We start from the raw sequence: 56,304 nt of genomic DNA, 5'->3' as shown, positions 1-56,304 counted from the left end.
CCGCCGAAGCTGCTGGCGGCGGGGCTGCGGTGCACCGGGCAATCGGGCTTTGCCCCGGTGGCCATCGGAGTGCCGACCGCGGTGCCGCCTTACGTTGCGCCGGCGGGATCGGCGCCGATCGCGCGCGATGCGCTGCTGCAGTGCCTGGATACGCCAGCAATTAGAGCGTTGCGGTAGGCCTTGGAATAGCGCTGCTTGTGCTCCCGCGAAGGCGGGAGCCCAGTACTGGGTCCCCGCCTTCGCGGGGACACACTGAGGTTCGGAAACCGGGCGTGATCGATGCTGAGCTCCTCGCCCTCAAATTATCCCGCCACCCAGGCTCAACCGCAACGCGAAGATCACGATCAGCACGAGGTTCAGGTTCCGCCCCGTGTTGCTCGACGACATCGCGCCGATGGCGGCGCCGACGATGCCGATCGGGATGACGAGCCAGTTCATCCAACCCAGCAGCGGAATGAACGCGACCAGCCCGAACACCAGGGTGACGAGGCCGAACAGTAGGGACACGAGGTTCAACATGCCCGCGACGATGGCGTGTCGCCGCCGGCCGCGCAAGCCCGGCTCACGCAAGGCGCCGCTTCGCGTTGGCGGCGAAACGCGCTAGGGGGCGCGGCATGCAACTTCTTCTCGTCATGATCGGCGGTGCGCTCGGATCCGGCGCCCGCTTCCTGACCAGCCGCGCGATGATCGCATGGCTGGGGCCCGACTTCCCCTATGGGACCCTCGCGGTGAACCTCGTCGGCGGGCTGCTGATGGGGCTGCTCGTCGGCGTCCTCGCCCGCACCGGCGACAGCGAGGATTGGCGGTTGTTCGTCGGGGTCGGCGTGCTCGGCGGGTTCACGACCTTCTCTGCCTTCTCGCTCGATCTCGTCACGATGCTCGATCGCGGCGCCGTCACCGTCGCGATCGGCTATGCGCTGGCGTCGGTCGTCGGCGCGGCGATAGCGCTGTTCGCGGGGCTGACGCTCGCCCGGAGCGTGGCATGACCGCGGGCAAGGGCGACAGCCAGAGCGCGACGGTGCGCGAATTCACGGTCGGGTTCGACGACGACGACATCCGGCTCGATCGCTGGTTCAAGCGGCACCTGCCCGATACCAGCTTCACCACGGTGGCGATGTGGGCGCGGACCGGGCAGCTTCGCGTCGATGGCGCACGCGCGGCGCCGGGGGATCGGATCAAGGCCGGACAGGTTCTGCGCGTGCCCCCTGCCGAAGCCGCGAAGATCGACGACAAGCCGAAGCGCGAACGCGAGCGCGTGATCCTCTCGGACGACGAGACCGCGTTCGCGCAGGAAATGGTGATCCACCAGGATTTCCAGGCCTTCGTCCTCAACAAACCGCCGGGGCTCGCGACCCAGGGCGGCACCAAAACCGACCGGCATGTCGACGGGCTGCTCGACGCGCTGCAATATGACAATGAAGGCCGGCCCAAGCTGGTCCACCGGCTCGACAAGGACACGTCCGGCGCGCTGCTGGTGGCACGCACCAGCCGTGCCGCGGCGTTCTTCTCGAAGGCGTTCTCGGGGCGGACCGCGCGCAAGGTCTATTGGGCGCTGGTGGTCGACGTACCCTCGATCGAAGACGGCATGATCGAGCTGCCGATCGCCAAGCAACCCGGCACCGGCGGCGAGAAGATGCATGTCGACGAGGCGGAGGGCGCGCCCGCGCGGACCCGCTATCGCGTCATCGAACATGCCGGCAACCGCGCCGCCTGGGTCGAGCTGCAACCCTTCACCGGCCGCACTCATCAGTTGCGCGTGCATATGGCGGCGATCGGCCACCCGATCGTCGGCGACGGCAAATATGGCGGAGCCGCGGCGTTCCTGACGGGCGGGATCAGCCGCAAGATGCATCTCCACGCACGACGCATCAAGGTCGACCACCCCGATGGCGGATCGATCGACGTCACCGCGCCGCTGCCGACCCATTTCGCCGAAAGCCTGACGCAGCTCGGGTTCGACGAGAAGCTCGGCGACGCGATGGTGCTCGAGGAAAAGAGCGCGCCGAGCAGGGAGCAGCTCAAGACCCGCGCGAAGGCGCATGCCAAGTCGGTCCGCAAGGAACGTCGCGGCGAACGTCGGGGGCGCGGCGGCGACGAAGCGACCGGGCGCGCCGCACCTACGGGCAAACCGCCCAAAGCTGGTCCGCGCGGGCCGAAGCCGGGTGGCACGAAGCCGACGGGCACCAAGCCGGGCGGCGGAAGCGGGCGCGGTGGCGGCCGGGGCTGACGCGGTGGCTGCGCATGCCCCTGCCCGGCTCGCGGTGTTCGACTGCGACGGGACGCTGGTCGATAGTCAGGCGAACATCTGCGTCGCGTGCGAGACCGCCTTTGCCGGCGCCGGGCTGGTGCCGCCGCCGCGCGCGGCGATCCGGCGCATCGTCGGGTTGAGCCTGGTCGAGGCGATGCAGGTGCTGCTGCCGGAGGCCGACGACGCCTCGCACCGCCGCCTCGCGCAGAGCTACAAGGACGCCTATGTCGCGATGCGCGCGAGCGGCGGCTTGCAGCACGAGCCGATGTTCGTCGGGATCGAGGCGGTGCTGGACGATCTCCTCGCTGGAGGCTGGGTGCTCGGCGTTGCGACCGGCAAGAGCGACCGCGGGCTCGCGCACGTGCTCGCCGCGCACGGGATCGGCGATCGCTTCATGACCCTGCAGACCGCGGACCGGCATCCGTCCAAGCCGCACCCCGCGATGATTGAAGCGGCGATGGCCGAGGCGGGCGCGGTGCCCGGCACCACGGTGATGATCGGCGATACCAGCTTCGACATGGCGATGGCGCGCGCCGCGGGCGCCCGCGCGGTCGGGGTCGCATGGGGCTATCACGCGATCGGGGAGTTGAGACGTGCGGGTGCCGACTGCGTCGCGACCGAAGTCGCCGACCTGCCCAGCCTGATGATGGAGACCGCATGACCGACGAGGATGCGCGCGCGAGGACGCGCTATTTCATGATGATCGGAGTTCGGATCGCGGGCGTGGCGGGAGCGATCCTCGGCCTGATGCTACTCGCGCGCGCGACCGACATGCCGACGAAGGTCCTGGGTTTCGCGATCGTGCTGTCGGCGCTGCTGATGATCGCGACCGTCCCGCGTGCGCTGGCGCGCCGCTGGCGGACGCCGCTGCCGTGAAGCGGTTCTGGACGGACGTCGCCGTCGAAGCGGACGGCGGCATCAAGCTCGACGCGCGGCCAGTGCGCACCCCTGGCCGTACCCCACTGATCCTGCCCACCGCGGCACTCGCCGAGGCGGTTGCGGCGGAATGGCGTGCGGTGGAGGGCGATATCGATCCGCGCGCGATGCCGCTCACCGGGCTGGCCAACGCCGCAATCGACCGGATCGGCCCCGATCCCGCGCGCTTCGCGGACGATCTCGCGCGTTACGCCGCCAGCGACCTGCTCTGCTACCGCGCCGAGGCGCCCACCGAGCTTGTCGCGCGTCAGGCACTCGCGTGGGACCCGCCGCTCGATTGGGCACGGACGCGGTACGACGTGCATTTCGCGATCACCCGGGGGATCATGCATGTCGACCAGCCCACCGCGACCGTGACGCGCCTGAGCGACGCGGTGCGGGCGCTCGGCGCGTTCGACCTCGCCGCGCTATCGCCCGTGGTGACGATCACCGGGTCGCTGGTGCTCGCGCTGGCGCTGATCGAACAGGCGATGCCGTCCGACGCGATCTGGGCGACCGCGCATGTAGACGAGGACTGGCAGACCGAGCGCTGGGGCGAGGACGCACTCGCCGCGCGGTCGCTGGCGGCGAAACGCGCGGAATATGACGGTGCGGTACGCTTCCTGGCGGCGCTGCGCGTCTAGCGCGTCAGCTTGCGGATAAAACCGATCAAGCCGGTCTGACGCGAGCGTTTCAGGCGTTCGGCGGCGAGGATCGTCTTAACCCCGGCAAAACAGGCTTCGACATCGTCGTTGACCAGAACATAGTCATAGCCATCCCAATGGCTTACCTCGTTCGCTGCACGTGCCATGCGAGCATCGATCACCTTCTCGGCATCGGTGCCACGGCTGGTCAGGCGGCGGTGGAGTTCGTCCATCGATGGGGGGAAGATGAAGACGCGGACGACGTCGCCGCCCGCAATCTGGAACAGCTGCTGTGCGCCCTGCCAGTCGATATCGAACAGCACGTCCTTGCCGGCGGCGAGCATCTGTTCGATCTGCGCGCGCGGCGTACCGTAACGATGATCGAAGACGTGCGCCCATTCCAGGAACTCGTCCGCCGCGACCATGCGTCGGAATTCCTCGAGGTCGACGAAGTGATAGTCTCGCCCGTCGACTTCACCGGGGCGCATCGGCCGAGTCGTCGCCGATACCGACATGCCGAGTTCGGGTTCGTCGGCGAGCAGCTTGCGTGCGATCGTCGACTTGCCTGCGCCGGAGGGCGACGAAAGGACGAACAACACGCCGCGGCGGCGGAAATGATGGGGATCGGCCGCATCGCGGGTCGGCTTCGGGTCGACAATCATGTGCGCTAGTGGCGCGACGGCGGCCGCAAGGTCAAGCGCCGCCGCGCCCAGCCGCCGGAAAAGCGAGCGAGGCGCGGCGGCGCTAGGTCAATCCAGCGCTGGCAGGATCAGATCACGGGGCCGTTGCGGGCCGCGCGGCGACGATCATACGCCTTCTTCGCGACATAGCCGCCGCCGAGGATCATGCCGAGCGGCCCCATCCGGCGCAGCGCCCCGACCGCGAGCGCGCCCATCGCCGCACCCTTCATGCCGCCCGACCCGTCGCGACGGTCCATCTCGCGCCCGACCAGCGCGCCAACGATACGTGAAAACATGCGGATTACTCCCGTTAGGTTCGCCGAAGCGGACGCGCGGATAACCTTGGAGGCCGGGGCATTGTTCCGCGGCCTCATGGACCCGCAGCTCAGCTCCTCAGCATCGTCTCCGGCCGCACCACCCGATCGAACGTCTCCGCATCCACGAGGCCCAGCGCCAGCCCGGCCTCCTTCAGCGTCAGTCCCTCGGCATGCGCGTGCTTCGCGATCTTCGCGGCCGCGTCGTAGCCGATCTCGGGGGCGAGCGCGGTCACCAGCATGAGCGAGCGGTCGAGCAATTCGGCGATGCGGGTGCGGTTCGGCTCGAGCCCGTCGACGCAGCGTTCGGCAAAGCCCTGCATCGCGACGCTCAGCAGATCGATCGAGCGCAGGACGTTGGCGCCGATCAACGGCTTGAACACGTTGAGCTCAAGGTGCCCCTGCATGCCGCCCACGGTGATCGCGAGGTGGTTGCCCATCACCTGCGCGGCGACCATCGTCAGCATCTCGGCCTGGGTCGGGTTGACCTTGCCGGGCATGATCGAGCTGCCGGGTTCGTTGGCGGGCAGGTCCAACTCGCCGAGCCCACAGCGCGGGCCGCTGCCGAGCAGGCGGATGTCGTTGCCGATCTTGGTCAGCGCGACCGCCAGTGTGTTCAGCGTACCCGACAGATGGACGAGCGGATCGTTCGACGCCAGCGCCTCGAAACTGTTCTCGGCCGGATGGAACGGGTGGCCGGTGATCTCGCGCGCCGCGGCGCAGAACGCGTCGGCGAAGCCCTTCGGCGCATTGAGCCCGGTGCCGACCGCGGTGCCGCCCTGCGCCAGGCGATCGGTGCCGTGGCTGACCGCCGGCTCGATCCGCCGCTTGCATCGGTAGAGCTGGTTCGCATAGCCCGAGAATTCCTGCCCGAGCGTCAGCGGCGTTGCGTCCTGCAGATGCGTGCGGCCGATCTTGACGATGTCGCGCCATGCCTCGGCCTTGGCATCCAGCGCGTCGTGCAGCCGGTCGAGCGCCGGAAACAGGCGCCCGCTGACCGCGAGCGAGGCGGCGATGTGCAGCGCGGTCGGAAAGCTGTCGTTCGACGACTGGGCCATGTTGACGTCGTCGTTGGGATGGACCGGCGCCTTGCCGCCTCGCGTGTTGCCGAGCATCTCGTTGGCGCGGCCGGCGATCACCTCGTTGACGTTCATGTTCGACTGGGTGCCGCTGCCGGTCTGCCAGATCACCAGCGGGAACTGATCGTCGAGCTTGCCCGAAACGATCTCGGCAGCGGCGGCTTCGATCGCGTCAGCCTTTTTGGGGGAGAGGCCATGGGCGCGGTTCACGCGTGCCGCGGCCTGCTTCACAATCGCGAGGGCGTGGACGATGCCGATCGGCATGCGCTCGCGATCGCCGAATGGGAAGTTCTGGATGCTGCGCTCGGTCTGCGCGCCCCAATAGGCGGCGGCGGGGACCTCGATCGGGCCGAGCGAGTCGGTTTCGGTGCGGGTGTCGGTCATGGAGCAGACAATCGCGGGGGCGCGGGTTCGATCCATCAGGCGAATAGATGGTTGGCGCGGAGGCGAGATCGCGCAGATCGTTGGTGGGCGGAAGAGTGCGCGCGCGGAGGCGCGGAGGACGCAGAGATTTCCGGGCAGGCCGTGACCTCCCCTCGCCCTCGCCCTCCCCCTCCGGTTCGTCATCCCGGCGAACGCCGGGACCCATGGACGCGTGGAGCAAGCGTTGGCGCGCGACAACGGGGTTTACCGCAACCATGGGTCCCGGCGTTCGCCGGGATGACGGAGGAAGGGGATGGCGGAAGGCCTATGGACACCACCTGGCCCGCAACACCCGCAGCGCTATTTCTTCCGCTTGAAATCCACAGCGACGACGTTCGATCCGTCCTCCACCGGCACCACCGCGGGCCCGTCATTCTCCGCAGCATCATGCGGCTCGGGGCCGTCGTCGGGCCCCTCCTGCGCCTGAAACCGCAGTTCGAAGTTCACCGCGGGATCGTGGAAACCGGTTATCGCCGAGTAAGGGATGACCAGCTTCGACGGCACTTGGTTGAAGCTCAGCCCGACCGAGAAACGCTCGTCGTCGACCAGCAGGTCCCAATAACGGTTCTGCATGACGATCGTCATCTCGTCGGGGAAACGTTCGATCAGCCGCTGCGGGATGTCGACGCCGAGCGCCTGCGTCTTGAAGGTGATGTAGAAATGATGCTCGCCGGGCAGCCCGCCCGATTCGGCGACCGAGCTGAGCACGCGGCCGACCACGGCACGCAGGGCCTCCTGGACGATCTCGTCGTACGGAATCAGGCTATCGGGCAGGCCGTCGGTCATAAGCCCTTGGGTAGCGGGGTTTGCCCGTTGGTCAAGATTGCACGCGAGCGATCGCACGCTATGAGCGCGGCATGCGCATCGCCACGATCAACCGCTCCACCGCCGAGACCAAGATCGACGTCACCGTCAATCTCGACGGCACCGGCCTCTATCGAATCGCGACCGGGATCGGCTTTCTCGACCATATGATCGAGCAATTGTCGCGGCATTCGTTGATCGACATCGACTGCACCGTTGCGGGCGATCTGCACATCGACCAGCACCACACCACCGAAGATTCGGGGATCGCGATCGGCGAGGCGATTGCCAAGGCGCTCGCCGACAAGCGCGGGATCCGCCGCTACGGCGACGCGCTGAGCCCGATGGACGAGACGCTGACCCGCGTCGCGCTCGACATCAGCGGCCGCCCCTGGCTGGTGTGGAAGACCGAATTCAGCCAGAAGCGGCTCGGCGAGATGGACACCGAATTGTTCGAACACTGGTTCCACAGCTTCGCGCAGGCGGCCGGCATCACGCTCCACATCGAAACGCTGCACGGCAAGAACAACCACCATCTCATTGAGAGCGTTTTCAAGGGGTTGGCCCGCGCACTGCGCACCGCGGTGGAGATCGACCCGCGCAAGGCGGATGCGATCCCGTCGACCAAGGGGATGTTGTGAGCCGTGGCTAGCCTGGCGCTGATCGATTACGGCGCGGGCAACCTGCATTCGGTGGCGAATGCGCTCGCTGCCGCCGGCGCCACCGAGGTCGCGATCACGGGCGACCCCGACGTCGTCTTGCGCGCCGACCGGATCGTGCTGCCCGGCGTCGGTGCGTTCGGCGCCTGCGCGGCGGCGCTGCGCGCGGTGCCGGGGATGATCGAGGCGATGGAGCGCCGCGCGCGCGGGGACGGCGTGCCCTTTCTCGGCATTTGCGTCGGCATGCAGTTGATGGCCGATGTCGGCGAGGAGATGGGGGTTCATGCCGGGCTCGGCTGGGTCGACGGGCGGGTGCGCCTGCTGGAGCCGGGCACGATGGACGCCAAGGTGCCGCACATGGGGTGGAACGACGTGGTTCCCGCGGTCGCGCATCCGCTGATCGCGCCGGGTGAAGCCTATTTCCTCCACAGCTACGCCTTCGAAGGCGCGGACGTGATCGCGACCACCGATCATGCGGGTCCGGTCACCGCGGCGATCGGTCGCGACAATCTGATCGGGGTGCAGTTCCACCCGGAAAAGAGCCAGCGATATGGACTGGCGCTGCTCGAACGATTTCTCAGCTGGAAGCCCTAAGTCAATGACGCTCATCGTCTTTCCTGCGATCGACTTGAAGGCGGGCCAGGTCGTGCGCCTGGCCGAGGGCGATATGGATCGCGCCACGATTTATGGCGACGATCCGGCGGCGCAGGCGATGCTGTTCGCGGACCAGGGCGCCGAATATCTCCACGTCGTCGACCTCGATGGCGCATTCGCAGGCCGATCGGTTAATGGCGAGGCGGTGCAGGCGATCGTCGCGCGCTTCCCGGGGCATGTGCAGCTGGGCGGTGGCATTCGTACGCGGGCCAATGTCGAGCGCTGGTTCGATCTCGGCGTCTCGCGGGTGGTGATCGGCACCGCGGCGCTGGAGGATCCCGATTTCGTACGCGACATGGCGGCGGCGTTCCCCGGCGGGATCGTGGTCGCGGTCGACGCGCGCGATGGCCTGGTCGCGACGCGCGGCTGGGCGGACGTGTCCGATGTCGAGGTGGTCGACATGGCGCATCGCTTCGAGGATGCGGGCGTCGCGGCGCTGCTGTTCACCGATGTCGGGCGCGACGGCATGCTGAAGGGGTGCAACGTCGAGGCGACGGTCGACCTCGCGCGCGCGGTCGACATCCCGGTGATCGCATCGGGGGGCGTGAAGGGCATCGCCGAGATCCATGTGCTGGCGCTGCATGTCCGCGACGGGATCGAGGGGGTGATCACCGGGCGGGCATTGTACGACGGTCGGCTTGATCTGGCGGCGGCGATCAGCGTGGCGGGGGCGGCTTGAGCAGCGGGTTCGCGCGGAGACGCGGAGGCGCGGAGATGGTGCGCGGGAGGATAGCTTATCCTTCTATCGCCGAAGGCGGGATCGGGTCTGCCGATCGCCACCCACCGTGCTCCTGCGAACGCAGGAGCCCAGGGTTACGGAAGGCACCGCTTGGGGCCCTGGGTTCCTGCGTTCGCAGGAACACGGCTGAAGGAGGCTTGGCCCTCTTCACCGCTTCTTCTCTCCGCGTCTCCGCGTCTCCGCGGGAACCAACCTTCTTTGCCCGGACAACGACCCCATGACTGTCCGGGCTCGAGTAATTCCCTGCCTCGACGTGGCCAACGGCCGCGTCGTGAAGGGCGTCAACTTCGTAGAACTCCGCGACGCCGGTGACCCGGTGGAACAGGCACGCGCGTATGACGCGGCGGGCGCGGACGAGCTCTGCTTCCTCGACATCACCGCGAGCCACGAGGACCGCGGCACGATCCTGGACGTGGTGCGGCGGACAGCGGCGGTGTGCTTCATGCCGCTGACCGTCGGCGGCGGCGTACGGACCGCGGACGACGCGCGCGCGCTGTTGCTGGCGGGCGCGGACAAGGTCGCGGTCAACTCCGCAGCCGTGACCCGGCCCGAGGTCGTCGCCGACATCGCCGAACGCTTCGGAAGCCAATGCTGCGTCGCTTCCATTGACGCGCGCGCGACCGATGGCGGCTGGGAGGTGTTCACCCATGGCGGCCGGCGCGCGACCGGGATCGACGCGGTGGCCCACGCGCTGCGGCTGGCGGAGCTAGGCGCGGGCGAGTTGCTCGTCACGTCGATGGACCGCGACGGCACCCGGGGCGGCTACGACCTCGCGCTGATCCGCGCGATCGCCGATCGCACCAGCGTCCCCGTGGTCGCGTCGGGCGGGGTCGGCGGGCTCGACGATCTGGTCGCCGGCATCCGCGATGGCCATGCGAGCGCGGTGCTCGCCGCATCGATCTTCCATTTCGGCGAGGCAACCGTCGCCGACGCGCATGCGGCGATGGCGGCGGCGGGAATCCCGGTACGCACGCCGCTCGCGCCGCGGTGACGCCGCCATTGACCCCGCACGGGCACTGCGCCAGCACGCCGCGATGACCGACGACATCCTCGACCGCCTCGAAGCGACCATCCAGTCACGCCGCGGGGCCGATGGCGACCGTTCCTACACCGCGAGCCTGTTCGCCAAGGGCCGCGCCAAGATCGCGCAGAAGCTGGGCGAGGAAGCGGTCGAGACGGTGATCGCGGCATGCTCGGGCGACGACCGCGCGATCGTGCCCGAAGCGGCCGACCTCATGTTCCACCTGATCGTGCTGCTCGCCGACGCGGGCCTGTCGCTCGACGACGTCCGCGCGGAGTTGCAGCGGCGCGAGGGTATGTCTGGGCACGAGGAGAAGGCGGCGCGGTGAGGCTCCTTACCTCCCCTCCCGCTTGCGGGAGGGGTCGGGGGAGGGCATGTCGCACCAACGACGCGCGGAGATCGCGGGCAGGCCCTCCCCCTGCCCCTCCCGCAAGCGGGAGGGGATTAGATGCCGATCGACGCGACCGAGCCGTATGACGACCAGAACATCTTCGCGAAGATCCTGCGCGACGAGATCCCGTCGCGGCGGGTGTACGAGGATGCCTATGCGATCGCCTTCCACGACATCGCGCCGGTCGCGCCGACGCACCTGCTGGTGATCCCGCGCGGGGCGTACGTGTCGTGGGACGATTTCTCCGCGCGCGCATCCGACGTCGAAATCGCGGGCTTCGTCCGCGCGGTCGGCAACGTCGCGCGCGCCGCGGGACTGGTGGTGCCGGGATACCGCTTGCTCGCCAATACCGGGCCACATGGCGGCCAGGAAGTACCGCACCTCCACGTCCACCTCTTCGCCGGTCAGCCGCTCGGCCCGATGCTCGCCGGAGCGCCCGCCCCTTGAGCGCCCGCTTAAGGGATTGCACGGCCCCGATTTCGGACTAGGCTCGACCGCATCAAGCAATGAGAGGGCCGCCGGGGGCGCGGCCGAGGGAGATTAGATGGCGACACGACCCGCAAGCGGGATCATCGCGCGCATGCTGCTTCGCAAGACGGTGGAGCAGGTGCAGCGCGAAACCGAGAATAGCGAACTCAAGCGGACGCTCGGCGCCTGGAACCTGGTGTTCCTCGGCATCGGTTGCATCATCGGCGCCGGCATCTTCGTGCGGACGGGCAGCGCGGCATCGCTGCATGCCGGGCCCGCGGTTCTGATTTCGTTCCTGATCGCGGGCGTGGTCTGCGCGCTCGCCGGGCTCTGCTATGCCGAGCTGTCGTCGACGCTGCCCGTGTCGGGATCGGCCTATACCTATAGCTACACCACGATCGGCGAGTTCGCCGCGTGGATCATGGGCGCGTTGCTGCTGCTCGAATACGGGCTCGCCGCCTCGGTCGTCGCGGTCGGCTGGGCGGGGTACGTCGTCAGCCTGTTGCGCGATTTCGGCGTCGTCATTCCGGTGGCGCTGACCGGGCCGACCGGGCACACGGTCATGCAGGCGGTCGGCAACGACATGGCGCCGGTGCTCGTCAACGGTGCGCCGATCACCTATCTGTTCAACCTGCCCGCTTTCCTGATCTGCATGGCGATGACCGCGCTGCTGGTCGTCGGTGTGTCCGAAAGTGCCAAGGTCAACAACTTCATCGTCGCGGTGAAGCTGACGGTGATCATCGCGTTCATCCTGATTTGCGGCGGTTACGTCATCGCTCACTTCGACACGTTGAAGTCGAACTGGGACCCGTTCATCCCGGCGCCCACGGGCGAAGAAGGCAAGTTCGGCTGGGACGGCATCCTGCGCGCGGCATCGATCGTGTTCTTCGCCTATATCGGGTTCGAGGCGGTCTCGACCGCGGGGCAGGAAGCCAAGAACCCCAAGAAGGACATGCCGATCGGCCTGCTCGGCTCGCTCGCGGCCTGCACGTTGATCTACATCCTCGTGTCGATCGTGATGACGCTGATCGTCAACTATAAGACGCTGAACGTTCCCGATCCGGTGGCGGTGGCGGTCGACGCGCTGGGACCGCAATGGGCCTGGTTCGCCAAGCTGGTGAAGGCGGGCGCGATCGTCGGCTTGACGTCGGTGGTGCTGGTCCTGATGTACGGCCAGACCCGCATCTTCTACACGATGGCGCGCGATGGCCTACTGCCGCGGGTGTTCGCGACGGTGCACCAGAAGTTCAAGACGCCGTGGGTCAACACCATCCTCGTCGGCCTGATCACCGCGTGTGCGGCGGCGTTCTTCGACATCAACACGCTCGGCGACATGACGTCGGTGGGCACGCTCGCGGCGTTCGCGATCGTGTGCCTGTCGGTGATCTGGCTGCGCAAGTCGCATCCGGACATCCCGCGCGGCTTCACCGTGCCGCTGTTCCCGATCTTGCCGGGGCTCGGGATCGTCGCGTGCATCGCGCTGATCTTCACCGTCGAGAACCGGGTGCTGGTGTTCTTCGGCTGGTACACGCTGGCCGCAGTCATCCTCTATTTCGTCTACGGCATGCACAATAGTCGGCTCCACAAGGGCCTCGACCAGGACGGCGGCCCGGCGATGGGCGAGTACGTAGCCCCGGTGGGCGAGCAGCCCTGACGCCGTAGCCATGCGGACGAAAAAGGGGCCCGGCGAGCGATCGCCGGGCCCCTTTTGTTTGTGCCTTTGCGGCGTGACGGACTTGTCGTCCCAGCTTGTGCTCCCGCGAAGGCGAGAGCCCAGGACTGGGTCCCGCCTTCGCGGGACATAAGTAGGTTGGAGGCGGCCCCTACCCCAGCCGGTCCGCCAGCGCCTTCAGGTTCACCACCGGCCGCGCGCCGACATGGCTGATGATCTCCGCCGCGCAGATCGCGCCGAGCTTCAGCGATGTCTCCAGGTCGCGCCCCTGCGCCTGCCCGTGAAGGAACCCCGACGCGAACAGGTCGCCCGCCCCCGTCGTATCGACCACGCGCGCGATCGGCTCGGCCGGGACGATCGCCCGGGTGCCGCCCTGGATCGCACAGGCGCCCTCGGCGCCACGGGTGACCACCAGCGTCGGAACCTGCGCCGCGATCTTGGCGAGCGCCGCGTCGAAATCGTCGGTCTGCGCCAGTGCGGCGAGTTCGCTCTCGTTGGCGAACAGGATGTCGATCAGCCCGTCGGCGATCAGCTGTCGGAAATCGTCGCCGTGACGCGAGATGCAGAACACGTCGCTGAGCGTGAAGGCGACCTTGCGGCCCGCCTCGCGCGCGGTGTCGATCGCGGCGCGCATCGCGGCACGCGGCTCCTCGGGATCCCAGAGATAGCCTTCGAGATAGAGGATCGCGGCGTCGGCGATCATCGCGCGATCGATCGCGGCGGCCGGCAGGAACTGCCCTGCGCCGAGGAACGTGTTCATCGTCCGCTGCCCGTCGGGCGTCACGAAGATCAGGCAGCGCCCGGTGGTCGGCTCGCCCGGCCGCGCCGGCGTGTCGAAGTGAACCCCGGCGGCGCGGATGTCGTGCGCGAACACGTCACCCAGTTGATCCGCCGCGACCTGCCCCAGGAACCCGGTCTTGCCGCCGAGCGCGGCGATGCCGGCGACGGTATTGGCCGCCGATCCGCCCGAGACTTCGCGCCCCGGCCCCATCTTGGCGTAGAGCGCGTCGGCTTCCTCGGACGAGAACATCAGCTGCATCGAGCCCTTGGCGACGCCGATCTCGGTGATGAAATCGTCGGTCGCGGTCGCGAGGATGTCGACGATGGCGTTGCCGATCGCGACGACGTCGTAGGTAGGCGTGGACAAGGCGGGCTCTCCGGGTCGGCCGCTCGGGCGAGCGACAAAGCGCGGGCGTTACCGGTGCGCCCCCCGCCGCGCAACCGACGCGTTGACGCGCCCGCCTGCGGAGCCGCATGGAAGACGCGATGATCGGCGCTTTCCTCCTATCGGTAAGGCAACTCGGCGACCCGGCGTTCGTCAGGGCGTTCGCCAAGTCCATGGCGCTGACGATCGCGCTCTTCGCCGGCATCGGCGTGGCGCTATGGTTCGGGATCGACGCGGCGATCGGCCGATGGGTCGGCGACGGCACGCGCGGCGGGGTCGCGGCGCTAGCGGCATTGTTCGTCACGGTGCTCGCGCTGTGGCTGTCCTTCCGCGCGGTGGCGATCGCGGTGGTCGGGATCTTCGCCGACGAGATCGTCGAAGCGGTCGAGGCGCGCCACTATCCGCACGCCCTTGCGAGCGCCCGGCGGATCGGCATCGGACGAAGCCTCGCGATAGGCATCCGCTCGGCTGCCCGCGTGGTGGCCGTCAACCTGCTGATGCTGCCGGTCTATATCGTGTTGCTGGTGACCGGAGTCGGCACCGCGATCGCGTTCTTCCTGGTCAATGGCTGGCTGCTCGGGCGCGATCTGGGCGACATGGTGGCGGTGCGGCATCTGGACGATGCGGCGATGCGGGGCTGGCGCAAGGCGACCGTCGCGCAACGCTTCGTGCTGGGGCTTGCGGGTACGGGGCTCTTCGTGGTTCCGGTGCTCAACCTGCTCGCGCCACTGATCGGTGCGGCAATGGCGACGCATCTGTTCCACGGGAGACGGTGATGAAGGCGATGGTGGCGACGGCCGGCCTAGTGGCACTGGCAGGGTGCGCGACGCCGAGTGCACCGCCACCCGCAAAGGCCGGTCCGGCGGTGTTACCCTATACGATCGTCGGGCTCGAACGTGTGATCGGGCAGAACGCCGCCGGCCTGTCCAAGCTATTCGGCCCCCCCGATGCGGACGTCCGCGAAGGCACCGCGCGGAAGCTGCAATTCGCGGGCCCGATCTGCGTGCTCGACGCGTACCTCTATCCGAAGGGCACGAGCGAGCCCGTCGTCAGCTACCTCGATGCGCGCGAGCCCGACGGCAGCACGATCGACCGCGCGAGCTGCGTCGCGGCGCTGACCCGGCGCGACGGCGGACGGTAGCCGGGTGTAGCCGTGTTCCTGCGGACGCAGGAACCCAGAGTAATAGACGACGGCCTGTGTGATCCTGGGCTCCTGCATCCGCAGGAGCACGGCGCCCACCGGGGCGCTCGTCAGTCCTGCAACACCGCGATCGCCCACTCCACAGCCTCCCTAACCACCGCGTCCTCATCCCCCCGCAACCGCTCCAGCACTGGCACCAACCCCACCACCCCGCTGTTCCCCGCAGCGATTGCGGCGTTCCTGACCATCCGGTTCCGCCCGATGCGCTTGATCGGGGAGCCCGCGAAGACCTGGCGGAAGCCCGCATCGTCGAGCGCCAGCAGGTCCGCCAGCGCGGGGGCGGTGAGTTCGGCCCGGGGTTGGAACGCCAGGTTCGCCGCCGCGGACGCCGCGAACTTGTTCCAGGGGCAGACCGCGAGGCAATCGTCGCAGCCATAGATGCGATTGCCGATCGCGCGGCGGAATTCGTGCGGGATCGGCCCGGCATGCTCGATCGTCAGATAGGAGATGCAGCGCCGCGCATCGAGCCGGTATGGCGCGGGGAACGCTGCGGTCGGACAGGCGCGCTGGCAGGCGTCGCACGACCCGCACAGGTCTCGACCGGGTCGGTCGGGCGCGAGATCGAGCGTGGTGTAGATCGCGCCGAGGAACAGCCAGCTACCCTCGTCCCGGCTGACCAGATTGGTGTGCTTGCCCTGCCAGCCCAGCCCCGCGGCTTCCGCCAGCGGCTTTTCCATGACCGGTGCGGTGTCGACGAATACTTTCAGGTCGCAACCGGCGTCGGTGGCCAGCCAGCGACCCAGCGCCTTCAACTGGCGCTTTACGACGTCGTGATAGTCCCCGCCCTGCGCGTAGACCGAGATCCGCCCGACCTCCCCCTCCCCTGCCAGCCGCAGCGGATCGGCGGCGGGCGCGTAGCACATGCCGAGCGCGATGACGCTGCGCACCTCGGGCCAGAGCGACGCGGGTGCCTCGCGCTGGTGGGCGCGTTCCTCCATCCAGATCATGTCGCCGTGGCGCCCCTCGGCGAGCCACTGGTGGAGGCGTTCCGCGGCGCGCGGCGCCGCATCGGCGCGCGCGACCCCGACCGCGGCGAACCCCAGTTCGGCGGCCTTGGTCCGGATCCGGTCTTCGAGCTTGTCTTCGCGCACGTCCGCCCGCTACCACGCCGCGCGCACCGTTGAGAGGATATTTCGTGGGGTCAGAGCTGGCGGTCTCCGCCACCGGGTTGATGAAGAAGTTCGGCGACCGGCGGGTCGTGGACGGCGTCGACCTCGCAGTCCCCAAGGGTACGATCTACGGCGTGCTCGGCCCCAACGGCGCGGGCAAGACGACGACGCTGCGCATGCTGCTGGGGATCATCGAGCCCGATAGCGGCGTGCGGTCGGTACTCGGCCACGCCAGCCCGCGCGATGCCAGCGATCGCGTCGGCTATCTGCCCGAGGAGCGCGGGCTCTACCCGGCGATGAAGGCGCGCGAGGCGATCGCGTTCATGGGCGCGCTGCGCGGACTGGACTGGAAGACCGGGCGCGAGCGCGCGGTGGCGCTGCTCGAGGCAGCGGGGCTTGGTCATGCGGTCGACGAGAAGATCCGCAAACTATCAAAGGGCATGGCGCAGCTCGTTCAGTTGCTGGGGTCGGTCGTCCACCGGCCCGATCTGCTGGTGCTGGACGAACCCTTTTCGGGGCTCGATCCGGTCAACCAGGAGAAGCTGGAGGCGCTGATCCTCGCCGAGCGCGATCGCGGCGCCACGGTGCTGTTCTCGACCCATATCATGAGCCACGCCGAGCGGGTGTGCGATCGGCTGGCGATCATCTCGGGCGGCAAGCGCCGGTTCGAAGGCACCGTCGACGACGCGCGCGCGATGCTGCCGCAACGGGTTCATTACCGACCGCGCGAGGCCGACCCGGCGATCGCGGGCGTGCTCCCCGCCGATGCCGTGGGCAACGACGGCGAGTGGCGGTTCGAATTGCCCAAACAGGGGATCGAAGGCCTGCTGGTAACGCTGATCGACCGTGGCTACGGGATCTCCGGCCTGTCGATCGAACGACCCGGCCTGCACGAAGCGTTCGTGCGGATCGTCGGCCAGGATGCAGCCGGGAACGGCATCGGAGGCGCGGCGTGAACGCCAATCTCAAGCGCACGGTCCGGCAGACGCTGACGATCGCGCGGCGCGATTTCATCGCGACGGTATTCACCCCGATCTTCCTGCTGTTCCTTTTCGCCCCGGTGATCATGGGATCGTTTGGCGCGATCGGCGGGATGGGGGCGGCAAGCGTTGCGGACGGTGCGAGCGACAAGATCCGCGTCGTGGCGATCGTCACGCCCGATCAGGCACGCGCGATCGTCGAGGCGGATACGCGGCTGCGCGGGATGTTCCGCGACGAGGAAGCGCCGCCGGTGCTGCTGACGCTGCCGCCCGCGGCGGACCCCGCCGGGCAGGCTCGGCGCACGTTCGACAGCAAGGATTACGACGCGGCGGCGGTGCTGTACGGCGCACTCGATCGGCCGCAGATCATCTACGGCCCGCGCGGCAGCCGCGCCGCCGACTACCTGACGCTGCTCGCGGGCGAGACGCTGACCGCGGAACGGCTCGGCACCGCGCTACCGAAGGTCATGCCGATCAAGATCGCTTTGATCCGCCAGCGCGCATCGGCGAGCGGGCAGCACCAGTCGGCGTTCTTCGTGGTGTTCGGGATCTTCTTCCTAACGCTGTTCCTGTCGGGCCAGGTGGTCGGCACGATGGCCGAGGAACGCAACAACAAGGTGATCGAGGTGCTCGCCGCCGCGGTGCCGCTCGAATCGGTGTTCCTTGGGAAGCTGCTGGGGATGTTCGGCGTCGCGCTGCTGTTCGTCGGCTTCTGGGGCACCGTGGTCGGCCAGGTGACCACGCTGCTGCCTGCCCCGGCCGCGGCGGCGCTCGGCGAGCTTGCGCCCGCGGTCGGCGGGCCGATGTTCGCGCTGCTGTTCGGCGCCTATTTCACGATGGCGTATCTGCTGCTCGGCTCGGTCTTCCTCGGCATCGGCGCGCAGGCGTCGACGATGCGCGAGATTCAGATGCTGTCGCTGCCGATCACGATCCTTCAGGTCGGGATGTTCGCGCTGTCGTCCGCCGCGGCGTCGCGCCCGGAGAGCTGGGTCGCGAAGCTCGCCGAAGTCTTCCCGCTGTCGTCGCCGTTCGCGATGGCGGGACACGCTGCGAACTCGCCGGAGCTGTGGCCGCATGTCGCGGCGCTCGCCTGGCAATTGCTGTGGGTCGCGATCTTCATCAGCGTCGGCGCTCGACTGTTCCGCCGCGGGGTGCTGCAATCGGGCAGCGCCAAGCCGTGGTGGCGCCGCGCCAAAGGTAATTGACATCAATGTCAGTTAGCGCTCTTCTACCCAAAATAGGAGAGTGAGGCATGGCGACTTTGGCGAAGGACATGGTCGAAACGGGCCCGGTGGATCCGTTCGACGTCAGCCGTGCGGAATTGTACCGCGACGACACCTGGCAGGCGCCGTTCCGGCAGCTTCGGGCGGAATCGCCGGTACACTGGACCGCGCACTCCGATTACGGCCCGTATTGGTCGGTCTCGACCTACAAGGGCATCGTCGAGGTCGAGTCGCTTCCCGATCTCTACTCGTCCGAAGCCGGCGGGATCACGATCGCGGATTTCGTCCCCGAACGCGACGTGCGGATGCCGATGTTCATCGCGCGCGATCGCCCGGTCCACACTCAGCAGCGCCGCACCGTCGCCCCCGCCTTCACGCCGAGCGAGATGACGCGCATGTCGAGCGACATTCGCGGGCGGACCGCGGCGTTGCTCGACACCTTGCCTTACGGGGAACGGTTCGACTGGGTCGATACCGTCGCGATCGAACTGACCACGCAGATGCTCGCGATCCTGTTCGACTTCCCCTGGGCCGACCGGCGCAAGCTGACCTTCTGGTCCGATTGGGCCGGCGATATCGAGCTGGTGAAGACCGAGGAACTGCGCAAGCAGCGGCTCGAGCACATGTACGAGTGCGGCGCCTATTTCCAGCAGCTGTGGAACGCGAAGGCCGACAAGCCGCAGACCCCCGACCTGATCTCGATGATGATCCATTCGGACGCGATGAGCCACATGGATCATTTCGAATTCATCGGTAACCTGATCCTGCTGATCGTGGGCGGCAACGACACCACCCGCAATTCCATGTCCGCGCTCGCCTACGGGCTCGACCTGTTTCCCGACAGCCGAGCGAAGCTGGAGGCCGATCCGGCGCTGATCCCGAACGCGGTCAGCGAGATCCTGCGCTGGCAGACGCCGCTCGCGCACATGCGCCGCACCGCGACGCAGGATACCGAGCTGATGGGGCAGACGATCAAGGAGGGCGACAAGCTCGCGCTCTGGTACGTGTCCGCCAATCGCGACGAGACGGTGTTCGAGGATCCCGATCGCATCATCGTCGACCGCCCCAATGCGCGGCGACATCTGGCGTTCGGCCACGGCATCCACCGCTGCGTCGGCGCCCGGCTGGCGGAATTGCAGATCGGCATCCTGCTCGAGGAGATGGCGAAGCGGCGGATGCGGGTGAACGTGGTCGGCGAACCCACCCGCGTCGCGGCGTGCTTCGTCCACGGCTATCGCCAGCTGCCGGTGGAGCTTAGCCGGTATTGAGGGACGAGAGCCTCCTGCTCTCCCGCGAAGGCGGGAGTCCAGGGTCCCGATAGACGCAAGTCGTTGTCTTGCTTGACCCTGGGTCCCCGCCTGCGCGGGGACACAGAAGTGTGGTGAACCTCGAAACCCACAACCTTCCGCATCCACCGCGCGTACCTATATCGATGCGATGGAGCTTGAACCGATGACCACCGACCGCCGCTCGCTGCTTACCCTCGCCGGCCTCGGCGCCGCGGGTGTGGCGCTATGGGGCTGCCGCGCCGCGCCCGCGGCTGCTGCCACCGAGAAGTTTCCGGTGCAGATGCCCGACGCCGCGTGGAAGGCAAAGCTAGGTCCTGCGGCCTATGACGTGCTGCGCCACGAGGGCACCGAGCGCCCGTTCTCCAGCCCGCTCAACGCCGAGCATCGCGCCGGCATCTTCGCCTGCCGCGGATGCGGGCAGCGGGTGTTTTCGTCCAAGACCAAGTTCGAGAGCGGCACCGGCTGGCCGAGCTTCTGGGCGGCGCTGCCGCGCGCGGTGGCGAGCCGGGTCGACGGATCGATGATGATGGAGCGCACCGAGATCCACTGCACGCGCTGCGGCGGACACCTCGGCCATGTATTCGACGACGGCCCGAAGCCGACCGGCAAGCGCTATTGCATGAACGGGGTGGCGATGACGTTCTCGCCTGGGGTGGCGTAGAGCCTGACGACGTCGACCTAATCCACTCCGTTCGTCCTGAGTAGCGGCTGAGCGAAGCCGAAGCCGCGTATCGAAGGACAGGTCTCACGTACCAACCTGTCCCTTGATACGGGTTTTCGATACGCTGCTGCGCAGCTACTCAAGCCCTACTCAGGACGAACGGGTGAGTGAGCCCCCTTCTCTGATCGCGATCAACGCGCGGCGTAGCTAACCGGCACCGGGGCGGTGGTGGCGATCACCAGCGTCGTCGGCGTCTGGTCGAGCGGCGCGGCCTCGTGCGAAGCAGCCGGCGCGTGATCGGAATAGATGAAGCCCTTAACCGGATAGCTCGACGTGCCGAGCCCGCCCTGCGGCGCGTACCAGACCTTCACCTCGCTCCAGTCGCCCGCCGCCGAGACGTCGATCGCGCGGACATCGGTTTCGATGCCGCCGCGACGCGACCAGTTGGCGTGGGTGAGCAGGACTTCGCGGGCGCCGACGATCTTGGAAACCATTGCGACATGGCCGACGCGCATCCGGCTGGTGGCGGCGAAGGCGACGACCGCGCCGACCCGCGGGGTGTTGCCGCGATCGTAGCGACCGGCAGCCTGGCCCCACCAGGTGTCCGCGTTGCCGCGGATCTCGATACCCGAGACTTCGCGGGCAAACGGCGCGCACTGCCAGAACCGCGCGGTCGCGGGGGTCGCTGCCATCAGGCCGCACAAGGCCATCAGCGCAAAGCGCGCTTTCAATCGTCGTAAAGTCAAGATGACCCCCCGGTCTGAACCCGTTCGTCGAGTTTTCGCTAACCGGCGGCGGTTAATTCACCAAACCGCCACGGAACCTTTTCCGACGAACGGTGTATCGACGCCGACGAGCCCCCCAACGCAACGAATTCTCTCTCGCGCGCCGCCACCGTTCGTGAACAAACCTCTAATTTTTCGCAGTATTTACGGCCGAATGACCGGCGACTCGACGTCGCCGACCTGCGCGAGCCGCGACAGCCTGGCGTCGTGCTCGGCACGGCCGAACGGAAACCGCGTGAAGCAGAACGCCGACAGGCACGCCACCGTGACGTAGATCACCGCGTAGATCAGCGTCAGCCGGTCGATCGTCGCGACCGGCACCTGCCCCGGTGTCGCCTTGTCGGGAAAGCCGGCGATCGCGAGGATCGATCCCGCCGCGAAGATGCCGATCCCCGAGGTGCATTTCTGCACGAAGAAGGAGCCCGCGAAGAACACGCCCTCCGACCGGCGCCCGGTGCGGATCTCCGAATCCTCTACCACGTCGGCCATCATCGACGCGCCGAGAATGAACGCGCTTACGTTGCACGCGGTCGACAAGATGAAGCAGCCGAACAGCACCGGCAGCAGTTCGGGGCTGCCGACCTCCGGGAACACGCCCGCCAGCCGCAGCCAATAGGGCAAGGTCTGGATCGTCCCGCCGAGCAGCACCGCCGCCATCGCCACGCGGGGCTTGCCGCCGCGCTTGCCGAGCCGCGGCGCGACCACGAACGCGACCACCACGCCCGCGAACAGCGATACGGTTAGGTACGCGAACACCGCGCCCTTGAAGCCCCATACATAGCTGTAGAGATAGTTGGACAGCGCATAGCCGATGCCCTGGTTGGTATAGGCGCACAGGCTGGCGAGCATCAGCACCGCAAAAGCACGGTTGCGCACGGTTTGACCGAGCTCGCGGAAATTCTCGCGCAGCGTCTGCCGGACGATCGGCGGGCGCGGCAGGCTGCGGATCTCGCGGTGAGTGCCGCCCGCGGACACGAGGATCGCGAGCCCCATCAACAGCGCTCCCGCCAGCGCGAAGCTGCCATAGCCCGCGCGGTTGAGCAGACCGTTCGGGAACGCCGCGGTCGGCGCGAGGAAGACGGTATAGGCCGACACCAGCATGGTCAGCCCCCCTGCCCAGCCGAACAGATAGCGATAAGCCATGATCCGCGTCCGCTCGTCATAGTCGGAGGTGAGTTCGGGCGTCAGCGCGACCGACGGCACCTCATAGGCGCTGACCGCCGACCGGACGAGCACCGCGACGACGAACAGCCACACCAGCACCATCGTCTGGCTCGCGCCCGCAGGCGGGTTCCACAGCAGGATCCAGCCGATCATGATCGGCAGCGCCGACGCGTACATCCACGGATGCCGCCGCCCCCAGCTGCTCCGCGTCCGATCGGAGAAGAAGCCGACCGCCGGATCGATCACCGCGTCGATCAGCAACGCCGCCATGATCACCAGCCCGACCGTCGCCGACGGCAGCCCCACGACCTGATTGTAGAACAACAGCAGGAAGGTGCCGAACCCCGCATCCTTGACGCCATAAGCGACCGAACCGAAGCCATAGGTCGCCATCGTCCGCGGCGACAGCCGCCGCGCCGGAGGAACCAGGACGGGAGGATCGAGCGCGACCGCGGCGGCGTTCACTTGAATGCGTCCAGCGCGGTCAGCATCGACGGTTCGTTCGGGTCCCAGCTGGCACGGGTGCCGATCGTCAGCCCGCCATCGACCAGGATGTGCGTCCCGGTGATGAACGACGCCTCCTCGCTCGCGAGGAAGGTCACCGCGGCGGCGATATCCTCGGCACGGCCGGCACGCGGGATCGGCTGCGCCTTCGCGGCGGCACCCGCGATCATCGTGTCCGCCATCTTCCGGCGGTCGTCGGGAATGTCGAGGTGGCGCGTGAAGATGCTGGTGGTGATGAAGCCCGGGACCACCGCGTTGACGCGGATGTTCGACTTGGCGAGGTTCGCGGCGGCCATCTTGGTCAGATGCAGCACGCCCGCCTTCGCGGTGGAATAGGCGGTCGGCGCGTAGCCGGTGCCGAGCGCCGAGACGCTCGACGTGTTGACGATCGATCCGCCCCCACGCGCCGCGATCAACGGCGCCGCGAACCGGATGCCGAGCGCCACCGATCGCAGCAGCAGCGCCATCGTCCGGTCCCAATCGTCGGCGGAGATCTCGTCGATCGGCTCGCGCGCGCCGCCCGCACCCGCATTGTTGAACACGATATCGAGCCCGCCGCTCTCGTGCGTGATCCGCATCACCGCCTCGATATCGTCGGCTTGCGTCACGTCGGTACGCCGGAATGCGATGCAGCCGCTCGATTCGGCGGCGAGTTGCCGGCCCGCCGCCTCGTCGACGTCGCCGACGACCACGAACGCGCCTTCCCTCGCGAGTTGCAGCGCGGTCGCCCTGCCGATGCCCGATGCTCCTCCGGTGACCACCGCGCGCTTGCCCGAAAACCGCATCCTACTCTCCAGTATGTTTGCGCACGACCATAGGCCACGGCACGACAGGATCAACGGCAAGGCTTTCGAATTTCGGGTTTGCAGCTCCACGGCAGATCGGGCAACGCTGAACGCACCAGTTCAAGAGGCAGGATGCATGGCACTCGATCCCGAAACCTTCGACGCGTTGATCGATACGGTGCGCCGCTTCGTCACCGAACGCTTGCGGCCGCTGGAGGCGCAGGTCGAGGAGGACGACGCTATCCCCGACGCGCTGATCGCCGAGATGAAGGAACTCGGGCTGTTCGGGCTGTCGATCGACGAGGAATATGGCGGGCTCGGCCTAACCATGACCGAGGAGGTACGGGTCGCGATCGAGATGGGGCGGACCACACCCGCGTTCCGGTCGAGCTTCGGCACCAATGTCGGGATCGGCAGCCAGGGCTTGGTGATGGCGGGCACCCCCGAGCAGAAGGCGCAGTGGCTGCCGAGGATCGCGAGCGGCGAGATCGTGACGAGCTTCGCGCTGAGCGAACCCGATGTCGGCAGCGACTCGGGCGCGGTGAAGACCCGCGCGGTGCGTGACGGCGACGTCTACCGCCTGTCGGGTACGAAGCGCTACATCACCAACGCCGACAAGGCGCAGCTGTTCACGGTGATGGCGCGGACCGGGGAGGAGAAGGGCGCGCGCGGCGTGTCGGCGTTCCTGGTGCCGAAGGACCTGCCCGGCGTCTCGATCGGCGAACCGGAAAAGAAGATGGGGCAGAAGGGCGCGAAGGTCGCCGACGTGATCTTCGACGACGTTCCTGTCCCCGCGGCCAACCGGCTCGGCGCGGAGGGCGAAGGCTTCAAGATCGCGATGAAGGTGCTCGATCGTGGGCGGCTGCATATCTCCGCGGTTTGCGTCGGCGTTGCCGAGCGGCTGATCGCGGATTGCGTCGCCTATGCGGGCGAGCGGCACCAGTTCGGGCAACCGATCGCGAGCCACCAGCTGATCCAGGGCATGATCGCCGATTCGAAGACCGAAGCGCTTGCGGCCCGCGCGCTCGTCTGCGAAACCGCGGCGCGCAAGGATACGGGCGAGGACGTCGTGCTCGAATCCGCCGCCGCCAAATACTACGCGAGCGAGATGGTCGGCCGGGTCGCGGATCGCGCGGTGCAGATCTACGGCGGCGCCGGGTACATCGCCGATTACGGCATCGAGCGGCTATACCGCGATGTCCGCCTGTTCCGGATCTACGAAGGCACCAGCCAGATTCAGCAGGTGATCATCGCCCGCGAGACCATGAAGCGCGGCGGGTAGTAAAGATCATCCACGCCCCGTTCGTTTCGAGCGAAGTCGAGACACGGGGTTCGGCACGTGCAGGTCTCCCGCCCACCCTGAACCAATGGAGCTTTCGGACATGGACACCACCAACCTCTTTCGCCTCGACAACCGTGTCGCGCTGATCACCGGCGGCAGCCGCGGCATCGGCAAGATGATCGCGGCGGGCTTCATCGCGCAGGGCGCCAAGGTCTACATCTCCTCACGCAAGGCACCGGCTTGCGAGGAAACCGCGGCGGAACTCGGCCCCAACTGCATCTCTCTGCCGCAGGACGTGTCGACCGTCGCCGGCTGCAAGGCGCTGGCGGAGCAGTTCGCCGCGCACGAATCGAAGTTGGACATCCTCGTCAACAATGCCGGCGCGGCATGGGGCGTGCCGTTCGAGGAGTTCCCCGAACAGGGCTGGGACAAGGTCATGGACCTCAACGTCAAATCGCCCTTCTTCCTGACCCAGGCATTGTTCAACCCGTTGAAGGCGGCAGCGAGCCACGAACGGCCGGGCAAGGTGATCAACATCACATCCATCGACGGCCTGCGGCTCAACCCGTGGGAGACGTACAGCTACCAGGCGTCGAAAGCGGCGCTGATCTACCTGACCAAGCGGATGGCCGCGCGGCTGATCCGCGACTCGATCAACGTCACCTCGATCGCCCCCGGCGCCTTCGCGAGCGAGATGAACCGTGCGGCGCGCGATCACGGCGATGCTGTCGCCCAGTCGATCCCCGCCAAGCGGATCGGCGTCGACGAGGACATGGCCGGCACCGCGATCTACCTCGCGAGTCGCGCGGGCGATTACGTCATCGGCGAGACGATCGCCGTCGACGGCGGACTGGTCCACGCAGCACTGGGATCGTCGATCGACGCCTGAGGCTGTCGCTTCTTAGCCGCTGGAACCGCCCCATTGTGTCCCCGCGAAGGCGGGGACCCAGTACTGGGCTCCCGCGTTCGCGGGAGCACAAGCTAACCTACCGACCGATCCGCGCAGATTTCTGGAATGCTCGTGCTCCTGCGCACGCAGGAGCCCAGGGCCAGAGGTACCGCCGTGCTTGGCTCTGGGCTCCTGCGTCCGCAGGCACACGGTTAACTTCAGGAAGTAGCGGGGGAGAGCCGTGCTCCATCCCCCGCGCATTCGTATCGCCGGTGCCGGTTTGCCCGGCGGCTCCGCTCCTGCGCGTTTCTGTTATGATGACGGCGACGACTGCGGGATCGCCATGCAACAGGTCGCGGCACAAAAAAAGGCCGGGACAAGACCGGCCGTGAAAGTTTTAGGAGAGGATGCCTGAAAGGCACAGTCGTTGTGCACCGCAGCACACTCGTGAGCAACTGCAAAAAATAGTCGGACAAGTGCGCTTTCTGCAATCGTGTGGTGAATCGACCGTTTACCGTGCGATCCCGCCCGCCGCGAGGACCGCGAGCGTCACCAGCTCGCTGGCGGTGCTCGTCATCGGCGCGATCTGCACGGGCTTCTCCATCCCGATCAGCATCGGCCCGATCATGTCGTCGCCGCCCAACTCGCGCAGCAGCTTCGCTGAGATATTGGCGCTCTGCAGCCCCGGCATGATCAGCACGTTGGCCGGGCCGGAGAGCCGCGCGAACGGGTAGTTGGCGAGCTGCTTGGGGTTCAGCGCCACGTCGGGCGCCATGTCGCCCTCGTATTCGAAGCCGACCTGCCGGCCGTCGAGCACGTGGACCGCTTCGCGGATGTTATCCAGCCACTGCCCCTCGGGATTGCCGAAGGTCGAATAGCTGAGGAACGCGACCCGTGGCTCGTGGCCCATCCGCCGCGCGACCTGTGCGGTCTGCTCGGCGATGTCGGCGAGTTCCTCGGGCGACGGCCGCTCGTTCACCGTGGTGTCGGCGATGAACACGGTGTGGCTCTGCCCGACCAGGATGTGGATGCCGAACGGCGTGCGGCCCTTCTCCGGATCGATCACCCGCTTCACCTCGCGCATCGTGTGCGCCCAGGTGCGGGTAATGCCGGTGATCATCGCATCCGCCTCGCCGAGCTGGAGCAGCACCGCGCCGAAGATGTTGCGGTCCTGGTTGATCATCCGCTCGACATCGCGGCGCAGATAACCGCGGCGCTGCAGCCGTGCGTAGAGGAAGTCGACCATCCGCGGCACCAGCGTCGAGGTGCGGCTGTTGTGGACCTCGTACTCGCTCGGATCGGCGATCCCGAGCGCCGCCAGCCGATCGTGCACGTCGTCGCGCCCGACCAAAACCGGAACGCCGTAGCCGCCCTCCTTGAACGCGATCGCGGCACGCAGCACGACCTCCTCCTCGCCTTCCGCGAACAGCACGCGCTTGGGATGCGCGCGGGCGCCTTCATAGGCGAGCGTCAGCACCGAGGTGGTCGGGTTCAGCCGCGCGCGCAGCGTCTGGCGGTACGCGTCCATGTCGAGGATCGGCTTGGTCGCGACCCCCGAATTCATCGCCGCCATCGCGACCGCGGCGGGAACGACCTCCATCAGCCGCGGGTCGAACGGCGCCGGGATGATGTAGGTCGGGCCGAAGCTGTGGCTGACCCCGTAAGCGGCGGCGACTTCCTCCGGCACGCGCTGGCGGGCGAGGTCCGCGATCGCATGCGCCGCCGCGATCTTCATCGCATCATTGATCCCCGTCGCGCGCACGTCGAGCGCACCGCGGAAGATGAACGGGAAGCCGAGCACGTTGTTGACCTGGTTCGGGTAATCCGACCGCCCGGTGGCGACGATCGCGTCGGGGCGCGCGGCCATCGCCAGTTCGGGGCGGATCTCCGGCTCCGGATTGGCCATCGCGAAGATGATCGGCGCCTTGGCCATGTCCTTCACCATCTCGGGCTGGAGCGCCCCCGCGGCTGACAGGCCGAGGAACACGTCCGCTCCCTTCAGCGCGTCGGTCAGCGTCCGCGCCTCGGTGATCGCGGCGTGCGCCGACTGCCACTGGTTCACGTCGTCGCGGCCCTGGTAGATCACGCCGGTCCGGTCGCACATGATGACGTTGTCGCTACGAACGCCCATCGCCTTCATCAATTCGGTGCACGCGATCGCCGCCGCGCCCGCACCGTTGACGACCATCCTGATCTCGTCGAGCCGCCGGCCGGTCAGCAGGCAGGCGTTGATCAGCCCCGCCGCGCAGATGATCGCGGTGCCATGCTGGTCATCGTGGAAGACCGGGATGTTCATCCGTTCGCGCAGCGTCTGTTCGATGATGAAGCATTCGGGCGCCTTGATGTCCTCGAGGTTGATGCCCCCGAAGGTCGGCTCCATCAGCTCGACCGCGTCGATGAAGCGATCGACGTCCTCGGTCTTCAGCTCGATGTCGATCGCGTCGACATCGGCGAAGCGCTTGAACAGCACCGCCTTGCCTTCCATCACCGGCTTCGACGCCAGCGCGCCGAGATTGCCCATGCCCAGGATCGCGGTCCCGTTCGAGATCACCGCGACGAGGTTGCCCTTGGCGGTATAGTCGTAGGCGGTGGCGGGATCGTTGGCGATCGCCTGCACCGGCACCGCGACGCCCGGCGAATAGGCGAGCGCCAGATCGCGCTGGGTCGCCATCGGTTTGGACGCGACGATCTCGATTTTGCCCGGCCGACCCTCCGAATGGAACAGCAGCGCCTCGCGCTCGGAAAACTGGAGGGAGGTTTCGTCGGACATCGGCGGGCCTTTCGGGATCTATGACGGTCTTTACGGACGCGGTTCGGGTTCGTCACCCCGACTTGTTCTCCGACATAAGAACGTGAGCGGCTCGGCTGTCCTACAACCGCTCGATCTGCCAACCGCGCGAAGGGGTGGTCATCATATCCGCCCATCATCCTCACGCACGCGTGTGAGTGCGACTCTTGTGACTCTTGGAGGCCAGGTTGTTCCTCATCCTCGAATACGTTGCTAGGCGGCACGCGTGACCGATCCCGCCCCGACCCCGATGATGACGCAGTATCTCGCGCTGAAGGCGGAGGCGGCGGATTGCCTGTTGTTCTACCGGATGGGCGATTTCTTCGAGCTGTTCTTCGACGATGCGAAGGTAGCCGCGGCGGTCCTCGACATCGCGCTCACCGCACGCGGCGCGCATGACGGGGCCCCAATCCCGATGTGCGGCGTGCCCGTGCATGCCGCGACCGCCTATCTGCAGCGGCTGATCAAGGCCGGTCACCGCGTCGCCATCGCCGAGCAGACCGAGACCCCCGCCCAGGCCAAGGCGCGCGGCGGATCTAAGGCGCTGGTCGCGCGCGGCATCGTCCGGGTCGTGACCGCGGGCACGCTGACCGAGGAGGCACTGCTCGACGCGCGCTGCGACAATTGGTGCGCGGCGGTCGGCGAGGCGGCGGGCGGCGTGGCGATCGCGGCGGCCGATGTCTCGACCGGGCGTTTCGTCGTGATCGACGTGACGGCCAACGCGCTCGACGCCGAACTGGCGAGGCTTGGGGCGGCGGAGGTGATCGCCGCCGACGGCGACGGCGTGCCGCACGCCGCGACGACGTTGCGCCCGCGCGCGGATTTCGACAGCGGCACCGGCGAAGCGCGGCTGAAGCGGCTGTTCGGGGTCGCGACGCTCGACGGCTTCGGCGCTTTCTCGCGCGCGGGGCTTGCCGCCGCGGGCGGGCTGGTCGCCTATCTCGATCATACCGCCAAGGGCGCGCTGCCGTTCCTGCGCCCGCCCACGCTGTCGCGCGCAAGCGAGACGATGGCGATTGATGCCGCGACTCGCGAGAGCCTGGAACTGGTCCAGACCGCGGGCGGGCAGCGCAAGGGATCGCTGCTCGACGCGGTCGACCGGACCGTCACCGGCGCCGGCGCGCGGATGCTGGCCAGCGATCTCGGTGCGCCGTTGATGAACAAGGCCGCGATCGACGCGCGGCTCGATCTGGTCGGCTTCATCCACGACGATCCGGCCCTGCGCGAGGCGCTGCGCGCGACGTTGCGCGCGCTCCCCGATCTTGGTCGTGCGCTCGGCCGGCTGGTGGCTGGGCGCGGCGGGCCACGCGATCTGGGGCAGCTGCGCGACGGGCTCGACGGGGCCTGGCTGCTCGGCGAACGGCTGGGCGGGATCGTCGCGCCCCCTGCCCTGCTCGCGCACCTCGCGCCGGCGTTGCAGGGACATGGCGCGCTGATCGACCTGCTCAAGCGCGCGCTGGTCGCCGCGCCGCCGATCGACGCGAGCGACGGCGGCTATATCGCGCCCGGCTACGACATCGCGCTCGACGATCTGCGCGATGCCGGCGCCGGCGGCCGCCGCGCGATCGCGACGCTGGAGGCAGAGCTGAAGGCGCAGACCGGCACGCCGTCGCTCAAGATCCGCCACAACAACGTGCTCGGCTATCATGTCGAGGTGCCCGCCCGCGCCGCCGACCCGCTGATGCGCGCGGACAGCGGCTTCACCCACCGCCAGACGCTCGCCGGCGTGGTGCGCTTCAACACCCCCGCGCTGCACGAGGTCGCGGCGCGCGTTTCGCAGGCCGGCGCGCACGCGCTGGCGGCGGAGGCCGCGCATCTCGAGGAACTCACCGCCACCGCGCTTAGCGTACGCGATGCGATCGCCGCGACCGCGGATGCGCTCGCCCGGCTCGACGTTGCCGCGGCACTCGCCGAACGCGCGGCGGAGGGCGCGTGGAGCCGCCCCAAGCTGGTCGACCATGCCTGTTTCGAGATCGAGGGCGGACGGCATCCGGTCGTCGAGGCCGCGGTCGCGCGCGGCGGCGGGCGCTTCGTCGCCAACGATTGCTCGCTGTCGGAACGCTCGCGATTGTGGCTGGTCACCGGTCCCAACATGGGCGGCAAATCGACCTTCCTCCGCCAGAACGCGCTGATCGCGGTGCTGGCGCAGGCGGGCAGCTTCGTGCCCGCGACCAGCGCGACGCTGGGGCTGGTCGACCGCCTGTTCAGCCGAGTCGGCGCGTCGGACAATCTCGCGCGCGGGCGTTCCACCTTCATGGTCGAGATGGTCGAGACTGCGGCGATCCTGGCGCAGGCGACCCCGCGCAGCTTCGTGATCCTCGACGAGGTCGGACGCGGCACGTCGACCTATGACGGGCTCGCGATCGCCTGGGCGGTGGTCGAGGCGATCCACGAGGACAATCGCTGCCGCTGCCTGTTCGCGACCCATTATCACGAGTTGACACGGCTCGCCGAACGCTGCGACGCCCTGACGCTCCACCATGTCCGCGCGCGCGAGTGGAAGGGCGAACTGGTGCTGCTGCACGAGCTTGCCGAGGGACCCGCCGATCGCAGCTACGGGCTGGCGGTCGCCCGGCTGGCGGGGATGCCACCGGCGACGGTCGCGCGCGCCAAGTCGGTGCTCGCGAAGCTCGAGGCGGGACGCGCGAAGACCGGCGGGCTCGCGGCCGGACTAGACGACCTGCCGCTGTTCGCCGCGGCATTGGAAGCGCAGGAGGAGCAGTGCGACGCGATCAGGGCGGAGGTCGAGGCGCTCGATATCGATGCGCTCACCCCCCGCGACGCACTCGACACGCTCTACCGGCTGAAGGCGCTGGCGCGGGAGAGCGGCGCCTCGTGAGCCGGTTACTTCTTGGTCTTTACCAGCCACGGCTTGACCAGACCGGTGGGCTTGGCAGCGCCGTCGAGCCGGGTCGCGCTGATGATCTTGACCTCGCGGAGCAGCATCTGCCCGCCGAACCCACCGCCGGTCGGCTGCGCGAGGATGCGTTTGATCACCGGCATGCCCGACACGACATGGCCGAATGCCGCATAGCCGGGATGCTCGGCGCTCGCGTCCATGCTCGGCATCGCGCCGACGGTAATGAAGAAATTGCCGCCCGCCGACCCTGCCTCCGCCCGCCGCGCCATCGAGATCGTGCCGTCGAGATGCTTAATCCCGGTCATCGCGGTGGTTTCGAGCGGGAACGGCGGCAGGATGCGCCGTGCATCGGTGCGGATGCCGCCCTGGACGAAGCCCAGATGCGGCGCGCGGCGGCTGCGCGCGGCACGGTAGAAGGTGATGCCGTCGAAGCGATGGTCATCGACATAGGCGAGGAAGTTCGCACTGGTCTTCGGCGCGCGCCGCGTCTCGAGCGCGAGGACGATCGGACCGTAGCTGGTGGCGAGCTTGACGCGGACCAGCCGCGGCGCGGGCTTGGCGATCGCGGGCAGCGGCGCGATCAGCAGCATCGCGGCGACGAGGCGGAGGGCGGACGACATCGGCGTCGCGCTAGAGCCGCCGCCGGGCCGACGCAAGGCTGTCGCCGATCTCCCGCCGACGCTATGGCCGCATGATGTCGCACCGTTTCGATCACCTGCCTAACCGCCGCGCGATCATCGATCGGCGCGCGCTCGCCGACACGATCGCTGGGATCGACGGCACCGCGGCGGCGCTACGCCGTGCCGTCACCGCCGAACTGAAGGCGGCGCTCACCGCCGGGCGCGAAGAGATCGATCGGCGGCTGTGCACGCATCCCTCGCGCGGGCTCGAGGCGGCGAACGCGCAAGCCTATCTGGTCGACCAGATCCTGCGCGTTCTGTTCGCCTTTACCGTGGAACGCCTCCATCCGGTCAGCAATCCGACCACGTCCGAACGGCTGACGCTGATCGCGGTCGGCGGCTATGGCCGCGGCGAGATGGCGCCCTTCTCGGATGTCGACATCGGCTTCCTGACCCCGTCTAAGCAGCCCCCCTGGGCCGAGCAGGTCATCGAATCGATGCTCTACGCGCTATGGGACCTGGGGCTGAAAATCGGCCATTCTAGCCGCTCCCTCGACGAGATGGTCCGCCAGGCCAAGGGCGACACGACGGTGCGGACCGCGCTGCTCGAGGCGCGCTTCGTCTGCGGCGATACCGAGCTGTACGAAGAGGCGGCGCTCCGCTTCAAGAGCGAGGTGCAGCGCGGCACCGAACGCCAGTTCATCGCCGACAAGCTCGCCGAACGCGACGTCCGCCACCGCAAGATGGGCGACACCCGCTATGTGGTCGAACCCAACGTCAAGGAGGGCAAGGGCGGCCTGCGCGATCTCCACGCGCTGTTTTGGATCGGCAAGTATATCTACGATGTCCAGCGCGCCGCCGACCTGGTCGAGGTCGGTCTGTTCACCAAGGCCGAATACCGCCAATTCCACCGCGCCGATAACTGGCTCCAGGCGGTGCGCTGCCACCTTCACACCATCACCAAGCGCCCCGAGGACCGGCTGACCTTCGACGTCCAGCGCGAGATTGCGGAGCGGATGCGGTTCTCCGACCGGCCCGGCAAGTCGGCGGTCGAGCGCTTCATGCAATATTACTTCCTCCAGGCGAAGGCGGTGGGCGACCTCACCGGCGTCTTCCTCGCGCATCTCGACGAGCAGTTCGCCGCCCGCGGTCGCCGGTTCGGGCTGCCGAGCCTGCGGCGCCGGCCGGGCAAGCTCAACGGCTTCGTACTCGATCGCGGGCGGCTGGCACTCCCCGACGAGGGCTTTTTCGCCGCCGATCCGGTGCGGCTGATCGAGATGTTCCAGCTCGCCGATCTCCACGCGCTGGAGATCCACCCGCTGGCGATGCGCGCCGCGGCCCGCGATGCGAAGCTGATCGACGACTATCGCGCCGATCCGCGCGCCAACGCCGCGTTCCTCGACGTGCTCGCCTCGCCGCGCGACCCCGAGCTGGTACTGCGCTGGATGAACGAGGCGGGCGTGTTCGGCCGTTTCGTGCCCGATTTCGGCCGCGTCGTCGCGCAGATGCAGTTCGACATGTACCACCACTATACCGTCGACGAACACACCATCCGCGCGATCGGGCTGCTGTCGAAGATCGAGCGCGGGACGCTGCGCGAGGATCACCCGCTCGGCACCGCGGTGATCCACCAGATCGTGTCGCGCCGCGCCTTGTTCGTCGCCGTGCTCCTCCACGACATCGCCAAGGGTCGCGGCGGCGATCATTCGATCCTCGGCGCCGCGGTGGCGGAGCGGCTATGCCCGCGCTTCGGCCTGTCCGCGGCCGAGACCGAGACGGTGGCGTGGCTGGTCCGCTATCACCTGCTGATGTCCGCGACCGCGTTCAAGCGCGACCTGTCGGACTTCAAGACCATTCTCGATTTCTGCGACACGGTGCAGAGCCCCGAGCGGTTGCGGCTGTTGCTGGTGCTGACGATCGTCGACATCCGCGCGGTCGGGCCGGGCACGTGGAACGGCTGGAAGCGGCAATTGCTCGCCGACCTGTACGAGGCATCGGAGGAGGTTCTGCGGCTCGGCCACAAGCAGAAGGGGCGCAACGAACGGATCGAGGCGCGGCAGGCTACGTTGCGGCACGCATTGGCGTGGGACGATGCGCGCTTCGACCGCTTCGTGCGCCGCTTCCCCGAAGCCTATTGGATCGCCGAGCCCGACGATGTCCTGCTGCACAACGCGCGCTTCATCGCGGATGCCGGCGACGTCCAGCTCGCGATCGACGCGCAGATCTATCCCGGGCGCGGCGCGACCTTGGTGACGATCTACGCCGCGGATCATCCGGGGCTGTTCTACCGTATCGCCGGCGCGATCCACGTCGCCGGCGGCAACATCATCGACGCGCGGATCCACACCACCCGCGACGGCATGGCGATCGACAATTTCCTGGTGCAGGATCCGTTCGGCCGCCCGTTTGACGACCAGCAGCAGTTGCGACGGCTGCGCACCGCGATCGAGGATGCGCTCGCCAACCGCGGCAAGCTCGCCGACCGGCTGGTCGCCAAGCCCGCAGCCCGGACCCGCGCCGACGCCTTCGAGATAGCGCCCAACGTGCTGATCGACAACCGCGCCTCGAACCGCTTCACCGTCGTCGAGGTCAACGCCCGCGACCGCCCCGCCCTGCTCAACCAACTCGCCAACGCGCTGTTTCAGTCGAAGGTTACGCTCCATTCCGCCCACGTCGCGACGTACGGCGAGCGCGCGGTCGACACCTTCTACGTCACCGACCTGACGGGCGATCGGATTACGAACACAGGACGGCTGAAGACGCTCGAGAAGCGCCTGCTGGCAGCGGCCGCGGGCGAGGAACTAGACTTGGCGGCCTGAGCAAATCCTCCCCGGCACGGGGAGGGGGACCGCTCGGCGATAGCCGAGTGGTGGAGGGGGATCTCCGCAAGCGTGTCGCGTGAGGCGGCCCCCCTCCACCAGCCAAAGGCTGGTCCCCCTCCCCGTGCCGGGGAGGAGTTTGGATCAGAACCGGCTGCGCAGCGTCACGCCGTAGGTGCGCGGTTCGGCGAGGAATGCCGAGTACAGCGCGTTACCGGTGCCGCCAAAGGCAGCCACGTTGGCGCGCGAACCGGCGCCCTGGAACGGGGTGTTGAACGCGACCTGGATATAGTCCTTGTTGAACACGTTCTGCGCCCAAAGCTCGACCGCCCAGGCCTGGTTGTTGCCGCGCAGACCGATGCGGGCATTGACCAGCGCGAAGCCATCCTGTGCCTTCTCCGGCGCCAGATCCGACCCGGTGTTATAGTCGGAGGTCAACCGGCTATCGACATAGACCAAACCAGACAGGCCGCTCGACCCGATGTCCGGTGTCCAGGAGAACGACGTCGTGACGACGTTCTTCGGCGCGTTGGACAGCTGGCTACCCGGCAGCAGGAACAGTGCGGGGTCGAGCGCCTCGCCCTGCGAGTTGCCGACTAGGTTGCGACGGAAATGGGTGTCCGAATAGGTGTAGCCTGCGCTGAACGACACCGACCGCACCGGGGTCAGCGTCGCTTCGAGCTCGACGCCCTGCGAGATCACGCCACGCTTGTTCGCGTCGCCGACGCAGGTCCCGGTGGTGCCGAGGTTGTCGGTGTCGGCACCGTTCAGGTCGTTCTTACATGCCTGGATATTCTGCACCACGAACACCGAACCGTTGAAGGTGTTCAGCTGGAAGTCCTGGAACTCGGCCCGGAACGCGGCGACGTTCAGGGTCAGGCCGCGGGTGTTGAACTTCGCGCCCACTTCGTAGCTGTTGACCTTCTCCGCGTCGAAGCGAAGGCCGGGAGCGTCCGCGTTGGTACGCGGGCTGAACACGCCCGCCGGGCCGCCCAGATCGGAACGATCGAGGTTGTAGCCACCCGCCTTGTAGCCCTTCGCGAACGACGCGTAAGTCAACAGCTTCGGGGTCGGCTTCCACGACAGCACCGCGGTGCCGGTGACTTCGCTATCGTTGAAGCCGTCGGTGAGATTCAGCGCGTTGAGTGTCGAGGACGAGTTGCCCGTGCAGGTCAGCGTGATGATGCCGCCGATGAAGGTCCGCGCCGCCGCGGGGACCGCCGCGTTGGTGACGAGCGGCGACAGCGCCGCTTGCTGCGCCGGACAGACGGTGTTGTTGTTGTTGAAGTTGGCGCGGAAATCCTTCTTCTCGTGCGTGTAGCGCGCACCCAGCGTCAGCGACAGCGTGTCGGTGAACTTCAGGATGTTGTGCGTGAAGAAGGCGTAGTTCTCGCTGTCCTGGCGATAGATGGAACGCTGATCGCCGAGGTTGTTGAGCGTCGACAGACGGTCGAGGCCGGCCAGCACCGCCGGTGCAAGCGCGCCGAAGCCGGCGCCCAGCGCCTGGCGAGCATTCGCACCACCCAACGCCGCCTGCGGCGTGGTGCCGAGACAACCGGGATTGGCCTGGTTCTGCAGCAGCGGCAGCGGGTTCGCCGTAGCGACCAGGCGACATGCGGCGAATGCGCCGTAGTTCGCGCCGAACACGACGTTGTCGACCAGCTTCAGCTTCTCGTTCGAATAGAAGCCGCCGACCAGCCAGTCGAGCTTGTCGTTGAACAGCGAACCTTGGAGGCGGAGCTCCTGGGTGAAGGTCTTGAACTGACGATAGGCGTTGCCGTCGGATGCGCGGTGGGTGAGATCGACATTGGTGTAGTCGACGTCGCCCGCGTTGCCCGACTTATACTCGCGGTAAGCGGTGATCGAGGTGAGCGTCGCGGCGCCGAGGTTCCAGTCGAGCTGGCCCGACCCGCCGTAATCCTTGGTCTTGTTGCGGAACGTCTGCCCGGGCGTCACCGCGATGTCGCGGCTGAACGGATTCGGGGTCACGCCGGCCTGCGGGAAGACCGCGCCCTGGCGGCGCAGGATGTCGACGATGCGGTTGGACGTCGCATAGGCCACCGCGCCGTCGGTGTTGACGAGGCTGCCGTTCGCCTGAGCGGGGTTGGCGGTCGGGTCGAAGGTCTCGGCCTGGCCGTAATAGACGGCGCCGCAGCAGCTTTCGTTGCGCCGGCTGAAATCGCCGATCAGGCGGAAGCTGATGTCGTCGGTCGGCTTGAACAGCAACTGGCCGCGGACGAAGTAGCGGTTGCGGTCATTGACCTTGCCCTCGCTGCCGCCGCCCTGGGTGACGTTGTCGTAGAAGCCGTCGCGCTTCACGTAGACGCCGTCGACGCGGAAGGCGAGGCTATCGCCCATCAGCGGGCCGGTGATGCCACCGGCGAAGCGGTACTGGTCGTAATTACCATAGGTGGCTTCGCCGTTGCCGTGCCAGTTGAACTCGGGCGAGCGGGTGATGATGTTGATGAGGCCGGCCGACGCGTTGCGGCCGAACAGCGTGCCCTGCGGGCCGCGGAGCACTTCGACCCGGTCGATCTCGCCGAGTTCGTTGAGACCGACGCCGGTGCGGCTGCGATAGACGCCGTCGATGAACACCGCGACCGAGCTTTCCAGGCCGGGATTGTCGCCGACGGTGCCGATGCCGCGAATACGGGCCGAGGCGTTCGATTCATTGCCGGTCGAGGAGATCAGGAGCGACGGGGCGAGCTGGTTGAGCGAGCGGATGTCGCTACCGCCCGAATTCTGCAGCGCTTCCTGGCCAACCGCCGAGACGGCGATCGGCACGTTCGACAGACGCTCTGAACGGCGGGTCGCGGTGATGACGATGTCGCCGGCGTTGGTCTGCTCCGCGACCGCGGCCTCTTCGCTGGCCGCCTGCGTGGTATCCGCGTCCGTCGCGGCATTGGTCTGGCCGGCAACCGAGGCGTTCGACGTAGCCTGCGACGGCGTCGCCTGCGCTTCCGGCGTGGTCGTGGCCTGCTGCGCCATGGCAGGGGCGACGAGCGCAACGGTGGCAGCCGCGGACAACAGATAGGCGGTCATACGCATCGGCATTCTCTCCTGAACAAACCAAATTCGAATGTGTGGTTTGATCCGGCGGTAGAGAGCCGCAGGTGTAAACGTCTACGAAATTTCGCAGAGAAGATCGTTTTTCAAAGAACGGTGTCGCAGATGGGCCACACCGCGAGTGCCCGATCGGCGGGCTCGGCGCCGTCCGCCGTTACGTAAATGGTGGACGGGCCAATGGCCCGTCCCGGTCGCGTCACTTGGGCGCGAGCACCATCAACATCTGACGGCCTTCCATACGCGGGTATGCTTCGATCTTCGCGATCTCCGCGACATCGTCCTGAACCCGCTTGAGCAGGTTCATGCCGAGCTGGCCGTGGCTCAGCTCGCGGCCGCGAAACCGCAGTGTGATCTTGACCTTGTCGCCCTCGCCGATGAAGTCGTTCACCTTCTTCATCTTGGTGTCGTAGTCGTGGTCGTCGATATTCGGACGCATCTTGATCTCCTTGATCTCCTGCGTCTTTTGCGACTTGCGGGCGAGATTCGCCTTCTTCTGCGCCTCGTACTTGAACTTGCCGACGTCGAGGAACTTCGCGACCGGCGGATCCGCGTTGGGCGAGACTTCGACCAGGTCGAGACCCAGTTCGGCCGCCTGCTCCATCGCTTCGCGGGTGTACATCACGCCGAGATTTTCACCCTCATGGTCGATCACGCGAACCTTCGGGCTCTGGATCCACTCGTTGAAGCGAGGGCCGTTCATCGGCGGCGCCTGGTTGGGCCGGCGCATCGTGGGAGGACGTATGGGTAGACTCCTGTCGTCGTTATCGGGTCGATCTCCGCCGCATCATAGCGCAAAGCGAGCGCGGCGGGAACCGATCACATATCGGGAGCGCGTGCCTCGTCCACAAGCGCTGCGATCGCGTCGGCAAGCGGCACGATTTCCTGCGCCTGGCTGCCGAGCCGGCGGATCGCGACCTTGCCCTCCTCCGCCTCGCGCTTGCCGACGACCAGCAGCACCGGGACCTTGGCCAGGCTGTGCTCGCGCACCTTGTAGTTGATCTTCTCGTTGCGCAGGTCGGTCTCCACCCGGATGCCGGCGCGGCGAAGCTGATCGGAGACCTCGGTGGCATAGTCGTCGGCGTCGGAGACGATCGTTGCGACCACCGCCTGGACCGGCGCCAGCCATAGCGGGAAGCGTCCCGCATGATGCTCGATCAGAATGCCGATGAAGCGTTCGAAGCTGCCGAGGATCGCGCGATGGAGCATGATCGGGCGGTGGCGTTCGCCGTCCTCGCCGACATAGCTCGCGTCGAGTCGCTCGGGCAGCACGGTGTCGGTCTGGATCGTCCCGACCTGCCACGTCCGGCCGATCGCGTCGGTGAGGTGGAATTCGAGCTTCGGCGCGTAGAAGGCCCCCTCGCCCGGCAGTTCCTCCCAGCCATATTCCGGCGCATCGCGTCCCGCCGCCCTCACCGCGTCACGCAGCGACTGTTCGGACCAGTCCCACATTTCCTCCGACCCGAAGCGCTTCTCCGGGCGCAGCGCGAGCTTGATCGCGTAGCCTTCGAAGCCGAGGTCCTTGTAGACCACGTCGAGCAAGTCGCAGAAGATCCGCACCTCCTCGACGAGTTGGTCGGCGCGGCAGAAGATATGCGCGTCGTCCTGCGTGAACTGGCGCACGCGCATGATGCCGTGGAGCGCGCCGTGCGGCTCGTTGCGATGGCAGCAGCCGAACTCGGCCATCCGCAGCGGCAGGTCGCGATAGGATTTGATGCCCTGACGGAAGATCAGGACGTGGGCCGGGCAGTTCATCGGCTTCAGCGCCATCAGGTCGGCGGTGCCCGAAAAGATCGCGGCATCGTCGTCGCCGTTGGGGATCTCGTCGGGCACCACGAACATGTTCTCGCGGTACTTGCCCCAATGGCCGGACTGTTCCCATTGCCGAGCGTCCATCAGCTGCGGCGTCTTCACCTCGCGATAGCCGCCGGCATCGAGCCGCCGACGCATATACGCCTCCAGCTCGCGCCAAAGGATGTACCCCTTGGGGTGCCAGAACACCGATCCCTGCGCCTCGGACTGAAGGTGGAACAGGTCCATCTCCTGCCCGATCTTGCGGTGGTCGCGCTTGGCGGCTTCCTCGAGCCGAAAGAGGTGCTGGTCGAGCTGCTTCTTGTTGAGCCAGCCGGTGCCGTAGATCCGACTCAGCATCGCGTTCTTCTGGTCGCCGCGCCAATACGCCCCCGACACGCGCGTCAGCTTGAACGCCTGCGGATCGAGCTTGCCCGTCGACACCATGTGCGGGCCGCGGCACATGTCGAGCCACTCGCCTTGGCGGTAGATCGTCAGTTCCTCGCCTTCGGGGAGCTCGGCCGCCCATTCCGCCTTGAAGCGCTCGCCCTGCTCGGTCCACCGATCGATCAGCTGCTGGCGCGACCAGACCTCGCGCACGAACGGCTCGTTGCGGGCGATGATCGCGCGCATCTCGGCCTCGATCGCGGGCAGGTCCTCGTCGGTGAACGGCCGATCTTTCCCATCGATCTTGGGCGGCGCAAAATCATAATAGAAACCGTCGTCGGTAGCGGGACCGAAGGTGATCTCGGTGCCCGGGAACAGGTTCTGCACCGCCTCCGCCATCACATGCGCGAGATCGTGGCGGACGAGTTCGAGCGCGTCCTTCTCGTCCTTCGCGGTGACCAGCGCGAGATCGGTGTCGCCCTCGAACGGACGATTGAGATCGCGCACCTGTCCGTCGATCCGCGCGGCGAGCGCCGCCCTGGCAAGGCCCGGCCCGATCGCGGCGGCCACGTCCGCGGGGGTAGTCCCCGGCGCTACCTCGCGGACGGAACCGTCGGGCAGGGTAATGCGGAACATGGCGGACATGAGTGACTCGATCTTTCGTTCGGGAAGGCGAAACGCGGCTTATGCCGTCGCAAGCGGGGTAGAGGCAAGCCAATGCCACCGCGACCACGCGGCGGGCTGCCACCACCCCGGCGGAGGCCGGGGCCCAGTTGGGAAGGTCGCGGTGACGAAGCGCTGCCCTCGGCCAGCTTCGTCTCCCACCTGGGCCCCGGCCTCCGCCGGGGTGGTGGATAAATACGATCGTCGTGCAGACTCCCCTAAACCAACCCGAACGGCACCACATGGTTGGTCTGCGTATGCCCGATCTCCGCGCGGCCGAGATACGGCACCGCCATGTCGCGACACCAGCGTTCGATCATCACCTCGATCGGCTCGTTCCAGCCCGGTTCGTTGTCCTTCACCGCGGTCACCGCGCCGAGCCGCACGCCTGCGATCCCCTTCAGCTGCGTCGCGTCGGCCATGTTGAAGAGCAGCCGGTCGACATTGTACATCGGCTCCGACACTTCCTCGATCATCAGCACGTGATCGGCGAGGTCGGGCAGCCACGGCGTCCCGATCAGATTGCCGAGGATCGTGAGGTTGAACGCCGCCGCCGGCTGCCCTGCCAGCCCGGGTTCGATCCCCACGGTTTCGCGCCGTGCCATCCAACCGAGCGAGCGCGACACCGTGGCGTCGCCATCCTTGCGGTTGATGTCGACCGGCATCGGCCCATGCGCCGGCCGCCCGATGCCGCGCGCATAGAGCGCACCGAGCAGGAACCCCATGTCGGAATAGCCGACATAATCCTTGTGCCGCGCCGCCGGGCCGAGCTTCGGCATGACCTCCGCCAGCAGCCGGTTCGAGCCGTAACCCCCGCGCGCGAACCACACCGCCGCGAAACCGGGGTCGTTGGCGATCTCGAGGAACGCCGCCGCGCGGCGCGCATCGGGGCCCGCGAAATGCCCGTCGTTCTCGAAACATTGCGGGTGGAAGACGAGATCGACCTCGGGATAGGCGATTGCGGCGAAGGCGGTGATCGGCGCGACGACATCGGCATCGACCGTGTTGGCGGGGGCAACGATGCCGATCTTCATTGCCTAGCGCCCCTTCACCGCCGCCGACCTTGCCCGGCGGCGGGAAATTGCCGATAGCCCGCCGCGATGGACGGCGGCAACCTTTCGGGCAGATCCTGTTTCTTCGTCGGGATCGGCGGATCGGGGATGATGCCGCTGGCGATGATCCTGGCGGGCCGCGGCGCGCAAGTCGCAGGATCGGACCGCTCGCTCGATCAGGGTCGTGTGCCGACCAAATTCGACGATCTCGCGCGCCGCGGCGTGGCGCTGTTCCCGCAGGACGGCAGCGGGGTCGCCTCCCCCGATCAGTTGGTGATCGCGTCGGCGGCGGTCGAGCCGAGCGTGCCCGACATGGTCGCCGCGGCGCGGCTCGGCTGCGAACGCGCGACCCGTGCCGAGATGTTGAGCGCGCTGTTCAACGCCAGCGCGCTGCCGATCGGGATCGCGGGCACCTCCGGCAAATCGACCGTGACCGGCATGATCGGCTGGATCCTCCACGCCTGCGGGCGCGATCCGACGGTGATGAACGGCGCGGTGATGAAGAACTTCGCGAGCGCCGATGCGCCGTTCGCGAGCGCGCTGGTCGGCGATGGCGAGGCGTTCGTCAGCGAAGTAGACGAAAGCGACGGATCCATCGCCGCCTATCGGCCGCGGATCGCGGTGCTGAACAATGTCAGCCTCGATCACAAGGAGATGGCCGAGCTGCGCCGCCTGTTCGCGGGGTTCATCGCCGGCGCCGAAGCCGCGATCGTCAACATCGACAATGACGAGGCGGCCGCGCTCGCCGGCGCCCTGCCCGCGGTGCGGGTAGCGACCTTCGCGATCGATCGCGACGCCGATTTCGTCGCGCGCAACATCGTCGAGGCGCCGTTCTCGATATCCTTCGACCTGATCGTCGCGGGCGGTGCGCCGCGCCCGGTGACGCTCCAGGTCCCCGGTCGCCACAATGTCGCCAACGCGCTCGCGGCGATCGCGGCTTCGGTCGCGGCCGGTGTCGCGATCGACGATGCAGTCGCGGCGATCGCCGGCTTCGTTGGCCTGCGACGGCGTTTCGATCTGGTCGGTGCGGCTAACGGCGTCGCGGTGATCGACGATTTCGGACACAATCCCGACAAGATCGCCGCGACACTGGATACGCTACACGCGTTCCCCGGACGGCTGCTGATCCTGTTCCAGCCGCACGGCTATGGCCCGCTGAAGGTGATCGGCCGCGACCTCGTCGCGATGTTCGCGGATCGGATGGCGGCCGGCGACCTGCTCGTCCTGCCCGATCCGGTGTACCATGGCGGGACGGTCGCTCGCGAAGTGACCAGCGCCGACATCGTCGCGGGGATCGTCGCCGCCGGCCGCGACGCGCGGCACGTCGCCGCACGCGACGACGCGGCCGCGCTGCTCGTCCGCGAGGCGAAGGCGGGCGATCGGATCGTCATAATGGGCGCGCGCGACGACACGCTGAGCCTGCTCGCGGCGGACTTGGTCGCAGCGCTCGGTGGCGACCAGAACGGACAATCGTCTCAAGATCATGCTTAAGTATTCGTCGCGGTCTTGACGTCGACACCGGCTGTGCGCTCAATCTCGCGCAGACACGGGGGATGATCATGACTGACGAAGCGCCGCGCGGCGACACGGCTGGGGGCAGCCGCGCCTTCGGTTTTACGGGGACGTGGCAGGAATATGGCCCGATCGCGTTTACCAACCTGCTGCTGACCATCGTCACGCTCGGGATCTACACCTTCTGGGCACGCACGCGGACGCGGCGGTATCTGTGGAGCCAGACGCGTTTCATCGACGACCGGCTGGAATGGACGGGCACGGGCCTGGAACTGTTCATCGGCTACATGCTCGCGATCGTGTTCTTCGCGGTGCCGTTCGCGATCATCAACCTGGTGTTGCAGGGCGTGCTGCTGCGCGGCCATGCGGGGTTCGCGGCGCTGATCGTCGGCGCGCTGTACCTGCTGCTGCTCTATCTGATCGGCGTCGCGATTTTCCGCGCGCTGCGATATCGCCTGACCCGCACCTATTGGCACGGCATCCGCGGCGGCAGCGACGATGCGGGCTTCCGCTACGGCGTCTCGTATTTCTGGCGCACCTTGCTCGGCTCGGCGGCACTGGGCCTGATGATCCCCTGGTCGATGACGACGTTGTGGAACAAGCGCTGGAGCGCGATGAGCTTCGGGTCATCCTCCTTCCATGCGCAAGCCGAGTGGAAGCCGATCTTCCCGCGCTTTCTGCTCTTCTACATCGCGCCGATCGCCATGATCGTCATCGTCGCGATTTTCGCAGGCGCCGCCGCGGGCCTGGGGTCGCTCACCAGCTTCCCGACATCGCCGGGTCCAGGAACGATCGCCACCTTCGTCATCGTAGCTCTGATGTTCTACCTGCTGTTCTTCGGCGTGCTCGGGCTGATCGCGATGATCTATTATTCCGCCTTCTTCCGTGAAGCGGTCGGCGCATTGACGCTCGGCAAGCTGAGCTTTTCGTTCGACGCGACGACGATGGACTGGGTCAAGCTCTACCTCGGGAACCTCGCGCTGGTCGTTCTCACGCTGGGAATCGGCCTGATCTTCGTGCCCTATCGCAACTGGGCGTTCTTCATCCGGCACATGGAGGCGTTCGGCGACGTCGTTCTCGACGACTTCACCCAATCGACGACGCGCACGCCGCGCCAGGGCGAGGGCCTGCTCGACGCATTCGACGTCGGCGCATTCTGATGGAGCCCGCCGCCGACGAGGTCGTCGTCTGGCATTATGACGGGGTCAGCGCCCTGCGTCGGCGCGCGACCATGGAGCTGCGCGGCGACGCGTTCGTGCTGGTCGAACCGGAAAGGACGACCGGCCCCTTCGCCTTCGCCGATCTGGTCGCGGGCGACGCAACCGCCGCGGCGCCGAGCTTCGGGATCGCGCGGGTGCCGGGGTGGAAGATCACGCCCGCAGGGCACATCCCCGCGACGATCGCGGCCCGGCTGCCGCAACAGGCGCGCTACGGCCGGATCGTCGATCGCTTCGGGCTGTGGCCGTCGATCGCCGCCTTCGGCGCGGTCGCAGCGGTGCTGGTGGCGGGCGTGCTCAATGCACCCCCGCTGCTGGCGCGGTTGATCCCGACCTCGGTCGAACAGCGCATCGGCACGATGATGGTCGGCGATTTCGGCCGCAACGGCTGCACCGATCCAGCTGGCGACGCGGCCCTGCGCGCGCTAATTCTAAGGATCGATCCCAACGACACGGCGATTGAGGTCAGCGTCGTCAAGCTGCCGATGGTCAACGCGGTGACCCTCCCCGGCGGCCGGATCGTCGTGTTCGATGGGCTCCTCAGGGGTGCGAAGTCCCCCGACGAGGTCGCGGGCGTGCTCGGGCACGAGATCGGCCACATCCGCCACCATGACGTGATGGAGTCGCTGCTCCGCCAGGTCGGGCTGTCGGTGCTGCTCGGCGGTCTGGAGGGCCATGTCGGCGGCTATACCAATGCGCTGCTTGCCACCGCCTATTCGCGCGGCGCGGAGGCACGCGCCGACGGCTATGCGATCGGAATGATGCAGGCAGCGAAGATCTCGCCACAGCCGACCGCCGCGTTCTTCGACCGGCTCGGCAAGGGCGCCGGCAAGGCCGAACGGATGCTGTCCTATCTAGCGTCGCACCCGGTCTCCGCCGATCGCGCCGCCCGCTTCCGAGCGGCGGCACGGCCGGGTTCGTACGAGCCGACGCTCGATGCCGCGCAGTGGCGCGCCCTGCGCTCGATCTGCCGCAAAACGAAAACCGAGGCCGGCTGGCGGTTCTGAGCGCCGACGAGAACGCGCTTCCAACCGGTACGTCGCTGCCGCTAGGACGCGGCATGACCGACGCTCCCGTGCCCGCTCCGGCGCTCCGCCCGCGCTCCCGCCTCGCCTATCACCACCGTCGCGGCAGCGGGCCGACGATCGTCTTCCTGCCCGGCTATGCCTCCGACATGCAGGGCACCAAGGCACTCGCGATCGAGGCGTGGGCGATGGCCGCAGGCCGCGCCTTCCTCCGCTTCGATTATGGCGGGTGCGGCCAGAGCGAAGGCGAGTTCGAGACCCAGACCTTCGCCGGATGGCGCGACGACGTGCTCGCGATGATCGACGACTTGGCCGAAGGCCCGGTTGTACTCGTCGGATCGTCGCTCGGCGGGTGGCTGATGCTCCACGCCGCGATCGCGCGGCCGGACCGCGTCGTCGGGCTGGTCGGCATCGCCCCCGCTCCCGACTTCACCGATTGGGGCTTCACCCTCGACGAGAAGATGGCGATCCTCAGCCATGGCCGGATCGAGCGCGCGAACCGCTACGGCCCCGCCCCGACGGTCTATACCCGCGCGTTCTTCTCGTCAGGCGAGGCGCATCGGCTAATGTTCGGCGAAATCGCGATCGACGTGCCGGTGCGGCTGATCCAGGGCCAGAAGGACCCCGACGTGCCCTGGGCGCGCACCTGCCGGCTCGCCGAGCTGCTCCGTTCAGCCGATGTCCAGACATGGTTGGTGAAGGACGGCGATCACCGGCTGTCGCGCGATGCCGATATCGCGCTGGCCATTCGGGCGGTGGAGGAAGTGATCGAACGCCGATGATCCTGCCGATGCTGATGCTCGCCGCGCCCCAAGTCCCAGCCGCCGTGCCCGCGCCCTGCGCCTCGCTCGGCAACCAGACCGCGGTCGCCGCCTGTACCGCGCGCGCGGCGGTCACCGCGGGCAACTGGGCCGAAGCTGCGACGGCGTTCGAGACCGCGGCCAAGGCGAGCGCGTTCGGCCGCGATTCGCAGGGCGCGTCTTTCTGGGCTGCCGCGGGCAATGCGTGGCTGGCGGTGGACGAGATCGCGAAGGCGCGCGCGGCGCTCGATCATGCGCTCGTCGCGGGCACGCTGACTGGCCAGGCGCTGGGCGACGCGCAGCTCGATCATGCCCGCACGATGGTCGCGCTCGGCGACGCGGCTGCGGCCCGGCGCGACCTCGATCTCGCGCTCGCCAATGTGCCGGAGGACCCGCTCGCCTGGCTGTTGTCCGCCACGCTGGCGCGGCGATCGGACGATCTCGCACGGGCGAAGACCGACATCGCGGAGGCGACCAAGCGATCCCCCGCCGATCCTGCGGTCCAGCTGGAAGCAGGGAACATCGCCGCGAAGGCAGGCGACGAAGCCGGCGCGCGCACTGCCTGGGCGGAAGCGGTCCGCCTCGCCCCCACCAGCGCGCAGGGACGCAGCGCCGCGGCGGCGCTCGCGCAGTTCGAGCCGGCGCCTCCGGCACGCTGAAGGCTGGCAGCGATCGCTGCGCATGCCTATCTGGTCATCAGACCCGAGCGGAGCCGATCCCGAATGAAATACCTCCACACCATGATCCGCGTCAGCGATCCCGATGCCACGATCGCATTTCTCGAACTCGTCGGTTTGAAGGAGGTCCGGCGGCTGGAAAGCGAAAAGGGTCGCTTCACGCTGATCTTCCTCGCCGCCGACGAGGACATGGCCGCACCCGGCGAACGCGCGCGCGCGGAGGTCGAGCTGACCTACAACTGGGACCCCGAGGAATATTCGGGCGGGCGCAATTTCGGGCACCTCGCCTACCGCGTCGAGAACATCTACGAAACCTGCCAGCGCATTCTCGACGCCGGCCTCACGGTTCATCGGCCGCCCCGCGACGGCCATATGGCGTTCGTGAAGACGCCCGATGGCATCTCGATCGAACTCCTCCAGGACGGCGTGCTCGAGCCGGCGGAGCCTTGGGCGTCGATGCCCAACAGCGGCAGCTGGTGATGGCGATCGAGATCGTCCGCGTACCCGTCCTCAGCGATAATTATGCCTGGCTGATCCACGATGCCGATGCGGCCGAGACTGTCGCGGTCGATCCGGGCGAAGCCGCGCCCGTGCTGGCGGAGGTGGCACGCCGCGGCTGGACGGTCGATCAGGTCTGGACCACGCACTGGCACCCCGATCACACTGGCGGCAATGCCGAGATGAAGGCAGCCGGCGCACGCATCACCGGGCCCGCCGCCGAAGCCGCCAAGATCCCGACGCTCGACGTCATGGTGGCGGAGGGCGACAGCGTCCGGATCGGCACGCATACGGCGACGGTGATGACGGTGCCCGGCCATACCCAGGGACACATCGCCTTCCACTTCGCGAACGAGCGCGCGATCTTCACCGGCGACACGCTGTTCGCGATGGGCTGCGGGCGGCTGTTCGAGGGCGATGCGGCGGACATGTTCGCGAACATGCAGCGCTATGCTGCGCTTCCCGACGAGACGATCGTCTATTGTGGGCATGAATATACCCAATCGAACGGCCGCTATGCGCTGGTCGCCGAGCCTGACAACGCAGCGATCGCGACCCGGATGATCGAGGTGGACGCGGCCCGCGCGCGCGGCGAGCCGACGGTGCCGACGAGCATCGGTCAGGAACGCGCGACCAATCCGTTCCTGCGCGCGTCCTCGGCCGAGCAGCTCGCGGAATTTCGCCGCGCGAAGGATTCGTTCCGCGGCTAAACTGCGATCGATGCGTTGGAGAGAAAGTGGAGGTATTCGATGCGTAACCCGTTGATCCTGGCTCCCTTCGCTGTTCTGGCAGCGTGCGCGCAGACGCCGGCGCAAACCGCAGCCTCGGCGCAGGCGAGCGCCGCCGCACAGTTCGAGCTCGACAAGGAACTGGCGGGGCTGGTCCCCGGCAAGCCGGTCACCTGCATCGACCCGCGCTGGTCGCGGCAGGTGAAGAGCTATGGCGACACGATCCTCTACGGCGATCTCGGCGGCACCAAATATCGCAGCGACACCGCTGGCGGCTGTCGGCGCGTCGGCCGCGGCGACGTACTCGTGACCCGCAGCTTCGGCGGGCAGCTCTGCCGCGGCGACATCGCGCGGACGATCGATCCGGTCTCGCGCTTTCAGACCGGCAGCTGTTCGTTCGCCGCCTTCGTCCCGTATCGGAAGCCGTCATGAAGATCGCCCTCGCGCTGCCCGCGCTGATGCTGACCCTGGTCGCCGCGAAGGACGATCCGTTCGCTGGTCGCGTCGCTGGGAAGCCGGTGCAATGCATCGACCCCAGCTTCGCCGGCGGTCCGGAGATCACCGACCAGGGCACGATCATCTACCGATCGGTCGGCAAGCGGATCTACGTCACCACGCCGATCGGCCCGTGCCCGTCGCTGCGACCGTACACGACGCTGATCGTCGAGCGCTTCGGCTCGCAGCAATGTCGCAACGACCGCTTCCGGGTGATCGACCCGCCGTCGCGGATCCCGTCGGCATTTTGCCGGTTCGGGTCGTTCGTTCCGTGGGTGAAGCGGTAGCGGCGGGGACGTTGGGGTGAGTTAAAGCTCCGCGAGTTTCTGACCTCTCACCCCCCCTTCGTCATTCCGGCGAACGCCGGGACCCATGGTAGCGGTGCCGCTGATGTCAGGGCGCCGACGCCAGAGCCGGAGGATTTCAAGTAGTACCGAACCCGCCACTTCGTTCGTCATCCCCGCGCAGGCGGGGATCCAGACTGGCAAGCGTTGCGGCTGACATACTGAAGCCAGCCAGTATGGATCCCCGCCTGCTCGGGGATGACGGGGTGGGTCGACCCCCTGTCACCACTTTCTAGTTCACCCTGTCCGTGGGTCCCGGCGTTCGCCGGGATGACGGAAGGGTAAAGCTACTACCGGTTCCTCGTCCCACTACGCCCGCCGCGCGGCCAGCTTCGCCTTCCAGCCCCGCGCGCGCCACCACATGATCACGCCGGTGACCGCCAGCGCGGCGGGCAATATGCCGCCGATGAAGATGATCGCCTGCCACACCGCGCCCATGCCGGTGCCGTCGTGGATCTGCCGCATCAACCGCGCGATGCCGCCCTGCGGACGGGCGGGCGCAGCGAGTGCGGTGCCGGTGTCGTCCGCGACCTTCACCGCAGCCCCCGGACCACCCTTCCCCGCGAAGGTCACCGTCCAGTCCGCGCTCAAATCGGTCGGCCACGCCACGCTGCGCAGCTTGCCGCGGGACGCGACTTCCGCCTTGTCGATCACCGCGGCAAGCGGCTGGGCGGGGCTGGCGAGCGGCTTGGCGCGCGCCATCGCCGCACGGTCCGGTCCCGGGCTGCGCGCCGGTGCGCCGCCAGACAGCGCCGCGAAGAAGGCGGGAAACGAGATCCACGCGCCCGTCAGCGACAGCACGAACAACGGCAGCGCGATCCAGAATCCCATTAGATAATGGAGGTTGGTGTCGGTGTTGCGGTGCCGCCGCCAGCGCAGGCCGCGCAGCCACTTGCCGACCATCGGCCACCACAGCCACAGGCCGGTGAAGCTCGACACCATCATGAACACCCCGATCCACCCGACGATCGAGCGCCCGACGCCGGGAATCTGCAAGCTGCCATGAAGCACGTGGAGGAAGCGCAGCAGCCCGCCGCCGCTCGCCGCGACCTCCAGCACCCGCGCGGTCGGCGGGTCGAGATAGACCATCGTCCGCTGCGGCGGTCCGGGGCGCGCCACGGGCTTGCCTGCGGGCGAAGCGGCGACGATCACCGGACCGTCCTCGCCCGGCAACGTCAGCTGCGCGATTCGGTCGCCCGATTTCAACACCGTCCGCGCCGCGGCGACATAGGCGTCGGGCGCGAGCAACGTATCGCCGGACACCGCGAAGCGCGCCGGATTGACGACGCGGTCGAGCGCCTCGTCCCAGACCAGCGCCGCCCCCGACAGCGACAAGGGTATGATGACGATCGCCAGGATCAGCCCGATCCATTTGTGGACCTGGAACCAGGTCCGCCGCCATGCCTGCTTCGTCATCGTTCAGCCCCCGATCGCGCGGTCATGCGTCCGCCCACCGCCGTAGAAGATTGTGGTACACGCCCGTGAGCTTGACCACGGTCGCATCGCCCTGCCCATGCGAGGCCGCGACCTCCTGCACCGCCTGATCGAGTTCGAACAGCGTCCGCCGCGCCGCATCGTCGCGCACCATCGACTGGATCCAGAAGAACGACGCGGTCCGCACCCCCCGCGTCACCGGCGTGACGCGGTGCAGGCTCGACGCGGGATAGAGGATCATGTGCCCCGCCGGCAGCTTGACATTCTGCGGCCCAAATTGGTCCTCGATGATCAGTTCGCCGCCGTCGTACGTCGCCGGATCGTCGAGGAAGAGCGTCGCGGACAGATCGCTGCGGATGCGGAAATCGCTGCCGCGGCGGATCCGGATCGCATTGTCGACATGCAGCCCGAACGCCTGCCCGCCCGCATAGCGATTGAACAACGGCGGAAACACCTTCAGCGGCAATGCCGCCGCCACGAACAGCGGCGAGGCTGCGAGCGCATCCAGCACCAGCGCCCCGGCATCACACGCCGCCGCGGAATCTTCGGGCAGTTGCTCGTTATGCTTGGCAAGCGCCGATTGCGGCCCCGACGTGGCGTTGCCGTCGGTCCAAGGCGCCGCATCGATGATCGCGCGGATCCGCGAGGTCGTCGCGGCATCGATCAAGTCGGGAATGGCGATCAGCATGTCGCGCCCTCGCGTAGCGCGTCCACGCCGCGCGTCGAGAAGCCCGCGATGTCGCTGGCCGACAGCCACGTTGCCGCCTGTTCGACGAAACGCGCGTTGCCGGTCGCACCTGCCTGCCGCAGCCATGGCAGCGCCGCGTCGACATCGCCAGCCGCGCCGAGCATCCGCGCGTGATTGAACGCGCCGCGGAAGTCGCCGCCCGCCGCTGCCCGCGCATAGCAGTCCGCCGCCTTCGCCATGTCCCGCGGCCCTGCCCAGCCGTCCTCGGCGAAGCTCCCGACGAAGTTGATCGCCTTCGCATTGTCCATCGCCGCAGCCTTCTCCAGCCACATCAGCGCCGCCGCCTTGTCCTCCGCAACCCCGTTACCGAGCGCGAGCAGCGTCGCATAATTGTACATCGCCCAATCGAGGCCACGCTCGGCGGCGACGCGGTAACATTCCGCCGCACGCGCCTTGTCGGGCGCGGTGCCCCAGCCAAGGTCGTAACAGCGCCCGACCATGTTCAGCGCCATCAGATGCTGTTGCGCTGCCGCCTTCACGAACCAGCGCAGCGCCGCAGGAGGATCTGCCGGCACCTCGACCCCGTCGAGCAGCATCTGCGCATAGATCGCCTGCGCATCCGCGTTGCCCGCCGCTGCCGCCTCGTGCAGCAACGCCGCTCGTGCGGGTCCCGGCGTGGCGAGCCCGTCGATCAGAAGGACACCGCCACCGTGCCGAACACGGTACGCCCCGGCGCGGTCGTCGCGTAATGCGATGAGAAGGCGGCGCTGTAATAGGTCTCGTTGGTCAGGTTCTGCGCGTTGACGCTGAGCTGTACCGCAGGTGTCAGCTGATAGCTGGCACGAGCATCGAACCGCCAATAATCGGGGATGCCGCGGTACAAAACCTTGGTCGCCGGAGTGATCGTGACGACGCCGGCGGCGTTCTGGGTCGCGGTGCGGTTGTCGGCATAACCGCCATATTGCTTGTCCATGTAGATCGCGGTGCCGCCGATCTGGAGGCCCGGCGCGATCTCGACATTGGTCGTTGCGGTGAAGCTGTTGCGCGCGGTCTGCGGCGTCTGCTTGCCGTTGTTGACCGAGGGCACATAGACCACCTGCGCATCGCGGCCACCGAACGCGGGCGCGGTCAGCGCCGAATTCCCGCCCTCGATGATCTTGGGATCGAGGTAGGTATAGCCGCCGAAGATCGTCCAGCCCGGCAGGATGGTGCCGCTGGCGTTGAACTCGATGCCGCGGATCCGCGTCTCGCCGAGGAAGGCTACCGTGGTCGCATCGACCTGGGTCCGCGCATTCCGGATCTCGGTCTGAAACGCCGCGACGCCGAGCGCCAGCCGGTCGCCGAACAGGCTGGCCTTGGCGCCGACCTCGTACGATTTGGTCTTTTGCGGCTTCAGCTGGTCGAGCAGGTCGAGATTGCTCGACGTCACCGTCGTCGGCAACGCATTGTCCTCGCGCCCTTCGCCGAGCAGGCTGTTGGGTGGCGTCGCCGCGGTGGCGTAGCTGGCGTAGAGGCTGGTCTCCGCGGTCGGCTTGAACACCAGTCCCGCCTGCCAGTTGAACAGATTGTCGGTGCGGTTGAGCTTCGCCACATTCGCGCCCGCCGCGACCGGCAGCCTGACCGTCGACGAGAAGCGATCGAAGCGCGCCCCCAGGTTGAGGATCAACTGCGGCACCAGCGTGATCGAATCGAACGCGTAGAAGCTGCGCGTGTTGGCATCGTTCTGCGTCTCGGTGTTGAGGGCGCCGCGGACGATCGGCGTCTGCACGGTCGATGTGTCGCTGGCGTAGTTGACCCAAGGATCCGCCGCGTTGGGCGCGAACAGGCTGGTGCAGTTGAAGCGGGCGACACTGGCGGTCGTACACCGCGGCGTGATCGTCGAGCCGCTGGCGACGACGAAGGTCCCCCGCCGCGTCTTCTCCCACGCGAGTTCGGTACCGATCGAGAAGCTGTGCTCGATGCTGCCGGTCTTGAACCTGCCGAACAGGTCGGTCTGGTCGACGATGCTCTCGGTATAGCCGTAACGCGTGTTGGCGCGCCGCCAGACATAGCCGCCGCTGGTCAGATTGGCGCCGATGTTGGTCGCGGTGGTGCCGAAGACGTTGCCCTGGCTGTCGTCGGGCTGGGTGTAGATATAGGCCTGCTTGCTGTGCGTGTAGCGCGTGGTGTTGCGCAGCGTGATGCCGCCGAAGTCATGCTCTGCACGCAGCATCGCCTGGTTGGTGGTCGCGTCGCGGAAGTCTCGATCCTCCAGCCCGTAAAAGGCGGCGCGATCGACGACGCCGGTCTGGCCGCCCCGCGTCGTCACGCTACCCAGCGCCGGCAGGCTGTCGATCCGGCCGGTGCCCGGTGCATTGCCGATCGTGTAGAGGTACGGATTGCCGCTGTCGGGCAGCTCGTGGCTCTCGAGATAATAATAGGTCGCGGTCAGCCGGGTCGGCGTGCCGAGCCCGATCGTCACCGACGGCGCGACGCCCCAGCGCCGCTGATAGATCGAGTCGCGTTCGGCGACATCCTGATCGTGCCACACTCCGGAGACGCGGAACGCCGCGGTGTCCGACAGCTTCAGGTTGAGATCGGCGGTGACGCGCTTGTAGTCCGCCTCGCCATAGCTCGCCGCGACGCGCCCGAAGGTATCGAGCTGCGGCATCTTCGACAGGATGTTGATCGTACCGCCCGCGCTGCCACGGCCGCCTAGCGTCGAATCCGACCCGCGCACGATCTGCACGGTCTCGATCGCGAACACCTCGCGCGATTGCGCCGCCAGATCGCGGACGCCGTCAACATAGATGCTGCCCTGGCTGTCGAAGCCACGGATGAAGGGACGGTCGCCGATCGGGTTGCCGCCCTCCGCCGCACCGAAGGTGATTCCCGGCACCGTCCGCAGCGCATCCTGCAAGCTGTTCGACCCGGTCTGTTCGATGATCTCCTTTGGCAGGACGATCACCGATCGCGGCGTGTTCACGATCGGCGCGACCTGCTTGGGATTTGCATCCTGCCGCACCCGCTGCCCGTTGACGAGAATGTCCTCACGGCTCTGATCGCTGTCGCCTTCCACCGCGGTCGGCTCGTCCGCGGCATAGGCCGGTGCGGTCGCGAACGCGCCGACGCATGACATCGCGAGAAAGCTATGGCCGAGCAAGGTGCGCGGCAGAGACGTCGTCATTCTTGGAACCCCTTATGCTTGGGTCCCCGCTATTGAGAGTCGTTCGCACTGTCAACGCTATTGAGAACAATTCTCATTGCCGGCGGTCGAAAAGCCAGGTCCGGAGCGCGCTGCCAAGATTGGGCGGATCGCGCTCGACGATCCTGAGCGCGTCGATCTCGGCGACGAGCGCGCTGAGTGGCAGTCCATGGTCGCGCGCGGCGTCTTCGAGCTCCCGCCAGAAGACGGGTTCCAGGCTGATCGAGGTCTGATGGCCAGCGATCGTTATCGATCGTTTGACTGGGCCAGCGAAGCCGGCGGGCGGTGCGGCGATCGCCATCGCCGGTCGCTGCCCCCGATCGGTGACGAGTACAAGAGGCGCAACGCAGATGGGCCAGACTCGCTTCCGATTACCCTCACCCTCGCCGCCTTCGGCGTCTTTCCCTCTCCCGGCGGTAGAGGAGGGAGCGGCGACGCCGCGGAAGGGTGAGGATGATCGGTGCTTGCCGAATAGGACCCTAGCGCGGCAGGTCAGGCGTAGGCGTTCTTCGTCGAGCGACGCCGCGGCCGCATCGCTACGCCCATCATTCCGAAGCCCATGAGCATCATCGTCCACGTCGATGGCTCGGGCACCGCACTCGTCAGGTCGGTAAGGACGAAATTGTCCAGATCCGTCTGACGCGTTCTGTTCACGACGAACGAAATCCGATCGACGATTGCCCCTGCGACATTGATCGTCTGATAATCGCCGTAGACCCAGTTCCCGAAACGCCCGCCGCTCGGTCGACCATAATTGCCGTTCTTGGTGATGGTGTACACCTTGTCACCGCCGTTATAGCCGGTGAGAGTGATCGAGTTCGATCGCGGGGAATTGTACCCTGCGTAATCGAACGACGACAACGCAAACTGCTTGCCGGATGCCGTGATGTCGAACTGATTGAACTCACTGTCCATGAGCAGGGCAGGTTCCATTTCGTCGCCCCGGATGTCTAGCCAGTGGTAGTCGACCGAGAACTTGCCGGTGAAGTCATAACCATCTTCGGTGTAGCGGTTGTTCAACGGATCGGCTCCGTTGGTCACGTCGGTGAAATCGATCGTCGTCGTTGCCGCATCAGCGTTCCCGCCCAGCGCCGACAGCAACACCGCTCCCGCGATCCCCGCAACAGTCTTCATCCCCGTATCTCCACCCCGTCGAGCCACAGCCGCCGATCGGACACGCGAAAGGACGACATGGCCAGCGCGGCAGCATGACCGCAATGTCATGCGTGCCGCACCGCATCAATTCAGGGATAGTACCTAGGTAACCATGCCAGTCGCCCGCGAACGGGGGCAACGGGACGGATCAATCATTGTCGAACAGCGCCGCGAGTTGTTCGATGATCGTCCCGCCCAATTGTTCGGCATCCATGATCGTCACCGCGCGCGAATAATAGCGGGTCACGTCGTGGCCGATGCCGATCGCGACCAGCTCGACCGGCGACTTGCCCTCGATCCAGCCGATCACCTGGCGCAAATGTCGCTCCAGATAAGATCCGGAGTTCACCGACAGCGTCGAATCGTCGACGGGTGCGCCGTCGCTGATCACCATCAGGATTCGCCGTTCCTCGGGCCGCGCGATGAGCCGCGAATGCGCCCAGAGCAGCGCCTCGCCGTCGATATTCTCCTTCAGCAATCCCTCGCGCATCATCAGCCCGAGCGAATTGCGCGCCCGCCGCCACGGCTCGTCCGCCTTCTTGTAGACGATGTGCCGCAAGTCGTTGAGCCGTCCGGGCTGCGGTGGACGTCCAGCGCCCAGCCACGTCTCGCGCGCCTGACCGCCCTTCCACGCGCGAGTGGTGAAACCGAGGATCTCGGTCTTGACCCCGCACCGCTCCAGCGTGCGCGCCAGGATGTCCGCGGAGATCGCCGCGATCGAGATCGGACGCCCGCGCATCGATCCCGAATTGTCGA

At 67.5% G+C, this 56,304-nt stretch carries 54 protein-coding genes and 1 pseudogene (1 of these 55 only partly in view); 32 read left to right on the top strand and 23 right to left on the bottom strand.

Annotation, left to right across the window (positions count from 1 at the left end; genetic code table 11):
- Positions 1 to 177, top strand: partial view of an MBL fold metallo-hydrolase gene (locus ACFE77_RS05375; RefSeq protein ID WP_375420597.1) — the end only. 996 nt of this gene lie to the left of the window's left edge; only the last 177 of its 1,173 coding nucleotides appear in the window; its start codon lies off the left edge, out of view; it ends in the stop codon at positions 175 to 177.
- A gap of 120 nt (positions 178 to 297) precedes the next feature.
- Here ACFE77_RS05375 and ACFE77_RS05370 read toward each other — a convergent pair whose 3' ends face one another.
- Entirely contained in the window at positions 298 to 507 is a 210-nt protein-coding gene (locus ACFE77_RS05370) for a hypothetical protein (RefSeq protein ID WP_375420626.1), read from the bottom strand.
- A gap of 107 nt (positions 508 to 614) precedes the next feature.
- Here ACFE77_RS05370 and crcB point away from each other — a divergent pair, with 107 nt between their 5' ends.
- The 5 genes from crcB to ACFE77_RS05345 are packed head-to-tail and all read left to right on the top strand — an operon-like array spanning position 615 to position 3,807.
- Positions 615 to 986 (top strand): fluoride efflux transporter CrcB, encoded by a 372-nt coding sequence (gene crcB / locus ACFE77_RS05365; RefSeq protein WP_375420596.1) that lies wholly within the window; start codon positions 615 to 617, stop codon positions 984 to 986.
- Entirely contained in the window at positions 983 to 2,227 is a 1,245-nt protein-coding gene (locus ACFE77_RS05360) for an RluA family pseudouridine synthase (RefSeq protein ID WP_375420595.1), read from the top strand. The genes crcB and ACFE77_RS05360 overlap by 4 nt, the downstream gene beginning before the upstream one ends.
- Before the next feature lie 4 nt (positions 2,228 to 2,231).
- Complete coding sequence (locus ACFE77_RS05355; protein ID WP_375420594.1) at positions 2,232 to 2,909, top strand: HAD-IA family hydrolase; 678 nt, start codon at positions 2,232 to 2,234, stop codon at positions 2,907 to 2,909.
- Entirely contained in the window at positions 2,906 to 3,124 is a 219-nt protein-coding gene (locus ACFE77_RS05350) for a hypothetical protein (protein ID WP_375420593.1), read from the top strand. The genes ACFE77_RS05355 and ACFE77_RS05350 overlap by 4 nt, the downstream gene beginning before the upstream one ends.
- The gene (locus ACFE77_RS05345; protein ID WP_375420592.1) at positions 3,121 to 3,807 is read left to right on the top strand and encodes an ATP12 family chaperone protein; all 687 of its coding nucleotides are present in this window, start codon (positions 3,121 to 3,123) and stop codon (positions 3,805 to 3,807) included. The genes ACFE77_RS05350 and ACFE77_RS05345 overlap by 4 nt, the downstream gene beginning before the upstream one ends.
- Here the strand turns inward: ACFE77_RS05345 and gmk are convergent.
- The 4 genes from gmk to ACFE77_RS05325 form a co-directional block, all read right to left on the bottom strand.
- Positions 3,804 to 4,469 (bottom strand): guanylate kinase, encoded by a 666-nt coding sequence (gmk, locus tag ACFE77_RS05340; RefSeq protein WP_375420591.1) that lies wholly within the window; start codon positions 4,467 to 4,469, stop codon positions 3,804 to 3,806. The genes ACFE77_RS05345 and gmk overlap by 4 nt on opposite strands.
- A gap of 107 nt (positions 4,470 to 4,576) precedes the next feature.
- Positions 4,577 to 4,783 carry a hypothetical protein gene (locus tag ACFE77_RS05335; protein ID WP_375420590.1) on the bottom strand — a complete coding sequence of 69 codons (207 nt, stop codon included), beginning with the start codon at positions 4,781 to 4,783 and terminating at the stop codon, positions 4,577 to 4,579.
- 89 nt (positions 4,784 to 4,872) lie between these two features.
- Positions 4,873 to 6,264 carry a class II fumarate hydratase gene (gene fumC / locus ACFE77_RS05330; RefSeq protein WP_375420589.1) on the bottom strand — a complete coding sequence of 464 codons (1,392 nt, stop codon included), beginning with the start codon at positions 6,262 to 6,264 and terminating at the stop codon, positions 4,873 to 4,875.
- Positions 6,265 to 6,603: 339 nt separating this feature from the next.
- Positions 6,604 to 7,089: an SspB family protein gene (locus ACFE77_RS05325; protein WP_375420588.1), complete on the bottom strand. Its 486-nt coding sequence runs from the start codon at positions 7,087 to 7,089 to the stop codon at positions 6,604 to 6,606.
- A 71-nt stretch (positions 7,090 to 7,160) separates the two neighbouring features.
- Here ACFE77_RS05325 and hisB point away from each other — a divergent pair, with 71 nt between their 5' ends.
- From hisB to ACFE77_RS05290, 7 genes are all read left to right on the top strand, one after another.
- Positions 7,161 to 7,748 (top strand): imidazoleglycerol-phosphate dehydratase HisB, encoded by a 588-nt coding sequence (gene hisB, locus ACFE77_RS05320; protein ID WP_375420587.1) that lies wholly within the window; start codon positions 7,161 to 7,163, stop codon positions 7,746 to 7,748.
- A 3-nt stretch (positions 7,749 to 7,751) separates the two neighbouring features.
- Positions 7,752 to 8,360, top strand: a complete 609-nt coding sequence (gene hisH / locus ACFE77_RS05315; protein WP_375420586.1) for an imidazole glycerol phosphate synthase subunit HisH — start codon at positions 7,752 to 7,754, stop codon at positions 8,358 to 8,360.
- A gap of 4 nt (positions 8,361 to 8,364) precedes the next feature.
- On the top strand, positions 8,365 to 9,099 hold the full coding sequence (hisA, locus tag ACFE77_RS05310; RefSeq protein ID WP_375420585.1) for a 1-(5-phosphoribosyl)-5-[(5-phosphoribosylamino)methylideneamino]imidazole-4-carboxamide isomerase: 735 nt from the start codon (positions 8,365 to 8,367) through the stop codon (positions 9,097 to 9,099).
- Positions 9,100 to 9,376: 277 nt separating this feature from the next.
- Entirely contained in the window at positions 9,377 to 10,150 is a 774-nt protein-coding gene (gene hisF, locus ACFE77_RS05305) for an imidazole glycerol phosphate synthase subunit HisF (RefSeq protein WP_375420584.1), read from the top strand.
- A gap of 43 nt (positions 10,151 to 10,193) precedes the next feature.
- Positions 10,194 to 10,508: a phosphoribosyl-ATP diphosphatase gene (locus ACFE77_RS05300; RefSeq protein WP_375420583.1), complete on the top strand. Its 315-nt coding sequence runs from the start codon at positions 10,194 to 10,196 to the stop codon at positions 10,506 to 10,508.
- 120 nt (positions 10,509 to 10,628) lie between these two features.
- The gene (locus tag ACFE77_RS05295; RefSeq protein ID WP_375420582.1) at positions 10,629 to 11,018 is read left to right on the top strand and encodes an HIT domain-containing protein; all 390 of its coding nucleotides are present in this window, start codon (positions 10,629 to 10,631) and stop codon (positions 11,016 to 11,018) included.
- A gap of 97 nt (positions 11,019 to 11,115) precedes the next feature.
- Entirely contained in the window at positions 11,116 to 12,693 is a 1,578-nt protein-coding gene (locus ACFE77_RS05290) for an amino acid permease (protein ID WP_375420581.1), read from the top strand.
- A 169-nt stretch (positions 12,694 to 12,862) separates the two neighbouring features.
- On the opposite strand, the gene ACFE77_RS05285 is transcribed toward ACFE77_RS05290, so the two are convergent.
- Complete coding sequence (locus ACFE77_RS05285; RefSeq protein WP_375420580.1) at positions 12,863 to 13,858, bottom strand: adenosine kinase; 996 nt, start codon at positions 13,856 to 13,858, stop codon at positions 12,863 to 12,865.
- 119 nt (positions 13,859 to 13,977) lie between these two features.
- Here ACFE77_RS05285 and ACFE77_RS05280 point away from each other — a divergent pair, with 119 nt between their 5' ends.
- Positions 13,978 to 14,652 (top strand): EI24 domain-containing protein, encoded by a 675-nt coding sequence (locus ACFE77_RS05280; protein ID WP_375420579.1) that lies wholly within the window; start codon positions 13,978 to 13,980, stop codon positions 14,650 to 14,652.
- Positions 14,652 to 15,017 (top strand): hypothetical protein, encoded by a 366-nt coding sequence (locus ACFE77_RS05275; RefSeq protein ID WP_375420578.1) that lies wholly within the window; start codon positions 14,652 to 14,654, stop codon positions 15,015 to 15,017. The genes ACFE77_RS05280 and ACFE77_RS05275 overlap by 1 nt, the downstream gene beginning before the upstream one ends.
- Before the next feature lie 110 nt (positions 15,018 to 15,127).
- Here the strand turns inward: ACFE77_RS05275 and queG are convergent, their stop codons facing one another.
- Positions 15,128 to 16,168: a tRNA epoxyqueuosine(34) reductase QueG gene (gene queG, locus ACFE77_RS05270; protein ID WP_375420577.1), complete on the bottom strand. Its 1,041-nt coding sequence runs from the start codon at positions 16,166 to 16,168 to the stop codon at positions 15,128 to 15,130.
- A gap of 80 nt (positions 16,169 to 16,248) precedes the next feature.
- Between queG and ACFE77_RS05265 the strand changes: the two genes are divergently transcribed.
- The 4 genes from ACFE77_RS05265 (at position 16,249) to msrB (ending at position 20,339) form a co-directional block, all read left to right on the top strand.
- Entirely contained in the window at positions 16,249 to 17,142 is an 894-nt protein-coding gene (locus tag ACFE77_RS05265) for an ABC transporter ATP-binding protein (RefSeq protein ID WP_375420625.1), read from the top strand.
- The gene (locus tag ACFE77_RS05260) at positions 17,139 to 18,371 is read left to right on the top strand and encodes an ABC transporter permease (protein WP_375420576.1); all 1,233 of its coding nucleotides are present in this window, start codon (positions 17,139 to 17,141) and stop codon (positions 18,369 to 18,371) included. Before ACFE77_RS05265 ends, ACFE77_RS05260 begins: the two co-directional genes overlap by 4 nt.
- 47 nt (positions 18,372 to 18,418) lie before the next feature.
- Positions 18,419 to 19,657, top strand: coding sequence for a cytochrome P450 (locus ACFE77_RS05255; protein WP_375420575.1), 1,239 nt, complete (start codon positions 18,419 to 18,421; stop codon positions 19,655 to 19,657).
- Positions 19,658 to 19,841: 184 nt separating this feature from the next.
- Positions 19,842 to 20,339 carry a peptide-methionine (R)-S-oxide reductase MsrB gene (msrB, locus tag ACFE77_RS05250; protein WP_375420574.1) on the top strand — a complete coding sequence of 166 codons (498 nt, stop codon included), beginning with the start codon at positions 19,842 to 19,844 and terminating at the stop codon, positions 20,337 to 20,339.
- Positions 20,340 to 20,530: 191 nt separating this feature from the next.
- Here msrB and ACFE77_RS05245 read toward each other — a convergent pair whose 3' ends face one another.
- From ACFE77_RS05245 to ACFE77_RS05235, 3 genes are all read right to left on the bottom strand, one after another.
- A complete protein-coding gene (locus ACFE77_RS05245; protein ID WP_375420573.1) occupies positions 20,531 to 21,031 on the bottom strand; it encodes a CHAP domain-containing protein in 501 nt (166 codons plus the stop codon).
- Between the two features lie 237 nt (positions 21,032 to 21,268).
- A complete protein-coding gene (locus ACFE77_RS05240; RefSeq protein ID WP_375420572.1) occupies positions 21,269 to 22,753 on the bottom strand; it encodes an MFS transporter in 1,485 nt (494 codons plus the stop codon).
- Positions 22,750 to 23,577 (bottom strand): SDR family NAD(P)-dependent oxidoreductase, encoded by an 828-nt coding sequence (locus ACFE77_RS05235; protein ID WP_375420571.1) that lies wholly within the window; start codon positions 23,575 to 23,577, stop codon positions 22,750 to 22,752. The genes ACFE77_RS05240 and ACFE77_RS05235 overlap by 4 nt, the downstream gene beginning before the upstream one ends.
- A gap of 136 nt (positions 23,578 to 23,713) precedes the next feature.
- Between ACFE77_RS05235 and ACFE77_RS05230 the strand changes: the two genes are divergently transcribed.
- Entirely contained in the window at positions 23,714 to 24,859 is a 1,146-nt protein-coding gene (locus tag ACFE77_RS05230; RefSeq protein ID WP_375420570.1) for an acyl-CoA dehydrogenase family protein, read from the top strand.
- Positions 24,860 to 24,959: 100 nt separating this feature from the next.
- A complete protein-coding gene (locus tag ACFE77_RS05225; protein WP_375420569.1) occupies positions 24,960 to 25,748 on the top strand; it encodes an SDR family oxidoreductase in 789 nt (262 codons plus the stop codon).
- Positions 25,749 to 26,259: 511 nt separating this feature from the next.
- Here the strand turns inward: ACFE77_RS05225 and ACFE77_RS05220 are convergent.
- Positions 26,260 to 28,518 carry an NADP-dependent malic enzyme gene (locus ACFE77_RS05220; RefSeq protein WP_375420568.1) on the bottom strand — a complete coding sequence of 753 codons (2,259 nt, stop codon included), beginning with the start codon at positions 28,516 to 28,518 and terminating at the stop codon, positions 26,260 to 26,262.
- A 268-nt stretch (positions 28,519 to 28,786) separates the two neighbouring features.
- On the opposite strand from ACFE77_RS05220, the gene mutS reads away from it, so the two are divergent.
- On the top strand, positions 28,787 to 31,375 hold the full coding sequence (gene mutS / locus ACFE77_RS05215) for a DNA mismatch repair protein MutS (protein ID WP_375420624.1): 2,589 nt from the start codon (positions 28,787 to 28,789) through the stop codon (positions 31,373 to 31,375).
- Between the two features lie 5 nt (positions 31,376 to 31,380).
- Here mutS and ACFE77_RS05210 read toward each other — a convergent pair whose 3' ends face one another.
- Entirely contained in the window at positions 31,381 to 32,016 is a 636-nt protein-coding gene (locus ACFE77_RS05210) for a peptidylprolyl isomerase (RefSeq protein ID WP_375420567.1), read from the bottom strand.
- 74 nt (positions 32,017 to 32,090) lie between these two features.
- Here ACFE77_RS05210 and ACFE77_RS05205 point away from each other — a divergent pair, with 74 nt between their 5' ends.
- Positions 32,091 to 34,835 (top strand): [protein-PII] uridylyltransferase, encoded by a 2,745-nt coding sequence (locus ACFE77_RS05205; RefSeq protein ID WP_375420566.1) that lies wholly within the window; start codon positions 32,091 to 32,093, stop codon positions 34,833 to 34,835.
- 144 nt (positions 34,836 to 34,979) lie between these two features.
- Here ACFE77_RS05205 and ACFE77_RS05200 read toward each other — a convergent pair whose 3' ends face one another.
- The 4 genes from ACFE77_RS05200 to ACFE77_RS05185 all read right to left on the bottom strand — a co-directional run bounded on the left by ACFE77_RS05200 (position 34,980) and on the right by ACFE77_RS05185 (position 41,773).
- Positions 34,980 to 37,883, bottom strand: coding sequence for a TonB-dependent receptor (locus ACFE77_RS05200; protein ID WP_375420565.1), 2,904 nt, complete (start codon positions 37,881 to 37,883; stop codon positions 34,980 to 34,982).
- Positions 37,884 to 38,097: 214 nt separating this feature from the next.
- Complete coding sequence (gene infC, locus ACFE77_RS05195; protein ID WP_375420564.1) at positions 38,098 to 38,628, bottom strand: translation initiation factor IF-3; 531 nt, start codon at positions 38,626 to 38,628, stop codon at positions 38,098 to 38,100.
- 89 nt (positions 38,629 to 38,717) lie between these two features.
- Complete coding sequence (gene thrS, locus ACFE77_RS05190) at positions 38,718 to 40,721, bottom strand: threonine--tRNA ligase (protein ID WP_375420563.1); 2,004 nt, start codon at positions 40,719 to 40,721, stop codon at positions 38,718 to 38,720.
- Between the two features lie 236 nt (positions 40,722 to 40,957).
- Entirely contained in the window at positions 40,958 to 41,773 is an 816-nt protein-coding gene (locus tag ACFE77_RS05185) for an LD-carboxypeptidase (protein WP_375420562.1), read from the bottom strand.
- 66 nt (positions 41,774 to 41,839) lie between these two features.
- On the opposite strand from ACFE77_RS05185, the gene ACFE77_RS05180 reads away from it, so the two are divergent.
- The 9 genes from ACFE77_RS05180 to ACFE77_RS05140 all read left to right on the top strand — a co-directional run bounded on the left by ACFE77_RS05180 (position 41,840) and on the right by ACFE77_RS05140 (position 49,030).
- The gene (locus ACFE77_RS05180; RefSeq protein WP_375420561.1) at positions 41,840 to 43,282 is read left to right on the top strand and encodes a Mur ligase family protein; all 1,443 of its coding nucleotides are present in this window, start codon (positions 41,840 to 41,842) and stop codon (positions 43,280 to 43,282) included.
- 68 nt (positions 43,283 to 43,350) lie between these two features.
- A complete protein-coding gene (locus ACFE77_RS05175; RefSeq protein ID WP_375420560.1) occupies positions 43,351 to 44,463 on the top strand; it encodes a YjgN family protein in 1,113 nt (370 codons plus the stop codon).
- Positions 44,463 to 45,527, top strand: coding sequence for a M48 family metallopeptidase (locus tag ACFE77_RS05170; RefSeq protein ID WP_375420559.1), 1,065 nt, complete (start codon positions 44,463 to 44,465; stop codon positions 45,525 to 45,527). The genes ACFE77_RS05175 and ACFE77_RS05170 overlap by 1 nt, the downstream gene beginning before the upstream one ends.
- Positions 45,528 to 45,580: 53 nt before the next feature.
- Positions 45,581 to 46,327, top strand: coding sequence for an alpha/beta fold hydrolase (locus tag ACFE77_RS05165; protein WP_375420558.1), 747 nt, complete (start codon positions 45,581 to 45,583; stop codon positions 46,325 to 46,327).
- Positions 46,324 to 47,004, top strand: coding sequence for a tetratricopeptide repeat protein (locus tag ACFE77_RS05160; RefSeq protein WP_375420557.1), 681 nt, complete (start codon positions 46,324 to 46,326; stop codon positions 47,002 to 47,004). Before ACFE77_RS05165 ends, ACFE77_RS05160 begins: the two co-directional genes overlap by 4 nt.
- Positions 47,005 to 47,067: 63 nt before the next feature.
- Positions 47,068 to 47,502: a VOC family protein gene (locus tag ACFE77_RS05155; protein ID WP_375420556.1), complete on the top strand. Its 435-nt coding sequence runs from the start codon at positions 47,068 to 47,070 to the stop codon at positions 47,500 to 47,502.
- Positions 47,502 to 48,230 carry a hydroxyacylglutathione hydrolase gene (gene gloB / locus ACFE77_RS05150; protein ID WP_375420555.1) on the top strand — a complete coding sequence of 243 codons (729 nt, stop codon included), beginning with the start codon at positions 47,502 to 47,504 and terminating at the stop codon, positions 48,228 to 48,230. Before ACFE77_RS05155 ends, gloB begins: the two co-directional genes overlap by 1 nt.
- 39 nt (positions 48,231 to 48,269) lie before the next feature.
- Entirely contained in the window at positions 48,270 to 48,680 is a 411-nt protein-coding gene (locus ACFE77_RS05145) for a hypothetical protein (protein ID WP_375420554.1), read from the top strand.
- A complete protein-coding gene (locus ACFE77_RS05140) occupies positions 48,677 to 49,030 on the top strand; it encodes a hypothetical protein (protein ID WP_375420553.1) in 354 nt (117 codons plus the stop codon). Before ACFE77_RS05145 ends, ACFE77_RS05140 begins: the two co-directional genes overlap by 4 nt.
- A gap of 366 nt (positions 49,031 to 49,396) precedes the next feature.
- On the opposite strand, the gene ACFE77_RS05135 is transcribed toward ACFE77_RS05140, so the two are convergent.
- The 7 genes and pseudogenes from ACFE77_RS05135 to ACFE77_RS05105 form a co-directional block, all read right to left on the bottom strand.
- Positions 49,397 to 50,503, bottom strand: coding sequence for a PepSY-associated TM helix domain-containing protein (locus ACFE77_RS05135; protein WP_375420552.1), 1,107 nt, complete (start codon positions 50,501 to 50,503; stop codon positions 49,397 to 49,399).
- Between the two features lie 22 nt (positions 50,504 to 50,525).
- A complete protein-coding gene (locus ACFE77_RS05130; protein ID WP_375420551.1) occupies positions 50,526 to 51,209 on the bottom strand; it encodes a Fe2+-dependent dioxygenase in 684 nt (227 codons plus the stop codon).
- The gene (locus ACFE77_RS05125; RefSeq protein WP_375420550.1) at positions 51,203 to 51,862 is read right to left on the bottom strand and encodes a tetratricopeptide repeat protein; all 660 of its coding nucleotides are present in this window, start codon (positions 51,860 to 51,862) and stop codon (positions 51,203 to 51,205) included. The genes ACFE77_RS05130 and ACFE77_RS05125 overlap by 7 nt, the downstream gene beginning before the upstream one ends.
- 38 nt (positions 51,863 to 51,900) lie before the next feature.
- On the bottom strand, positions 51,901 to 54,375 hold the full coding sequence (locus ACFE77_RS05120) for a TonB-dependent receptor (protein WP_375420549.1): 2,475 nt from the start codon (positions 54,373 to 54,375) through the stop codon (positions 51,901 to 51,903).
- Positions 54,376 to 54,448: 73 nt separating this feature from the next.
- A complete protein-coding gene (locus ACFE77_RS05115) occupies positions 54,449 to 54,694 on the bottom strand; it encodes a ribbon-helix-helix domain-containing protein (protein ID WP_375420548.1) in 246 nt (81 codons plus the stop codon).
- 191 nt (positions 54,695 to 54,885) lie between these two features.
- The gene (locus ACFE77_RS05110) at positions 54,886 to 55,527 is read right to left on the bottom strand and encodes a PEPxxWA-CTERM sorting domain-containing protein (protein ID WP_375420547.1); all 642 of its coding nucleotides are present in this window, start codon (positions 55,525 to 55,527) and stop codon (positions 54,886 to 54,888) included.
- 169 nt (positions 55,528 to 55,696) lie between these two features.
- Positions 55,697 to 56,304: pseudogene (locus ACFE77_RS05105) on the bottom strand (cobaltochelatase subunit CobT); the annotation flags it as partial.

It is taken from the genome of uncultured Sphingomonas sp. (assembly GCF_964243315.1).
In the GTDB taxonomy this organism is placed as follows: Bacteria; Pseudomonadota; Alphaproteobacteria; order Sphingomonadales; family Sphingomonadaceae; genus Sphingomonas.
This window is presented reverse-complemented; position numbering and strand designations above follow the sequence as displayed.

Excerpts from the sequence above, each read along its gene's own strand:
- crcB (WP_375420596.1), top strand. The coding sequence starts at position 615 with ATGCAACTTCTTCTCGTCATGATCGGCGGTGCGCTCGGATCCGGCGCC.
- ACFE77_RS05360 (WP_375420595.1), top strand. The coding sequence starts at position 983 with ATGACCGCGGGCAAGGGCGACAGCCAGAGCGCGACGGTGCGCGAATTC.
- ACFE77_RS05350 (WP_375420593.1), top strand. The coding sequence starts at position 2,906 with ATGACCGACGAGGATGCGCGCGCGAGGACGCGCTATTTCATGATGATC.
- gmk (WP_375420591.1), bottom strand. The coding sequence starts at position 4,469 with ATGATTGTCGACCCGAAGCCGACCCGCGATGCGGCCGATCCCCATCAT.
- ACFE77_RS05335 (WP_375420590.1), bottom strand. The coding sequence starts at position 4,783 with ATGTTTTCACGTATCGTTGGCGCGCTGGTCGGGCGCGAGATGGACCGT.
- fumC (WP_375420589.1), bottom strand. The coding sequence starts at position 6,264 with ATGACCGACACCCGCACCGAAACCGACTCGCTCGGCCCGATCGAGGTC.
- ACFE77_RS05325 (WP_375420588.1), bottom strand. The coding sequence starts at position 7,089 with ATGACCGACGGCCTGCCCGATAGCCTGATTCCGTACGACGAGATCGTC.
- hisB (WP_375420587.1), top strand. The coding sequence starts at position 7,161 with ATGCGCATCGCCACGATCAACCGCTCCACCGCCGAGACCAAGATCGAC.
- hisA (WP_375420585.1), top strand. The coding sequence starts at position 8,365 with ATGACGCTCATCGTCTTTCCTGCGATCGACTTGAAGGCGGGCCAGGTC.
- hisF (WP_375420584.1), top strand. The coding sequence starts at position 9,377 with ATGACTGTCCGGGCTCGAGTAATTCCCTGCCTCGACGTGGCCAACGGC.
- ACFE77_RS05300 (WP_375420583.1), top strand. The coding sequence starts at position 10,194 with ATGACCGACGACATCCTCGACCGCCTCGAAGCGACCATCCAGTCACGC.
- ACFE77_RS05295 (WP_375420582.1), top strand. The coding sequence starts at position 10,629 with ATGCCGATCGACGCGACCGAGCCGTATGACGACCAGAACATCTTCGCG.
- ACFE77_RS05290 (WP_375420581.1), top strand. The coding sequence starts at position 11,116 with ATGGCGACACGACCCGCAAGCGGGATCATCGCGCGCATGCTGCTTCGC.
- ACFE77_RS05280 (WP_375420579.1), top strand. The coding sequence starts at position 13,978 with ATGATCGGCGCTTTCCTCCTATCGGTAAGGCAACTCGGCGACCCGGCG.
- ACFE77_RS05275 (WP_375420578.1), top strand. The coding sequence starts at position 14,652 with ATGAAGGCGATGGTGGCGACGGCCGGCCTAGTGGCACTGGCAGGGTGC.
- ACFE77_RS05265 (WP_375420625.1), top strand. The coding sequence starts at position 16,249 with ATGAAGAAGTTCGGCGACCGGCGGGTCGTGGACGGCGTCGACCTCGCA.
- ACFE77_RS05255 (WP_375420575.1), top strand. The coding sequence starts at position 18,419 with ATGGCGACTTTGGCGAAGGACATGGTCGAAACGGGCCCGGTGGATCCG.
- msrB (WP_375420574.1), top strand. The coding sequence starts at position 19,842 with ATGACCACCGACCGCCGCTCGCTGCTTACCCTCGCCGGCCTCGGCGCC.
- ACFE77_RS05245 (WP_375420573.1), bottom strand. The coding sequence starts at position 21,031 with ATGGCAGCGACCCCCGCGACCGCGCGGTTCTGGCAGTGCGCGCCGTTT.
- ACFE77_RS05235 (WP_375420571.1), bottom strand. The coding sequence starts at position 23,577 with ATGCGGTTTTCGGGCAAGCGCGCGGTGGTCACCGGAGGAGCATCGGGC.
- ACFE77_RS05230 (WP_375420570.1), top strand. The coding sequence starts at position 23,714 with ATGGCACTCGATCCCGAAACCTTCGACGCGTTGATCGATACGGTGCGC.
- ACFE77_RS05225 (WP_375420569.1), top strand. The coding sequence starts at position 24,960 with ATGGACACCACCAACCTCTTTCGCCTCGACAACCGTGTCGCGCTGATC.
- ACFE77_RS05220 (WP_375420568.1), bottom strand. The coding sequence starts at position 28,518 with ATGTCCGACGAAACCTCCCTCCAGTTTTCCGAGCGCGAGGCGCTGCTG.
- mutS (WP_375420624.1), top strand. The coding sequence starts at position 28,787 with ATGATGACGCAGTATCTCGCGCTGAAGGCGGAGGCGGCGGATTGCCTG.
- ACFE77_RS05210 (WP_375420567.1), bottom strand. The coding sequence starts at position 32,016 with ATGTCGTCCGCCCTCCGCCTCGTCGCCGCGATGCTGCTGATCGCGCCG.
- ACFE77_RS05205 (WP_375420566.1), top strand. The coding sequence starts at position 32,091 with ATGTCGCACCGTTTCGATCACCTGCCTAACCGCCGCGCGATCATCGAT.
- ACFE77_RS05200 (WP_375420565.1), bottom strand. The coding sequence starts at position 37,883 with ATGCGTATGACCGCCTATCTGTTGTCCGCGGCTGCCACCGTTGCGCTC.
- infC (WP_375420564.1), bottom strand. The coding sequence starts at position 38,628 with ATGCGCCGGCCCAACCAGGCGCCGCCGATGAACGGCCCTCGCTTCAAC.
- thrS (WP_375420563.1), bottom strand. The coding sequence starts at position 40,721 with ATGTCCGCCATGTTCCGCATTACCCTGCCCGACGGTTCCGTCCGCGAG.
- ACFE77_RS05185 (WP_375420562.1), bottom strand. The coding sequence starts at position 41,773 with ATGAAGATCGGCATCGTTGCCCCCGCCAACACGGTCGATGCCGATGTC.
- ACFE77_RS05180 (WP_375420561.1), top strand. The coding sequence starts at position 41,840 with ATGGACGGCGGCAACCTTTCGGGCAGATCCTGTTTCTTCGTCGGGATC.
- ACFE77_RS05175 (WP_375420560.1), top strand. The coding sequence starts at position 43,351 with ATGACTGACGAAGCGCCGCGCGGCGACACGGCTGGGGGCAGCCGCGCC.
- ACFE77_RS05170 (WP_375420559.1), top strand. The coding sequence starts at position 44,463 with ATGGAGCCCGCCGCCGACGAGGTCGTCGTCTGGCATTATGACGGGGTC.
- ACFE77_RS05165 (WP_375420558.1), top strand. The coding sequence starts at position 45,581 with ATGACCGACGCTCCCGTGCCCGCTCCGGCGCTCCGCCCGCGCTCCCGC.
- ACFE77_RS05160 (WP_375420557.1), top strand. The coding sequence starts at position 46,324 with ATGATCCTGCCGATGCTGATGCTCGCCGCGCCCCAAGTCCCAGCCGCC.
- ACFE77_RS05155 (WP_375420556.1), top strand. The coding sequence starts at position 47,068 with ATGAAATACCTCCACACCATGATCCGCGTCAGCGATCCCGATGCCACG.
- gloB (WP_375420555.1), top strand. The coding sequence starts at position 47,502 with ATGGCGATCGAGATCGTCCGCGTACCCGTCCTCAGCGATAATTATGCC.
- ACFE77_RS05145 (WP_375420554.1), top strand. The coding sequence starts at position 48,270 with ATGCGTAACCCGTTGATCCTGGCTCCCTTCGCTGTTCTGGCAGCGTGC.
- ACFE77_RS05140 (WP_375420553.1), top strand. The coding sequence starts at position 48,677 with ATGAAGATCGCCCTCGCGCTGCCCGCGCTGATGCTGACCCTGGTCGCC.
- ACFE77_RS05135 (WP_375420552.1), bottom strand. The coding sequence starts at position 50,503 with ATGACGAAGCAGGCATGGCGGCGGACCTGGTTCCAGGTCCACAAATGG.
- ACFE77_RS05130 (WP_375420551.1), bottom strand. The coding sequence starts at position 51,209 with ATGCTGATCGCCATTCCCGACTTGATCGATGCCGCGACGACCTCGCGG.
- ACFE77_RS05120 (WP_375420549.1), bottom strand. The coding sequence starts at position 54,375 with ATGACGACGTCTCTGCCGCGCACCTTGCTCGGCCATAGCTTTCTCGCG.
- ACFE77_RS05115 (WP_375420548.1), bottom strand. The coding sequence starts at position 54,694 with ATGGCGATCGCCGCACCGCCCGCCGGCTTCGCTGGCCCAGTCAAACGA.
- ACFE77_RS05110 (WP_375420547.1), bottom strand. The coding sequence starts at position 55,527 with ATGAAGACTGTTGCGGGGATCGCGGGAGCGGTGTTGCTGTCGGCGCTG.